This is a genomic window from Priestia sp. J2 (genome assembly GCF_020790095.1).
Taxonomy (GTDB): domain Bacteria; phylum Bacillota; class Bacilli; order Bacillales; family Bacillaceae_H; genus Priestia; species Priestia zanthoxyli.
The window spans coordinates 3,841,180-3,898,850 of sequence record NZ_CP086208.1 but is presented as its reverse complement, the minus strand read 5'-3'; the positions used below and the strand labels follow the sequence as shown (position 1 = coordinate 3,898,850).

Sequence of the window (57,671 nt, the reverse complement as noted above, 5' to 3'; positions counted from 1 at the left end):
TTGGAAAAACAATTGTTATTCCTTCAGGAACTTCACCAACACCTACTCCAACACCACCTTCTGAACAATATCCACTTCCCAATGGAATTTTAAAACAAGGCGATTCTGGAGAAGCAGTGAAACAGCTTCAAAGAGCATTAAACGCGGTTAGTTTTAAAGTAGGGTCAGTAGACGGAATATATGGAGTACAAACGAAAGATGCAGTCAGACGTTTTCAGCTTGTGTATCTTCCTTATGATGTAGATGGCATTTATGGTCCTCAAACGAAAAACAAGCTAGCAGCCGTTTTAAAAGCAAAAAGTTAAAGAAAGCAGGTCTTCTGTAAGCAGGCAGAAGGCCTTTTGTTTTCCCCTTAAAAGCGCCTTAAGTACTATTTTATCGTTTACGTAAAATAATGCTTTACAAACCATTTGTACGGGAGTATATTATCTAAGAACAAAGGATAGTTATGAAAGAAACATGTTATCGATCATACTCTTTAACCGAAAATTATATTGACCTGTTATCGCTTAATTCGTCAGAAGTGGGGGACCCAAATTTGTGCATTGTCACTTGGGGTGAATCCTTTTTTTTAAAAGGTAGGGCTACTCTCATAGCCCGAATCCGACAGCTAACCCCATAAGCGTTTTGGAGAGGAGGTTTAAGCTGTGTAAAAACGCTGAGAACCCTTAGTGTTTTTTTTGTGCGCTTTTTTAACATAAAAAGGTATTTTTTAGGGATAATATCACTTATTCATGAACTTGTAACGGAGCTTAGCAACGAACAGTGAATAGTAGCTAAGCAATCATCGGAGGGAAATTACGTGAACTATTCAGTTCTCAAGAGATTATTGATTGGAAAGCCGCTCAAAACAAAAGAGTTAGGCGATCAAAAGCTTAGTAAGCTTAAAGCGCTGGCTATTTTATCATCAGATGCCTTATCTTCAGTGGCTTATGGAACAGAACAGATTTTGATTGTCCTTGCAACAGTGGGCGTGCTTGCCTATTGGTATTCGATTCCAATTGCGATTGGGGTATTGGTGCTGCTGACGGCTTTAATTCTTTCATATCGTCAAATTATTTATGCGTATCCGCAAGGCGGAGGAGCTTATATTGTTTCGAAAACCAATTTAGGAGAAAATCCTGGACTTATCGCTGGGGGATCACTGTTAGTAGATTATATTTTAACAGTTGCCGTGAGTGTTTCAGCAGGAACCGATGCTTTAACTTCGGCTTTTCCAACGCTGCATCACTATAACGTAGTAATTGCGTGTTTGCTGGTGATTTTTATTACGGTTTTAAATTTACGAGGTGTAACAGAATCCGCTTCTGTCTTAGCTTATCCGGTTTATTTATTTGTTATTGCTCTTATTTTGTTAATAGCGGTGGGCTTCTTCAAAATAGTGACAGGTCAAGTTTCACCTGAGCTTCATACATCTCTCGGTACCGTGGTGCCAGGTATTAGTTTGTTTTTATTATTAAAAGCTTTTTCATCAGGCTGTTCGGCATTGACTGGTGTAGAAGCTATTTCAAATGCAGTGCCTAACTTTAAAGATCCAGGTGCAAAAAATGCTGTTCATACATTAATGCTGATGGGCGGTATTTTAGCCGTTTTATTTTCTGGCATCACGTTTTTAGCTTATTGGCTTGGCATTTCTCCAAAAGCAGATGAAACGGTTGTATCACAAATTGCATCGAGTGTATTTGGACGAAATGGATTTTATTATTTTATTCAAGGTACCACAGCTCTGATTTTAGTGCTAGCGGCGAATACAGGTTTTTCAGCTTTCCCTTTGCTTGCCGTAAACTTATCGTCTGATAAATACATGCCAAGAATGTTTCAAATTCGCGGCGATCGACTAGGCTATTCAAATGGAATTGTGACCCTTGGAATTGCTTCTATTGTCTTACTTGTCGCCTTTAAAGGAGCGACGGAACAATTAATTCCTCTTTATGCAGTTGGAGTGTTCATTCCATTTACGCTTTCTCAAACAGGCATGATTGTCAAATGGCTTAGAGAAAAGCCGGCCGGCTGGCAAGGAAAGCTAACCATTAACTTAATTGGTGCCCTCATTACCTTAACGGTGCTAATCATTTTGTTTACAACGAAGTTTTCACAAGTATGGTCCGTGCTCGTTTTCTTACCGGTTATCGTTTATATTTTTCATCGCATTCATACGCATTATGAAGCGGTAGGAGAGCAGCTTCGTATTAAGCAAGGAGAAAAGATTGGAAAGCTTGAAGGAAGTGTGGTCATTGTTCCTGTAGCAGGAATGACAAAGGTAGTGGAAAATTCATTGAACTATGCAAGAACGATTGGTGATACCGTTATTGCGGTGCACGTTGCTTTTGACCGAGAAAGCGAAAAGAGAATGGAAGAGAAGTGGGAAAAGTGGCAGCCTGATATTCGTATTGTTACGTTTCATTCTCAATACCGCAGTCTTGTGCGTCCGCTGTTTCGATTCATCGATATGGCTGAAGAAAAAGCCCGTGAAAATAATATGGCTATTACGGTTGTTATTCCGCAGTTCATCACGAAAAAAAGCTGGCAAAACATCCTTCATAATCAGTCCAGTCTGCTGTTAAAAGCACATTTGCTTTACCGTAAAAACGTAATCGTTACAACGGTACCTTATCGTTTTAAAAAATAATGAAACATGACTAAAAACCTCCAACTTATATGTTGGAGGTTTTTAATTTTTAAATTCACATACACTAACCATAATTGAATCTCATCAAAGGCACAAACGGAGGGATTGCATGAGTGAATTAATTAAGTTATTGCGAAAAGGAAATAAATCGGCCATGATGGCCGCTATAGTTAATACCATTATATCCATTATTAAAGGGATTGCTTTTGCTTTAACGGGAAATGTAGCGATGTTTGCTGAAACGATGCACAGCTTAGGGGACGCAGCAAATCAGTTCTTTGTTTTTATAGGTTCAGCATTAAGCAAAAAAGCTCCGACCAAACGATTTCCAAACGGATTTGGACGATTGGTTAATCTCGTTTTATTAGGGGCGGTTCTTGTAGTAGGAATTATGGCATTTGAAACGATTAAAGAAGGGTATCATCATATTCTTCATCCGACGAAGTCTTCAGGCTTTATTTTAAATATTGCAGTACTTGGCATCTCGGTATTACTTGAGATGTTTGTCCTCTTTAAGGCAATGAAAGAAATTTTGCACGATGTCGGAATGAATACTGCAGAGGTCAATGTTTTTACGCAAAGCTTTGTTCATCTAAAGAAAGCAAAGCCAGCAACTAAGCTTGTTTTTATGGAAGATCTGGTAGCTACTGGAGGAGGCGTATTGGCTTTAATCGCCGTTTTTATTTCGCGGTTTACGCCTTTTCATCAAGCTGAAGGAATTGCTTCTATGCTAATTGGTCTTATGATGTTTTTTGTAGTAGGACGAGTATTTTTAGATAACGCTGCCGGAGCGCTTGGTGAAGCAGATAAAGAAATGGAAATGAAAATTGGCGCCATTGTTATGCAAGATGTACAAGTGCGTGATATTCAAACGTTAATGGTGATGAAAGAAGGAGAAGAGCTTCACGTTGAATTAAAAGTAGAAATTGATCCTTCTTTAACAGTAGCAGAAGCGGATGATATTAAAGATCGTCTCGAAAATCGTATTTTACAGGAAAAAGGAATAACGGATGTCATTATTGAATTTGATGAAGATGATGGAATTCCTGACTGGGTGACAAGCGATTTACAGCTTCAAAAAGAATAAAAAACAAGGAAGAAAACAGTTGTTTTCTTCCTTGTTTTTTTAGCTATATACTTTTTCACGCACGTTTTGAGAATCTGTTGAAGCCGCAGAAAAGTTAATAGTTTCACGTACAACGTAAATAGGTCTATTTTTACTTTCATCGTAAATTCTTGCGATGTATTGTCCCACTAGACCTAAACCAAGTAGCTGAATACCGCTAAAGAAAGTGATAGCTACCATAATCGAAGTCCAGCCAGGCTGAATATTTTCACCTATCAGCCAAACAACAATCGAATAACTTAAAACGAGAAGTGATACAAAAACTGATAACAAGCCAATAACCATTACTAAACGTAAAGGTTTCGTTGAAAACCCAATAATTCCATCTGAAGCAAACTTGATCATCTTTTTTAAAGGATATTTTGTTTCACCAGCAAAACGCTCATCGCGCTCATATTCTACATATGTTTGCCTGAAGCCGATCCAAGACATCATTCCTCTTACGAAACGATTGCGTTCAGTCATTTTTTTGAATACGTCCGCAACTTTTCGGTCGATAATACGAAAATCTCCCGTGTCTTTTGGGATTTCAATATCGGACATATAATTTAAAAAGCGATAAAAATACTTAGCCGTTGTCAATTTAAAAAAGGTCTCTCCGCTTCGCTTCTTGCGCTTTGCGTATACAATTTCATAGCCTTGCTGCCATTTAGCAATTAATTCAGGAATCATTTCAGGCGGATCCTGTAAGTCAGCATCAATAATTACGATAGCATCACCTTGAGCATAGTCAATACCTGCTGTGACGGCAGTTTGGTGCCCGAAATTACGGGCAAAATCAATAATTTTTACGTTAGAATCCATAGCTGCTACGTCCTTTAAGATTTCAATTGTTCGGTCTGTACTGCCGTCATTGACGAAAATGAATTCATAGTTAATGTGATTTTCATGCATGACGGAAAGCAAGCGATTATAGCATTCATTAGCTACTTCTTCTTCAAAATACATAGGTACCACGATTGAAATTAGTTCTTTCATGCTTTACCTCCTATCGAGTGATTGTTTGTGTGCTTAAACGTCCATATTTTATTAAGAAAAAAATTAAAAAACATTCCTATACAAGTAGACAACAGTTGTCCAATTATCGGATTAGCAGGTGTATAGTGTACAAGAAGGAATAAGCAAGATGTATTAATTGCTAAAGTAATAAGGTTTACGATGAAAAATTGAGCTAACATCCATTTATGTACAGTTGCTTGAAACACCCAGGATTTGTTCCAATAGTAGCTGTTTATGACGCCAATGAAATAGGATAGTACGTTAGCCAATATATAATTCATATCAAAATGAATCAGTGCTAAGTAACTGATAATAGTGAGCAGGGTATTCATTATACCTACAAATCCGAATTTCAGGAATTTTATCACGGTTGCATAATCCCTTCCATTTAATTTATCTCTTCACATTTTGCCTGGGTCTTATTTTTAGTAAACCGTACTAGTAAATAAGATAGAATCACTGAAATACCAAACCCTTCGAGCAGCATAAAGCTTGGGAAAATAAAGAATCGATAGCGAGTTTGAATTTCAATAAGCAAGTGAATAAGAACGTATCCTATGATTAGTAATAAAAACAGTGTATACGGATATTTATCCTGCTTCTTCAGGAATAAACATATAAGTCCAATAATGGAAAGAATAGTAGTTGAAACGTAAATGATTCTTTCATAACTTTGAGCAGCACTAATTAATTTCTCTTTATTAAAAGGTACATCTTCTTGAGGAGTTAATGAAATACTCCAAAATGTAGATGCATCCGTTCCTCCCCACATATTCAGGAATTTAATGTGAAAGAGATCTAAAAGTTGCTCTTTATCTGCTACTCGCTCTTTAATTACTTCTTTTTCTGCTTCAGCTCGTTTTTCTCCAATTGGCATACCCATAAAACGACTAGCATCCTCTGAAGAATAAGAACCGCTTGTTTCATAATTAAAGCCAATAACGAATTTCCATAAAGGATCTCTGTTACTTAAAGGATATTTAGAAATACCGCTCGCTACAAAAGAGTAGTTGATCAGCGCATTTGCAATAAAAAAAGTAGCCAGTACGCCTACGAGGTTTTTTCCTATTTTCTTTCGACGAGTTTTTAACTCAGCAGCATCCTTCGCTTTAATGTAAGGTTGAAGAATTTGCAAGATGAAATAAATGAAAACAGCAACGATAATAATGGGTCCCAGAGGGCGCATTAAATTTCCTAACGACAATAGAAGACCAATATAAAGCCAGCTAAACTTGTTATGAGCAAATCTTTTTATAATAAGGTAAAAAGCTGCATAAAATAAAAAAGTAGCTAAATGCTGATTGGTTAACACTGAGCTGTAGAGAATATTCGGAATGTAGAACGCATATAGGAAAGCTGCCATTCTCCCAGCAAGTTCGTTAAATACTTTAGCGCCAATTAGATAAATAAAAATAACGGTTCCAGTAGAATAAAAAATATTTAACAATTTTAATGTAAAAATGCTATCTCCAAAACAGCGAATAACAATAGATTCATAGAATGAAAAGCCTAGCTGATATACCCATGTAGTGAAATAAACGCTTTGGTTAAATTCATAATTTCCTTTTGCGATATTACGTGCGGCATCTAACATGACAAGAAAGTCAGATTTTACAGGTGTTTGAACAGAAAGCATCCATGCTAATCGAACACCTAAGGTCAAAACAATCAGTGAAATAAAAAAAACAGTTTTGTTCATGTATCTACTTGCAATAGCTATTAGAAAAATGACAAGGAAAGTGATACATATTCCTTCAATAATAAATGAATTACTTAAAGCCAAGCCTTTTAAGTCCAATGAATTTGTCATCGCACTATAACTGCCCCATAGAGACCATGTAAGAATCATGACACATAAAAGAATCAGGCTTTTGGATAAAAATGAGTTAAGCATATTACCTCCTGCAAATTATTTCAAAGATAAGGTACAAAATTCCTACCCTATGATACCATATTTTATTATTTTGTATATATTTTTCTTATAGAGTATAATGTTAGATTGTTCTGAAATTACAACAGCGGCACAACGTGTAATAAAAGGTTCAGTGGAGTAGGCAGTGATTTAGTAATAGATAAAAGAGGTTGGGAAAAAAGGATTTTAGTCGAAGCGAAAAACGAACCATTAATCATCATGTTTGATTAGTGGTTCGTTTTTTATGGTGCACGTAGGTTTCATTTGTTTAGTTCTTTCCAGCAGTTGATTGGAGGGCAAGACGAAGACTCCTGCGGGAAAAGCGGAAGGGGTGAGACCCCGCAGGAGCGCAAGCGACGAGGAGGCTCACCGGCCGCCCGCGGAAAGCGAAGTCTTGCACGGAAATCAACTGCGATGTCACAAGCAATCCCTGCTAGCTTATTTATTTCATTTGTTTCCCTTTAGACTTGCTTGGTTTAGTTATGTCTCAATCTCTTCTTTTTTATAATGTATTTTCTGATGCGAACAGCTTTTATGTTTTAAATCGATCTTTTAATAAATTCCATAGGGAACTCACTCCGAGACTAATGCTGATCAGAATTCCTGATAAAGCTACTATTAAAGCGATATATTCAAAGATAGAAAACTGCTTCATACTATCCCAATTGATGTTTCCCTTTAGCTTGCTAATAACTAAATTCATTCCGTAAATACCGGAAAGAACGGTATAAATCGTTAAAATTAATAATAAGTAATTGTGACGCTTGGCCGCGATTTTCTCTTGATTTTGATACAAAGTACCAAGGGTTTCTTTGACTTCTTGATAAAGAGAATTGATGTGGAAGATTTTTTTAAAGAGCACAGAAAACTCTTGACCTTCCGTGCGAGAGCTAATTTCTAAAAATAAATATTTACCTGAAAATACAGTAATAGAGCGAATTAGTCGCTCGATGCCCTCTGAATTTTTATGAAACGTGAGCTGAGAATACTCATAGGATAGTTTTAGCAACACGATTTTATAGAAAAAATGCAAAAATAAATTATAGTAATGTTGGCCAAATAGATGATTCATCAAAAGCTGATCCGTTTTAGAGTCTGTCGATTTAGAAATACACGAAAACACATGGTCTGTTATAACGTAATAGGTTTCAGGAGCCCATCTGGAATACACGTGTTTGGTATTATACGTTTTAATATACTCATGGTTGTGTGCAGAGATAAACGGTTTCCCGTCAGGCGTATAGCTATTTAGCTGCCCAGTACGAAATAAAGTTGTGGAGTTAATCTCTTGCTCTTGATTTACCGTTACATAACTTAATACAAACATCCGTTCATCGATAAAATAAGGAAGACTCCCGACGTGCTGTTCACGCGTCGCTTCTTTTTTGATGTGTTCGTTCAAAAATGGCGCGAGCTGTGAAAAAATATAATCCTGTACTTTGCTATAGCGATGATGTTCATAGGTAATGGTGGATCCATGCTCTTCAGCAAGCTTCGGTTCTAATACACGAAAATGATTCATGAATTCTAAAATGTCATCATAGGTGTAATGATTATGACTCATCTCAGTGCGAATGGTCATGACGCCAATTTCAAAAGGACATAAAAAAACATCCACAGACAGCACGTTGCTAGACACGGTGGTGGAGGAAGTTTGTAGCGTAACGGTATGGTCTATTTTTTTTGAAAATCGAAGCAAGCCTTCTTTTTCGCACGAATCAGGAAATAGAATACATTCAATGTAAGGAAGAAAATATTGATCCAAGCTATCATGAGATACGTAATACTGTTCTCCGTAGTATTCTTTTTCTACATGTTTGTTTTGAATGGAAAAAAACTCAAACATATTTGCTTCTAGTGCATGAACAAGCTGCTCTTTATTTTTTCGATCAAAGGAAAAAGGAAAAAGAAACATGTTCATTGCTTTGGTAGGCATAATAGTTTGAAATGGTTCTGTTTTCCTTGGTGTATTGGTCATAAACTACATCCTTCTTATAGTCGGTTGTATTTTTTTTGAGAGTCGAAAAAATGCAGACAGAAAGTAAAAGGTAAAACAGGCTTTATAAAAACCGCTCTACCTGCCTGTAATGATTCGACGTATCATTTATAATATGCCAATTTTTTTAGAAAACAAACGTAAAAAACCAACTAACATCATGATTAGTTGGTTTTACATACAGTGTGTGATTAGTGAATCGTGCGATATACACCAGTGACTTTTCCTAAAATCGTTACGTGGCGAAGAATAATAGGCGCCATCGTTGAATTTTCAGGCTGTAAACGAACGAAATTTTCTTCTTTAAAGAAACGTTTTACCGTTGCTTCGTTGTCCTCGGTCATAGCGACCACAATATCTCCGTTATTAGCAGTTTGCTGCTGACGTACGATTACCATATCGCCATCTAGAATACCTGCTTCAATCATACTTTCTCCCATAATTTCAAGCATAAATACATGATCATCTGGAGAAACGAATTTATCTGGAAGAGGGAAATATTCTTCCACATTTTCAACGGCTGTTATAGGAAGACCTGCTGTTACTTTACCGATAACAGGAACATTAATGACATTGCTTTTAGGGATGTTTACTTCGTCTAGTTGAAGAACTTCGATTGCTCTTGGTTTTGTTGGATCTCTGCGAATTAACCCTTTACTTTCTAAACGAGCTAAATGCCCGTGTACAGTGGAGCTAGAGGCTAATCCCACCGCTTCCCCAATCTCACGAACAGAAGGCGGATAACCTTTTAATTTTACTTCGTGCTTAATAAAATCTAGTATGTCTTGTTGACGTTTTGATAGCTTCATATTTTTCACCTCGATTTTAGCTATTCTTTAGGTGAATTATACCACGTGATGTGTCAATATACAAACATAAGTTCGAAGAATTCCATTGACAGAAACAAATGTTCTCAATAAAATAAGAACATATATTCTGATAGGGGGATCATAATATGCACCAATTCTTACATTCTATGAAACATTACGCTATTTTTTTTGCAGTTATCGCTGCACTTACATATGTATTGACGCTGGTTTTAGGAGCGGATAAAGTAGATTTAGACAAATATTCAACGGTTACTATTACAAAAGGAGATACGCTTTGGGACTTGTCCAACAAGTATCATAATCACCATCATTTGACCACCAATGAATTTGTCAAATGGGTTGAAGACGTCAATGATCTAAACTCAGACACTGCCCAGTCTTTATCTCCTGGAGATAAATTATATATTCCTGTTTTAAAAAAAGAGTTACATAATCAAGTGGCAATTGAACAGTAGTGTGTAACGGCCGTTCCTGAATATTGTTAGAAGCCGAAAAGGTCGTGATAAAAGTGGACGCCATTATTTATTGCCGTGTAAGTACGGATAAAAAAACCCAAGAAACATCTTTACAGCGCCAGCAAGAAGAATTAAAAAAGCTTGCTGATCTTCACCATCTAAACGTAAAAAAAGTCGTAATGGAAAAAGCAAGCGGATATGACGTAGACAGAGAGGGTATATTGGATGTTCTTCATACAATGAAAGAAGAAAAAATATCTGTGCTGCTCATTCAAGACGAAACGCGATTAGGCAGAGGAAATGCCCGAATTGCGCTTCTTCATGCTTTTCATAAAGAAAATGCTACGATCTATACGATTAGTCATCAAGGTCAGCTTCAGCTTTCAGAATCTGATTCGATGGTGTTAGATATTATTAGCTTAGTGGAAGAGCATCAGCGGAAATTACATAACGCTAAAATTAAAAGAGGAATGAAAAGAGCCGTAGAAAACGGTTATCGTCCGCAGCAAAATTTAAAAAATCAAGGAGTTAACTCAGGAAGAGAAAAAAAAGAAGCGCCGATTGAAGAAATTGTCCGCCTTCGTCATAACGGCTTAACCTTTGCTGAAATTTCAGTTACGCTAAAAGGTTTTGGTTATAATATTTCAAAAGCAACGGTACATCGTCGCTATCAAGAGTATCAAGAGAGTGCTCAATCTCTTGATAAAACGAAAGAGATTTAGTAAGATGACTACATGTTGCCGGAACGGTTCGGTAATTTTAATTATTGATTATAAGGAGATAGGTTTTATATGCTATCAAAAGATAAACTTGCTCGTATTAATGCTCTTTCAAAAAAGGCAAAGGCTGAAGGTCTGACAGAATCTGAAGCGAAAGAACAGCAAGAGCTACGTCAGGAATATTTAAAAGTTTTCCGACAATCTATGACAAACCACCTTCATACGATTAAAGTTGTGGACGAGGAAGGTAAAGATGTTACGCCTAAGAAGTTAAAAGAGAGCAAAAAGAAGCGTCTTCACTAAGACGTTCTAGTAAAACTAGAGGGAGAGTTCCCTCTAGTTTTTTGTATATTTTTAATAAGGCACACAAAAACTGTAAAAGTGGAAATTTTTTTGGTTCAAGTATTGTACAAATAAGCAAATCATTAGTATGATAACATATGTACATAGTTTTGAAAGGAATGAAGAGTATGACACAACGTATTGAAGATCTTTCGATTGCAACAATTCGTACTTTATCAATCGATGCGATTGAGAAAGCAAATTCAGGTCACCCAGGTATGCCAATGGGAGCTGCTCCAATGGCATATACATTGTGGACAAAATTTATGAACATCAATCCAAAGAATCCAAACTGGTTCAACCGTGACCGCTTTGTATTATCAGCAGGACACGGATCGGCACTATTATACAGCTTGCTTCATTTAGCTGGATATGACTTATCAATTGAAGACCTTAAAAACTTCCGTCAATGGGGAAGCAAAACACCAGGTCATCCAGAGTTCGGTCATACAGCAGGTGTTGATGCAACAACTGGTCCACTAGGACAAGGTATTGCAATGGCTGTTGGTAAAGCAATGGCAGAACGTCATTTAGCTGAAACATACAACAAAGAAGGTTTAGAAATTGTAGACCACTTTACGTATGGTATTTGTGGTGACGGAGACTTAATGGAAGGTGTATCTGCTGAAGCAGCTTCATTAGCGGCACACTTAAAATTAGGACGCTTAGTTGTTTTATACGATTCAAATGATATTTCTTTAGACGGAGATTTAGATCGCTCGTTCTCTGAGAACGTAGAAGATCGTTTCAAGGCTTACGGATGGCAAGTAATTCGCGTTGAAGACGGCAATGACTTGACAGCGATTGCAAACGCAATTGAAGAAGCAAAAGGCGATTTAACACGCCCAACGCTAATTGAAGTAAAAACAACAATCGGATTTGGTTCTCCAAACCACGCGGGTACTTCTGGCGTGCACGGTTCTCCATTAGGTTCCGATGAAACAAAATTAACAAAAGAAGCTTATGCATGGACATTTGAAGAAGATTTCTATGTGCCAGAAGAAGTGTATGCTCACTTCAAAGCTACAATTGCTGAAGATGGCCAAAAGAAAGAAAACGAATGGAACGATGTATTTGCACAGTATAAAGAAAAATATCCTGAACTAGGTCGTCAATTTGAACTAGCAGTAGAAGGAAAGTTACCGGAAGGCTGGGAAGAAACGCTTCCAGCATACGAAACGGGTTCAAGCTTAGCTAGCCGTGCTTCTTCTGGAGAAGTATTAAACGCAGTAGCACAAGCTGTACCTCAATTCTTCGGCGGTTCAGCTGACTTAGCTGGGTCAAATAAAACAATGATTAAAGGTTCAGAAGACTTCACTGCAGCTGATTACAGCGGACGTAATATTTGGTTCGGTGTACGTGAATTTGCAATGGGAGCTGCATTAAACGGTATGGCTCTACACGGCGGTGTAAAAGTATTCGGAGGAACATTCTTTGTATTCTCTGATTATCTTCGCCCAGCAATTCGCTTAGCAGCTTTAATGAAGCTTCCTGTAACATATGTATTCACACATGACAGTATCGCAGTTGGAGAAGACGGCCCAACACATGAGCCAATTGAACAATTGCCATCACTTCGTGCAATGCCAGGTCTTTCAGTGGTTCGTCCTGCAGATGCAAATGAAACAGCTGCTGCATGGCGCTTAGCATTAGAATCAACTGACCGCCCAACGGCGCTTGTATTGACTCGTCAAAACTTGCCAACGCTTGAAGGTACAAAAGAAAATGCATACGAAGGCGTGTCTAAAGGCGCGTACGTTGTATCTAAAGCTGGTAAAGACCAAGCGGATGCATTAATACTTGCAACAGGCTCTGAAGTAAGCCTAGCAGTAGAAGCACAAAAAGCATTAGCTGCAGAAGGCATTGATGTATCTGTAGTAAGTATGCCTGCATGGGATCGTTTCGAAGAGCAATCTGCTGAGTACAAAGAAAGTGTTATCCCTAAATCAGTGAAAAAACGTTTAGGTATTGAAATGGCTTCTACACTTGGCTGGGAACGCTATGTTGGAGACGAGGGACAAGTTCTTGGTATTAATCACTTCGGTGCATCTGCTCCTGGTGAAACAATCATGAAAGAATTTGGTTTTACAGTTGAAAATGTAGTAGCAAAAGTGAAAAGCTTGCTTAATGCATAATTCTTTTTCACAAGAAAGAGCAGACTCCTATGGTCTGCTCTTTTTTTTCGACAAAAAAACAAAGAAATTTTTTCATCGATAGACAAGCATTGCGTACACCATTCGGTATAATGGTACAAAAAAGAACGAGCCGAAAGGGAGGATGAATCGTGAGAACGTATGAAGTATATTTAATGGAGGAAGAAGTTGCATCATCCTATTTTCGAAGAGAAAAGCTCATTTATCAGCTGCTGATTGAATATAAAATGAAACGTCACTTGCAGGAAACGCATTTACAAAAACAAGTTCATTACATTACTCGCCAACTGCCCAATTCATTTATTCAACGAGAATTACTTCAGGCGTTTTCTCATTATCCTCATTTTTTTACTCATCAAGAGACGTTTGTGCTGGAATATCCTCATAAAAAAAGTCGAGCATCTATAAAATTAACGAATCGCTGTATAACAATTGAAGGAGATGGCAATGTTGATGCTGAGACAGCTTTTTTTGAAGTATTACGCAAGCTAGATCCTTGTTTTTTAGCAGTGAATTATGGAACGGATGAATACGGCTGGCTGAGGCCTGTGAAAACAAGAAAATTTGTGTAATTATTTAAGGAAATTGGAACGGAAATATTGTATAATAGCGTATGGTCTAGTACACTGTAAGTTAGACAACACGAAGGAGGAAGTAATACCATGGGAATGTATATTCTAGTTGGTGTTCTAGCATTAATTGTTGGGATAGCGCTAGGATTTTTCATTGCTCGTAAGTATATGATGAGCTATCTGAAGAAAAATCCACCAATTAATGAACAAATGTTAAAAATGATGATGATGCAAATGGGCATGAAACCATCGCAGAAAAAAATTAACCAAATGATGAAAGCAATGAACGGCCAAATTAAATAATGGTTAATTGGACAGACACTCTCTATTCAGAAGGGTGTCTTTTGTTTTATGATAGAGATAAGAAAATGGTTGTGGGGCTAGGGGGATACGATGAAAATTTTTCGAGAGTTATGGTGGTTTTTCAAACAGGAAAAAAAGTCTTACATAACGGGGATAGCGCTGCTCATTATTGTGGCAGCATTAGAACTTCTCCCGCCTAAAATTATTGGTTTAACGGTAGATGGCATTAAAGAAGGGACGCTGAATGGAAAGCGCTTAATGCAGATGGTTGGCATTTTGCTAGGAGCTGCTGTTGTGGCCTATTTCACAAGATACATATGGCGTATTATGATATTTGGTTCATCTGTTAAACTAGCCAAGCAGCTGAGAAATACCCTCTACACTCATTTTACCAGGATGAATCAGGCCTTTTATCAGCGGCGGCGAATTGGGGATATGATGGCCCATGCAACGAATGATATTCAAGCTATTCAACAAACTGCAGGTTCGGGCGTTTTGACGCTCGTGGATTCCATTGTCACAGGAGGGCTTGTTCTATGCACAATGGCCCTAACAATCAGCTGGAAATTAACGCTTATTTGCCTTATTCCTATGCCGCTTATGGCCGTTTTAACAAGTTACTATGGTACATTGCTTCATGCGCGGTTTCATCACGCACAAGCAGCATTTTCTACTTTAAATGATAAGGTTCAAGAAAGCATTAGCGGAATTAAAGTCATTAAGACGTTTGGGGAAGAAGCAGCTGATGTCGAAGAATTTCGTATGAAGTCTGCAGATGTTGTTCAAAAGAACATGAAAGTAGCACGAGTAGATGCATTGTTTGATCCGACCATTTCGATTATTGTAGCACTTTCTTTTTTACTTGCTCTTATTTTTGGCAGCAAGATGGTGATTAGTGAAGAGTTAACACTGGGACAGCTTGTTACCTTTACAACTTATTTGGGCCTTCTTATTTGGCCGATGCTCGCGTTTGGCTGGCTATTTAACATTGTGGAACGAGGAAGAGCATCATATGACAGGGTATTTTCTTTATTAAAAGAAGAAAATTCGATTGAAGAAGCAGCGCATCCTAGTGTTGAACTGCCAACAGGAAATATTGAAGCTGTTATTCATAGGTTTTCGTATGGTAAAGAAGACGAATACACGTTAAACGAAATTTACTTTACACTTTCTCGCGGTCAAACGTTAGGGATTGTCGGAAAGACGGGTGCTGGGAAAACCACGCTTTTAAAGCTGTTGCTTCGTGAATTTGATGTAAGCGACGGAGCTGTTTTATGGGGAGGAAAAGACATTAAAGATTATGCTTTTGATTCACTGTACAAAAGCATTGGATATGTTCCTCAAGATCACTTTTTGTTTTCAACAACAGTCGCTGCTAATATCGCGTTCGGAAAAGAAGACGCAAGCAATCAAGAAATTCAAGAAGCGGCTAAAGTTGCAAATGTACATAAAGACATCCTCGATTTTACAGATGGCTATCAAACAATAGTAGGTGAAAAAGGCGTTTCGTTATCTGGTGGACAAAAACAGCGTATCTCGATTGCAAGAGCTCTTCTATTAGATCCTGAGCTTTTAATTTTAGATGACTCGCTATCAGCGGTAGATGGAAAAACGGAAGCGGGTATTTTACAAGCGTTGAGGCAAAAACGTCAAAATCGAACAACGATTATTACAGCGCATCGGCTGAGCTCGGTTACTCATGCAGACCTGATTCTTGTCCTTGATAAAGGGAAAATTATTCAGCGAGGAACTCATGAGGAACTGCTTAGCGTGAGCGGCTGGTATCAGGATATGTACGATAGACAGCAGCTTGAACGTGCGGTAGAAGAAGGAGAGACGAAAAATGAAAATTGAGCATTCTTCGGTACATAAACGTCTGTTTCACTATACAATTCCGCATAAAAAATCATTTTTTTTAGCGTTCACTCTATTATTAATTGCTACGGCTGCTGATTTATTAGGGCCCATTTTGATTAAAATTTTCATTGACGATTATTTAACTCCTAAGTATTTGCCTCTTCAGCCTCTGGTGTGGCTTGCAAGCAGTTATTTGCTTTTACAGCTTTTAAAAATTGTCGTTCAATACTTTCAGCTTCTGCAGTTTCAGAATATTGCGCTTCAAATTATTCAGCAGATTCGAATTGACGTTTTTTCTCATGTTCATCGTCTGGCGCTTCGCTTTTTTGACAACACGCCAACGGGAAGCCTTGTTTCTCGAATTACAAATGACACGGAAGCTATGAAAGAAATGTTTGTAGAAGTCATCGCGGTTTTTATTCAAAATGGGGTATTTTTGATTGGTATTTTTATAGCGATGTTTATGCTAGATGTGAAGCTGGCTTTTTACTGTTTAGTTCTTCTCCCGTTTATTTGGGGACTTATGAAGCTTTATCAGCATTACAGCGCTATTTACTACGGACAGCTCCGAGAAAAGCTAAGTCAGTTAAATGCCAAGCTTCATGAGTCTTTGCAAGGCATGTCCATTATTCAATTATTTCGTCAAGAAAAGCGGCTTCGCTCGGAATTTGAAGAAATTAATGATGAGCACTACAAAGCGGGCATGCGCAATATTAAGTTAGATGGTTTGCTACTGAGGCCTGCTGTCGAAATTCTTTATATTTTAGCCGTTATTCTTGTGCTCAGTTATTTTGGCATTTCCGTAGCTGACAGTCCTGTTAAAATTGGTGTTCTTTACGCGTTTATCAACTATTTGGATCGTTTTTTTGAGCCCGTTAATGAAATGATGCAGCGTCTTTCTATGTATCAGCAAGCGATGGTATCAGCCTCCCGGGTATTTGATTTGATGGATGAGGAAGAAAAAAATCCAGTGATGACAGGAGAACAAAAGCAGGGGGTACAAAAAGGAAAGGTAGAATTCAAAAACGTCACGTTTTCCTATGACGGTGTTCGAGATGTGCTTTCTGATATATCATTTACGGTAAACGAAGGAGAAACAGTGGCTTTAGTAGGCCATACTGGAAGCGGGAAAAGCTCCATCATTAATTTATTAATGCGTTTTTATGAGCAGCAAAAAGGAGACATTTTGATCGATAATAAACCACTGTCGTCCTTTTCAAATAAACAGCTTCGAGATCAGGTAGGGCTGGTGCTGCAAGATGCCTTTTTATTTGCCGATACCGTAAAGCGAAATATTACGCTGCATGAAGACCATTTTTCTGATGAGCAAGTAAAAGCAGCGGCGAAATTTGTGCAAGCTCACGCATTTATCGAAGCTCTTCCTAATAAGTATAATGAAGTGCTAGTGGAAAGAGGTTCAACTTTATCAAGCGGTCAGCGTCAGCTCTTAGCATTTGCAAGAACGGTGATTCGAAACCCTAAAATCCTTATTCTTGATGAAGCAACAGCCCATATCGATACAGAAACGGAAGAAGCGATTCAAGAAGTGTTAAGAGATATGGGAAAAGGCCGCACAACGATTGCGATTGCCCATCGTTTATCAACTATTCAACACGCCGATTGTATTTTAGTATTGCATAAAGGGAAAATCGTCGAAAAAGGAACGCATGCTGAACTGCTAGATAAAGGCGGTTTGTACTATAATATGTATCAGCTTCAGCACAGTGAAAAAGAGGAAAATTTCAATAAAGAAACAGGAGTAAAAGAGATTTATAAAGAATTGATAGAGTGAAGGTGAAAAAAAGAAACAACCTTCATGAAGAGGTTGTTTCTGTTGTTTGAGCAGGGAATTCATTGTAAACGTTTAATAAATGATCTAATTCTTGACTATGTTTAATAGCAGGTGGAGAGTTTAATCCACTTACTCGGACTATGCGGATGAGTTCTTCTCGTTTCTTTTCAATCGCTAATAGAATATCTTTTTTGGCCAATGCTATGTATCCCTTCTAACAAGTCGTTTACCTAATTATACAAGATAATGGTACTATTTGAAAGAAGTGAGATAAGACAATTTGGTTACAAAATGGTAACGAAAAAGAACAAAAAGAACAAAAAAGGGAAGTGGGAAATGTGGGAGATTTAAATTTATTTTTGGCATTTGGCGCAGGCTTTTTATCGTTTATTTCACCCTGCTGTTTGCCTTTGTATCCAGCTTTTTTATCGTACATAACGGGAGTATCAGTCAGCGAGCTAAAGGAAGGCGCTAGGTCACATCAGCGCAAAGCTTTTATTCACACAGCTTTTTTTCTGCTGGGATTTTCTGTTATCTTTATTATGATTGGTTTTGCGACATCCTTTATTGGTCAGTGGTTTTTTAACTATAAGGATTTAATTCGGCAGATTGGCGCTATTCTTATTATTTTCTTTGGTCTAGTTGTACTAGGGATTTTTAAGCCTCGAATTCTTATGCAGGAACATAAAGTTCAATTCGCCAATAAGCCGGCTGGACTCTTAGGTTCTTCTTTTATTGGTATGGCTTTTGCTGCCGGCTGGACTCCTTGCACGGGACCTATTTTAGTATCGGTTATGGCGCTTGCAGCGACAAACCCAGGATCCGGTCTTTTGTACATGATAACGTATTCACTTGGGTTTTCTATTCCGTTCTTTATCATGACATTCTTTATTGGAAAAATGAATTGGTTAAAAAAACATATGAATTCCATGATGAAAGTTGGCGGATACGCAATGATTGGCATGGGGTTTATTTTATATTTTGACTGGATGACAAAAATTATTATTTATACAACGAGCGTATTTGGAGGGTTTACGGGCTTTTAAAAAGGGAAAATGATACAAAAAAGAATCTGGAAGTTGGCAGGTTCTTTTTTGTTTTTTAAAGACCAAACGTTCATTTTAGCTCTTAGGAAATAAGCAAGAATATGACTCGAAAAAATATATAGAAAAATTTATTTTTACTATATCTTCTATAAATACGGAGTGATACAATGAAATCGTCATATTTTTAATTGTTAAAAAGAGGTGTATAAATTGAAAGATATTTTGTTAATCTTGCTTTTGCAACTGATCTATGTACCGATCTTGACGCTGCGCACAATTTTTTTAGTCAAAGGTATGAGTATGTATGCCTCAGTTTTTGGATTTGTTGAAGCGTTAATTTATGTATTTGGCTTATCCCTAGTATTTTCAGGAGATCAAAGCACGCTTGCTATGGTTGTATACGCAGTTGGATTTGGAGTGGGAATTATACTTGGAAGTTATATCGAATCTAGGCTTGCTATCGGATATACAACATTCTTAGTTAACCTTATGACCAAAAATGAAGAGTTAATTAACCGCCTTCGACAGGAAGGTTTTGGTGTTACTGTGTACCAAGGTGAAGGAAGAGACAGTGCACGCTATAGATTAGACATTTTAACAAAAAGAAGTAGAGAAGAAGAGCTATTAGCATTCATTGAAGAATATGAGCCTCGTGCTTTCATTATTTCATACGAGCCTCGTAAATTTAAAGGCGGGTTCTTACTAAAAGCAATGAAAAAGCAAAAACAAAAGCAAAAAGCAAAAGCAGATATTACCTCTACTAAATAAAAACAGAAGAGATCCTCTTCTGTTTTTTTGTTGCACTTTTACTTCTGATGTTTTTTGGATTATAATATAAGTACACACTAAACTATAGTAAAGGAAGGATTTCATTGGTTATTGCTTCAACACTTGTCGCAATTTTTATGGCTTCTTTCATATTAGTTGTTCGAATGAAAGCTGCTGATAAACCAACGAATGCAAAAAAAATTATACTTCCGCCTTTTTTTATGAGTACGGGAGCGTTAATGTTTATCTTTCCAATGTTTCGAGTAACGGGTGCAGAACTGCTTGAGGCGTTAATAGCAGGCATGATCTTCTCAATCCTGTTAATTAAAACGTCTAAATTTGAAATTCGTGACGATCATATTTACTTGAAGCGTTCAAAAGCTTTTGCATTCATTATTATTGGTTTGCTTATTATTCGAATTGCAATGAAAATATATTTAAGTTCTTCAATTGATGTTGGCCAGCTTGGCGGTATGTTCTGGATTTTAGCATTTGGTATGATTGTACCTTGGCGCATTGCGATGTACACATCGTACAAAAAGCTCGAACGAAAGCTGCACAATGATCGTCTTGGAAATACAACGATATTAAATTAAAAAAGGTGGCTACGCAGCCACCTTTTTTGATTTAAAATAAATGCTGATAGGGGACGGCATCTATTTTTTGCTTTTTTAATGTTTTTAATAAAAATTTATGATCACGTTTAGGCGTAGCTAAGATGTATCCACGTACGATTAAGTCTTCTGTTATAGAGGCGGCTTGTTCCTCAAGTGCGAGTTCCCCAATTTTCCCTGCAATTTTTTGTTTGGCCACATCGCGAAATAGTTCAGGTACTGGTTCAACAAGAACGTTTAATAGCTGCTTTTGATCCGCTGACCAAAGGTGAATGGTTTTGGAAAGATAGTGATCTTGCCAATCAAGTTCAGACATGCCGTCTTCTTTTGGTAAGCGCTTTAAAAATTTTCTGAACATAAAAAATCCGCCGATAGCAAACATGCTCATTAAAAAGACAACCCAAAATAAAATAACCCATAAAAACCAGCCCTCTAGCATATTTTTCACTCCTTTATAAAGAGATTAATCATAACATTACTATATTTATACATTTATTATAAAAGCCTTGTTCCTTTTATGGCAATATAAAATTCCTGCACTTTATGTGAAAAGAGAGTCATTTTTGACTTGTTGATAAGTTTATATTGACTTATCGATAAGTGAATTATCGTTAGAATTATCTAAAAATGCTTATTTTTCAGCCTTTTAAAAGTTGGCACGTTTTTTGCATATAAACTAATTGAAGAATTATTTAATATGAGAGGAAGATAAAAAATGAGTCAAACTTTTAGCAAAGTAGCAACAAATTTACCGGGAGAAAATGCAAAGCAATTATTAGATAGAAGACACCGTGCCATTCCGAAAGGTGTAAGTTATGGCATTCCGACATTTGCTGATACGGCTGAAGGGGCGATCGTTAAAGATGTCGATGGCAATACGTTTATTGATTTCGTAGGGGCAATTGGCACAATCAATGTAGGTCATAGTCATCCAAAAGTGAAAGAAGCGCTTCACAAGCAAGTAGACCGTTTTATTCACACAGGATTTAATGTCATGATGTATGAGTCATATGTAGAGCTTGCAGAAAGACTAGCAGCAATTGCTCCTGGTGAATTTGACAAGAAAGTATTACTTTTAAATAGCGGAGCAGAAGCTGTAGAAAATGCAGTGAAAATTGCTCGTAAATATACAAAGCGTCAAGGAATTATTTCATTTAACCGCGGTTTCCACGGCCGTACATTAATGACAATGACAATGACAAGTAAAGTAAAGCCATATAAATATGAATTTGGACCGTTTGCTCCTGAAGTATACAAAGCTCCATATCCTTATGAGTATCGCCGCCCACAAGGATTATCAGTTGAAGCATACGAAGAGTTTATGATCACTGAATTCAAAAACTTCTTAAATACAGAAGTAGCACCAGAAACAATTGCAGCTGTTGTAATGGAGCCAATTCAAGGCGAAGGTGGTTTCATTGTTCCAGGTAAACGTTTTGTGCAAGAAGTGTATCAATTATGTAAAGAGCACGGAATTTTATTTGTATCAGATGAAATTCAAGCTGGTTTTGCACGTACGGGACGCTACTTCGGTATTGAACACTTTGACGTTGCACCAGATTTAATTACAGTATCTAAATCACTAGGAGCTGGTGTACCGATTAGTGGTGTCATCGGCCGCGCTGAAATCATGGATGAATCTAATCCTGGTGAGCTTGGCGGAACGTACTGCGGAAGCCCTCTTGGATGTGAAGCGGCTTTAGCTGTACTTGATATCATTGAAGAAGAAAAGCTAAATGAACGCGGTGAGTACCTTGGAAAAGTGGTAACATCACGATTTGAAAAATTAGCAGAAAAATATGACTGTATCGGTGATATCCGCGGATTAGGAGCTATGTCTGCTATCGAGCTTGTGAAAGACCGCGAAACAAAAGAAGCGGATAAAGAGCTTACACAGCGCATCGTAAAAGAAGCAAACAAACGTGGATTATTACTGCTTAGCGCGGGAGTATTCGGAAACGTTCTTCGTATCTTAATGCCGATTGTTATTACAGATGAGCAGCTAGAAGAAGGCTTAGCTATTTTTGAAGCAGCACTAGAAGCAAGCGTGCAGCAAACGGTTGAAGTATAAGAGAAATTGAGGAATGAGTGAAGAGAGAACTCTTCACTCATTCTTCATGAATCACAAAGAATGGATATGTTTGGACACTCTATTTATAGATTTTTCATTTTCTGATAAAATAAAATAATAATTATTTTTTGACGAAAAGGTGATTCAAATGACCATTCATAAAAAGCAGATTCAGCAAATTAACGACGAACTTTACGATATATTTGAGTCATCATTTGATGAAATCTTTGTAACTGATGCAAATGGGTATGTATTAGTTGTAAATTCAGAGTGTGAAAAAAATTATGCTTTGAAAGTGGAAGATTTTATTGGAAAGCACGTAAAAGAACTTCAGGAAATGGGCATCTTTTATCCTTCGGCCACGTTAAAGGTGATTGAATCTAATCAAGCAATTGAATTGGTTCAAAAAACAAACTCAGGCCGATATCTTCATGTGCGGACTAGGCCAGTATTTACTAATGACGGGCAATTGAAAAGTGTTATTAGCTATTCTCGAGATCTCACAGACTTAATGGAATTAAAACGAAAAGTAGAAGAGATGGAAGAACAGCTTGAAAACTATAAAAAAGAGTTAAACGAATCCGTAGATTTAGAAGGAATCGTAACAAAAAGCGAAGCGATGAAAAAAGTTTTTTCAACCATTCAACGAGTTGCTTCTGTAAATACAACCGTTCTCTTACTTGGAGAAACAGGGGTAGGAAAAAGCAGAGTAGCAAAACTGCTTCATCAGCTTAGTACAAGAAAACAGCAGCCGTATCATGAGCTTAATTGTGCAGCGCTTCCTGAACAGCTTATTGAGTCAGAGCTATTTGGCTATGAAGGCGGTACGTTCACTGGAGCATTTCGCGAAGGGAAAAAAGGGATCATTGAGCTTTCGAACGAAGGCACGCTTTTTCTAGATGAGATTGGTGAACTTTCTCTTTCAGCACAAAGTAAGTTGCTCCATGTACTGCAAGACCGTACAATTCGTCCCGTGGGCTCAACAAGAGCAGTATCAATAGACGTACGAATTATTGCTGCTACGAATCAAAATCTGGAGCAAATGGTCGAAGAAGGAAAGTTTAGACGTGATTTGTACTATCGACTTAACGTGGTGCCAATTACGATCCCACCTTTACGAGAGCGAAAAGAAGATATTCTGCCTCTTGTCTATCAGTTTCTTCATCATTTTAATACGGTATACGAACGTAATGTACGCTTATCACCAAAGGCATTAGATGCATTTTTAGGGCAGGAATGGAAAGGAAACGTTCGTGAAGTGGAAAATATCATTGAGCGTCTGGTTGTTACAGGAGAAGAAATGATTACGCTTAAAGACTTGCCATTTGCAAAAGAGTTTGCTATCGATCCACCTGTGCATACGCTTCCTGAAATGATTGAACATGTGGAAAAAGAAATGGTCATCAAGGCGTTTGAACAGCATAGGTCATCTTACAAAGTAGCCGAACAGCTTGGTATTAGTCAATCACAAGCGAGCCGTAAAATTCGAAAATATGTGTCGGACAGTACCGAACAGTGAGTAGATAAATTTAAGCAGGGAGTGAAGAAATATGAAGCAAGCAAACTTATATATTAACGGAGAATTTGTTTCAGCAAATGATACATACGAAGTGGTAAATCCAGCAACAAATGAAGTAGTAGCTACCGTTGCAAAAGGCGGAGAAAAAGAAGCAAAGCTAGCAGCAGATGCTGCCTATGAAGCGTTTCAAACATGGTCTAAAAAAACAGCAGAAGAGCGCGGTAAATTATTATTTAAATGGCATCAGCTGATCGAAGAACACACCGATGAACTTGCTGAAATCATGACAGTCGAGCAAGGTAAGCCTCTTAAAGAAGCAAAAGGTGAAATTGGCTATGCCAACGGATTCGTTTCATGGTACGCAGAAGAAGGAAAACGCATTTACGGAGAAACAATTCCAGCTTCTTCTCCTAATAAACGATTATTTGCTCATAAGCAGCCTGTGGGAGTTATGGCAGCTATTACACCTTGGAACTTCCCAGCAGCTATGATTACGCGTAAAGTAGCGCCAGCTTTAGCAGCTGGATGTACAGCGGTTATTAAACCGGCAGAACAAACGCCACTAACGGCTCTTCGTCTAGCAGAGCTGGCGCAGGAAGCAGGTATTCCAAAAGGGGTAATGAATGTAGTTACAGGAGATGCAAAAGCAATTGGAGAAGCGTGGCTGCAAGATGGACGCGTACGCAAACTATCGTTTACGGGCTCTACAGAAGTAGGTAAACTATTAATGCGCGGAGCAGCTGATACGGTTAAAAAAGTGTCTTTAGAATTAGGAGGACACGCTCCGTTTATCGTAACAGCAAATGCTGATTTAGATAAAGCAGTAACAAATGCAATTGCTTCTAAATTCCGTAACGCTGGTCAAACATGCGTATGTACAAACCGCATCTACGTGCACGAGTCTATTGCTAAACCGTTCGCAGAGCAGTTTGCAGCAGCTGTTAGTCAGCTGAAAGTCGGAAACGGCTTAGAAGAAGGTACGGATATCGGACCTTTAATCGATGAAAAAGCGTTAGAAAAAGTAAAGCGCCACTTAGATGATGTTGTAGCAAAGGGTGGAAGCGTCTTGACTGGAGGGGCTGTACGCGAAGAGGGAAGCGGACTTTTTGTTGAGCCTACGGTTGTAGATGGTGCAACGGATGACATGCTTTGTATGTACGAAGAAACATTCGGACCAATTGCTCCAATTGCAACGTATCAAACAGAAGAAGAAGTTATTCGCCGTGCAAATAACTCGCCTTACGGATTAGCAGCTTATGTGTTCACTGAAAATATTTCAGAAGCTATTCGTATTGCTGAAGCTTTAGAATATGGTATTGTAGGGCTAAATGATGGACTACCTTCTACACCACAAGCGCCGTTTGGCGGCTTTAAAGAAAGTGGACTTGGACGTGAAGGCGGACATTACGGAATTGAAGAATATTTAGAAGTAAAATATATTTCTTTAGGCTTTTAATAAAAAGTGATTTCGCTTTCCTGCGAAATCACTTTTTTAGTAATAGTACACGTGGGGAATTTGTGCATGGATTGATTGGAAATTCATGAATAAAAAACAAAACTCCTCAAGAGTACAGCATGCAAGGTCTTCGCAATCGTGAGAATTAAAAAAATCTTCTAGTATAGTTGGTTCGGCGTCTTTAAATAACCAGTGGTGTTCAACATCTTCAAATTTGCCTCGATAAACCTCGCTCAGTCCATAAAAGTCAAATATATCTTCCAACTGCTTTTGGTGCATAGCGATCCCTCCTCTTCTTAGTATAAGAAAAAGAAAGAGATATTAAACAAGCCGTCATACTACTTTGTTTTTTTTGAAAAAATCTCGTATAGTTAATAGTAATGACAAGCAAAGGAGTTTCGGCATGTTTACATATATCACGTTATTTGGTTTTCTTGGATTCGCTGTGTATTCGAGTACGTGGATTTATTCCATTGTCAAAAAAGATGGAAGAGCAAAGAAAAATGGAAAGGGTACTCTTATTAGTTTTCTTGTGATGCTTATCGGGTTAGTCGGTATGCAGTTTACATAACTATAGATTATTTTGACATTTTTACCACCTTCACTTATAGTTAACGTTGGGCGAACATATGTATGATTTTGGTTACGGTGCTTGCCTTAAGTTGAAAAAGAAAGAAGGTGGCATATTTGAGATATCACACACATATTGCAACATCGATTGCTGCCGGTGCCGGTGTGGCTATAACAGGAGAAGCTTCGTTTACATTTCCTTATGTTGTAGGCATTGCGATTGGAGCGCTGCTTCCTGATATAGATGAACCAAATTCATATATTGGTAGAAGATCTCTTGGTCTCGCAAAAGTCATTAAATCTATTTTTGGACACCGAGGTATCACGCATTCTATTCTTGCAAGTGGACTTATTTTTTATTTACATACGATGTATAACAACGATTTTACATTAGGGATAGCCTATGGGTACGCTTTTCATATTCTTGGAGATTTCTTTTCTAAACGAGGGGTACCTTTTTTCTCTCCTCTTAGCAAGAAGAAGTTTAAGCCTCCTTTAACATATGAAACAGGTGGTGGAGCAGAGACTCTCATCTTTTACCTGGCAGTGATAGGAAGTTTCTATATGCTTTATAAGTATCAGCTGTACACCCAGCTGTTTTAAAGAAAGAAGCCATCTGAGTAAATTAGATGGCTTCTTTTACACTTCTACCACATAAAGTTCAGGCGTTTTCATAGGCAGGGTAATGGTAATGCTTGTGCCGTCATTTTCTTCACTTGATACGTGGAAAAAGCCATTATGCTCGTTAATAATTTTGTTGCAAATGGTTAGTCCCAGGCCTATTCCTCGTTCTTTTGTTGTATAAAAAGGCTCTCCTATATGAGGGATACGCTTTGAGTCAATTCCACATCCGCTATCTTTTATCACAATGCATAGCGTTTCTCTAGCTGATTTTTCAATCGATACAGCCAGCTTGCCGCCGCTTTCCATAGAATCAATGGCATTTTGTATAATATGAATAAATACTTGGGTTAGCTGTGTTTTTTGCCCACTAATGAGCAGGGGATATTCTTTTGGATAATGGCGAATGATGTGGATGTCTTTGACTTCGGTAACCGTTTCAAATTGCTTTAATACCTCATCTAGCAAGTCTGTCATAATAAGGCTTTCTGTATATGCGTACTCTCGTTTAGCTAAACTCATAAATTCTGCGATAATATGTTCAATTTGTGAGAGCTCGTGCTGAATGAGATCTCGATAAATCATTGTTTTTTTCGGCTGCTGTGTCTCACTGAACAGTTGTATAAACCCTTTAATGGTTGTCAAAGGATTTCTAACCTCGTGTGCGATACTTGCAGCAAGGTGACCAATGACAGAGAGTTTTTCTGAATTCTGGATCTTTTTCTCTGCTTGTCTTTTCTCTGTTACGTCTCGTGAGATAAATACAAACCCTTCGATTTCTCCAGTAGCTGTGATAATTGGAGCGCCTTTACATTCTAATAAAACGATGGTGCCATTCACGTGAAACTTCCGGTATTCAAATGTGGAGGCATCTTTTGTTTTGCTCATGTTAGCTAAAATAGTCGAGATTAGGTGCTTGTCTTCAGGATACGCATTGATAAGCACATGTTGTCCAATAAGTTCATCAGGATAAACCCCTAATGTTTTAGCGTAAGAAGGAGAAGCGTATTCATAAATGCCATCTTCAGTAATAGCACATACTAAATCATGCGTATGAGATAAAATAGCTTGATGCTTTGGTTCATTGTCATCCGCAATGATTCGATCTTTTAATGGATAAAAAAGCTGATCTTCTTGGTTAGTGAAGGTGTGCCGAACTTGAGTGCCGCACATTCTGCAAAAATTATAATCTTCCTTATAGTTACAAGAAGGACAAACGGGCATCGAATCACTCCAATCAGATCTATGCAGTGAGAGAGTTCTCAAGCACATATAATCATTATTATATATTCAAATTATAGGAAAAAATATGAAAAATCAAATGTGCTATAGAGAGGGGAATTGGGCTTGAAAACCCTATAAAGGGATTTCAAATACATGTTTTTAGTTGCAAATAGATAAAAAATGGGAATTTTTACACATTTAAAAAATTAAGACATCAAATAAGAGGTGAATAATACCTCTTATTTGATGTCTTGATAATGCTCTAGCGCACGCTCTCTAGCTGCTTTATGATCGACAATTGGAGTGGGATATGTTTTATCAAGCGTAACGTTTGCTTTTTCTAATACGTCTGCTGGAGCCTCCCAAGGTTTATGAATGTAGGGGGAAGGCAGATCTCTAAGCTCTGGAAGCCACTTTTTAATATATTCTCCTTCTTTATCAAATTTTTCTGATTGAGCAGTTGGATTAAAGATACGAAAATATGGCGCGGCGTCTGCTCCCGAGCCTGCAACCCACTGCCAGCCCATTGTGTTGTTAGCTAAATCTGCGTCTACTAAGGTATCAAAAAACCAATTTGCTCCGTGTTTCCAATGAATTAAAAGGTGTTTTACTAAAAAGGAAGCAGCTACCATTCGAACTCGATTGTGCATAAACCCTGTTTCCCACAGCTCCCGCATTCCGGCATCGACAAGGGGATAGCCGGTTTTTCCATTTTTCCAAGCTTGAAGCTCTTCATTGCCGTCCGCCCACTGAAATTGCTTGAATTTTTCATTCAGCGGTTCACTTGTAGTGTGTGGGAAATGATAAAGCAGCTGATAAGCAAAATCTCTCCATACAAGTTGACGAATAAACATTTCAGCTTGATGGTCAAAGGCATCAGAGCTTACTTTTTCTGCTTTAGTTCTCAAATAATGATAAAGGACTCGAACTGAGAGCTGTCCTGTAGAAAAATAAGGAGATAGAAATGAATTTAATGCTTCAGCAGGAAAATCTCGTCCTTTTTCATAATGCAGCAGCTTATTCTTTAAAAACGTTTTGAAGCTATTAATAGCGCCTTGTTCCGTAGCGTCCCACGTAGACTTAATCGTTTCATCCCAGGGGATGCTTGGAAGCAAATCCAGATCTGAGACTGAAAGAGATTCAATTGGTTTAGAGAAGGCCTGTGTGGAAGTAACTTTTTTTACAGTAGAAGATACGGCATGTTTTTGAGAAGCTTTATAGTAAGCTGTAAATACTTTATAAGGATCTCCATTTTCTTTTTTGATTTTCCAAGGTTCATGAAGGAGAAATCCCTCAAATGTGCGAATATTTATTTGTTGCTCTGAAAAAAAAGCTTGAAGCTCTTTATCTCTTTTTAGCGCATGTGGTTCATAGCGTCTGTTCCAATAAATATCTTGCGCATTCGTTTCATGGATTAACTTTTGCAACACATCTTTAGGGTTTCCTTTTTTTATAATCAGCGTTCCTTCTATTTTTTCGATCGAAGTTTTGAAGTCATTTAGCGCATGGTGAAGCCACCATTTACTTGCACTTCCCATTGAGCTTTCTTCATCGTCATCATGAATATAAACAGGTACAACCATTCCTTCTTTCGCTGCGTGAAATAGAGCTGGGTTATCTACTAACCGAAAATCTTTTCGAATCCATACGATAATGGTTTTCTTCATCATGTGCCACCTTTCTATTTGCAATTTGCCTCGATTATAGCTTTTTTCTTATACGTTCTACAATTTTGAATGTGTAGAAAGCCTATTTTCGTATGGACGAATTTCAGATTGATTGTAAAAAGAATAACGTAAACAGAGTAAGAGAATGGGAAGGAGCCCTTAAAAATGAGAAATTCGTATGGAATGAAACAAACCGGACAACCGATATCCAATCCATATATGCAAGCAGCACCTAAACCTGCTAAAATGCCGCCAATGCCTTCTGCAAAGGAAATGCAGGCAATGCCGATACAAGAAGGCACAAGTCAAATGCCGATGCACGGAGAAATGCCGCCGATGAAAGACGGAATGCCGCCGATGCATGGCGGAATGAGTCAAATGCCAACTATGCAAAAAGACATGAATCAAATGCCAATGTACGGAGAACTACCGCCAATGCATGGAGGGATGGATCAAATGCCGATGAAAGACGGAATGCCGCCAATGCATGGAGGGATGGGTCAAATGCCGATGCAGGGTGGAATGCCGCCAATGCACGGAGGGATGGGTCAAATGCCGATGCAGGGTGGAATGCCGCCAATGCACGAAGGAATGTGCCAAATGCCGATGCAAGGTGGAATGCCGCCAATGCACGGAGGAATGGGCCAAATGCCGATGCAAGGTGGAATGCCGCCAATGCACGGAGGAATGGGCCAAATGCCGATGCAAGGTGGAATGCCGCCAATGCACGGAGGAATGGGTCAAATGCCGATGCAAGGTGGAATGCCGCCAATGCACGGAGGAATGGGTCAAATGCCGATGCAAGGTGGAATGCCACCAATGCACGGAGGAATGGGTCAAATGTCGATGCAAGGTGGAATGCCGCCAATGCACGGAGGGATGGGTCAAATGCCGATGCATGATTGCGGATGCCGCGATTTCTCAGCACCCGTTGGTCATCAGCAGCCTCATTCTTTAAATGAGTGGATGTTCATGCAACAAACAAATCCACGCTCTTTTTAATAAATCCTTTACCCTAGATAAAAGGGATGTATTTTTGGATCTTTAGTATAAATATAGAATTTTATTAATTGAAACGTCATGAGAAAAAGAATAGTTCTTACTCTTTTTCCATGACATTCAATTTTTTGCAAATATTAATCACATCTTTTGGGTGTTTTCTTACATAAGAGAGTTTGGTAGAGTTTTTTAAGTATAAATACAGGGAAAAGAAGGCAAAAGCTCTATATTAAAGGGGAAAGGGTGTTTTTAGAATGATATTAGAAGTCACAGCTGCAACCTTACATGATGCTAAAGTTGCCCAGGAACATGGTGCCGATCGTATAAGTCTTGTAACTGGAATCGGTGAAGGCGGCTTAACCCCAAGCTACGGTTTGATGAAAAAAGTGAAAGAAACGATACATATCCCAATATTTGTGATGATCCGTCCACATAATCAATCTTTTCAATATGATGAAGATGATTTGCAAACAATGATTGAAGATATTCACTATGCAAGAGAAATTGGCATTGATGGAATTGAAATTGGCTGTTTAACAGAAGACAAAATTATCGATGAGCAAGCTTTAAAGCGACTGCTGGATGCGGCAGGAGAAATGAACGTAACGTTTCATTTAGCGTTTGATGAAATCAGTGATCAAGAAAAGGCGCTTGAAACGCTTTTAAGCTATAAGCAAATTCAGCGTGTTATGACTTCGGGAGCGGATAAAAGTGCGCTAAACGGTATTCCTCATATTAAAAAGCTGTTAAGAAGAATGAAAGATAAAGATATTATTTTAATCGGGACAAAAGGGCTGAAGCCTGAAAATCTTCAAGCGTTCTTATCCGTTACTCCCGTGAAAGAAATTCGTATTGGTTCAGGGGTTCGAGTAAATTGTCAGTATACGAAACCGCTTGACCCAAGGAGTGTAAAAGCTGCAAAAGAGACGATGAATAAACAAAAGTAACAGAAGTGCTACAAGAAATTGTAGCACTTTTTTATTTGGAAATAGAAAGGGACTTATTACATAGTTTTCCCTAATTGGAAAACAACATAAAACTCTTTTAACCCTTGATACATAAGAGAAATACTGCGTTTTTCCGACTGTAGAGTGAAATAGGAATAATTTCATATTTTCAGAATAATTATTGACAGTGATAATCATTATCATTTATTGTTGTAATTGTTAATGAAAATCATTATCAATCGAACAAACAGGAGGATATGATATGTCAACGTCAACGAAACAACTTACATCAAACGAAATGCTGCTTGCTATGCAAAATAAACGAGAATCCAATGCAAGATCTTATCCTAGACGCCTTCCTATTGCGATTAAACAGGCAAAAGGCGCCGTGATCACGGATATGGATGGAAAAGAGTATATTGATTGTTTAGCCGGAGCCGGCACACTTGCTCTTGGTCATAACCATCACGTAGTTCATGAAGCAATTCAAGACGTTTTAGCAAAATCTATTCCTTTACATACATTAGATTTAACAACGCCTGTAAAAGAAGCTTTTATCGATGAAGTGTTCGCTAGTTTGCCGGAAAATTTCGCAAACAAAGCGAAAATTCAGTTTTGCGGTCCCACTGGAGGAGACGCAATTGAAGCGGCTTTGAAACTTGTGAAAACAGCAACAGGCAACCGAACGATTTTATCTTTTCAAGGGGGATATCACGGCTCCACACACGGAACATTAAGCATCAGCGGTACAACGAGTCCAAAAAAGCACATTCATGCGCTAGTGCCAGATACACATTTTTTACCCTACCCATATGAATATCGCTGCCCTTTTGGCGTAGGTGCTGAAGGACACACGTATATTAGTACATATATTGAAAATATGCTGGATGATCCTGAAAGCGGAATTGTGACTCCAGCGGGTGTTGTAGTAGAAATTGTACAAGGAGAAGGAGGTTCTGTTCCAGCACCGATTCCGTGGTTAAAAGAGCTTCGCCGAATTACAAAAGAACGAGATATTCCGCTTATTGTGGATGAAGTTCAAACTGGAATTGGACGAACAGGAAAACTGTATGCATTTGAGCACGCTGATATCGAACCGGATGTATTAGTACTGTCTAAAGCAATTGGAGGAAGCCTTCCATTATCCGTTGTTCTGTATGATAAAAGGCTTGATCAATGGGAAGCAGGTGCACATATCGGCACCTTTAGAGGAAATCAGCTTGCAATGGCTACAGGACGGGCTACTCTGCAATTTATAAAACAAGAAAACTTACCTGCGCATGCTCACGAGTTGGGAGCCTACATTCAAAGCCAGCTAAGACATATTCAAAAGCAAGTATTGTCGATTGGGGATGTACGCGGAAGAGGTTTGATGCTGGGTGTTGAAATCATCGACGCGACAAAGCCGGCTAATAAAATCGGCAGTCATCCTGCAAACGGTGAGTTAGCTAAGCTGATTCAAAAAGAATGTTTTGACAGAGGCGTCATTTTAGAAGTCGGTGGAAGGCATGGTGCTGTTATTCGTTTGCTTCCTCCATTAATTTTAACAAAACAACAAACGGATGAAATATTAACGAAATTTGAAGAAGCGGTAAAAGCAGCAGAAGAGAAGTGGGTGAATAAATAGAATGGCACCGTTTGAAAAGTGGTTTTTATCATCAACAAAGGAAAGCCTCGAGAATTATGAAGCGATGATAGGCGGAATGACTGAGATGATCAAACGTCACTACTATGAATTAAAGTCCGCTTATACTCACATCGACGTTGAAGAGCTGTCAAACTTAGTCAATCGTTCTGTCTATTTTAGCAAGCACGAACAGCCGCTAGAAGATTTATTTGATAACGTACAAGCAGTAGTGATGAATCATTCGCTTCATATTTCGCATCCCGGAGCAATGGCGCACTTGCATTGCCCTCCGATTATACCGGCTCTTGCTGCGGAAGTGATGATTTCTGCTTTGAATCAATCTATGGACTCGTGGGATCAAAGTCCGGCAGCTACGTATATAGAAGATAAAGTGATTGATGAGTTAACACAACAAATTGGTTATCCAAGCTCATCTTCAGGCATTTTTACAAGCGGAGGGACGCAGTCAAATTATATGGGACTCCTGCTTGCTCGTAATGAATATTGCCATTCTGCCTTTTCAATGGATGTTAGTAAAGAAGGCTTACCGTTCCAAGCTAAAAAACTGCGGATTTTCTGCTCGGAAAAAGCGCACTTTACGGTGCAACAATCTGCAGCTCAGCTTGGGCTGGGCATGCGTGCAGTGGTGAGTGTAAAGTGCAATGAGCAGCATGAAATGGATATAAAAAGCTTAGAAGAAGCAATACAGGAAGTGAAAGCTCAGGGCAACCTTCCCTTTGCTATTGTAGCAACGGCAGGTACAACAGATTTTGGGAGCGTAGATCCTCTTTTTGAAATAAGTGAGCTTGCTAAAAAAGAAGGGCTCTGGCTCCATGCTGACGCCGCTTATGGAGGAGCGCTGCTATTTTCGCATAAATATCGTGAACGCTTAAAAGCTCTTGAACGAGCAGATTCTATTACGATGGATTTTCATAAATGGTTTTATCAGCCTGTAAGCTGCGGAGCATTTTTGCTGAAAAATTCAGCTATGTTTAAACACATTCAGCTTCATGCAGATTATTTAAATCCTGAAGAAGATGAGCATGTGCACTTAGTAGACCGCAGCATTCAAACGACAAAGCGGTTTGACGCCTTGAAGCTCTGGCTTACTTTCGGTGCAGTAGGTGCAAATGAATACGGAGAAATGGTTGACCACACGATTGAAACTGCTAAGCAAACAGCTGACTACTTACAAAAACAAAGGAATGTAGAAGTGTTAAATGACCCTTATATGAACGCGGTTGTCTTTCGCTATGTACCAGATATTTTATATAGTGATTGTCAAAAGCAGCAGCATTATGAAAATAGGTTGAATCAGCTTATTCAGCAGCACTTATACGAAAAAGGCACGTTTATCATGGCAAAAACAAAGCATAAAGAACGAGTCTATTTAAAACTAACGATGTTAAATCCTATGATTACATTTGATTCTGTTGTCACTCATTTAGAGGAAGTTGTTGCTTTAGGCAAACAGTTGGAGAAAAAGGAGGAGCGATTACGTGAACGCTCAGTTATCGGCTAATTTTATTACGATGCAAAACATTATTAATTGCTATATTCGAGAGACAGGTAAGGGAGTATGGCAGTCCGTTTCAGAAATAAAAAGTGAGGAAACGCTCGTTCTTAGACTAGAAAAACAGCCGGTAACTCTTTACTTTCCAGTAAAGTACCGCTCAGCCACCGGACGTCACTTGTTCTTTTCAAACTTTTCTTATCGTATTCAGCAAGAGGAGATTAAGGAGTTAGATATCGTCACTCTTTTGGCCTTTCTTTTAAAAGAAGTAACGGATCATTTAGTACAAGTAAATGAGCTAATTATACGTGTTCTATTAAGCTATGAAAATATGAAATTATTCATTGAAAAAAGGCAGAAAGAGTTAGAAACGTGCTATAAATGGGACAAAACGTTCTTAGAATCTGAACAGTCCCTGCTTATTGGGCACCAGCTGCATCCAACACCTAAAAGCCGCCAAGGGATATTACCTGAAGAAGAAGAGGTATTTGGACCTGAAGTGAACGGGGAATTTCAGCTTCATTATTTTAAAGCGCATGCATCTCTCGTTGCAGAACAGTCCGCTGGAAATCAAACCGCTTCACAGCTTATTAAAGAGCAGCTGAAAAAAGATAAGACGGTTTCTGAAGAATTCATACAGTCTTATTGCCAAGCGGACGATTATTCACTTATACCTATGCATCCGCTACAAGCTCGTTATCTTTTAGGAAAAGAAGAAGTGTGCCAATGGATTCAAAAAGGCAGGCTTGCTTATCTAGGGCCACACGGTCAGCCGTTTTATCCGACTTCGTCTGTTCGAACCGTATACAGTAACAATGCAGATGTGATGTATAAATTTTCCATTCCGGTAAAAATCACTAATTCACTGAGAGTGAACAAACGCAAAGAATTAAGCAGAGGGGTAGAAGTTAGCCGTTTATTGCAAAAGGGATTACAGGCGGAGCTTCACGAAAATCATCCGGCTTTTCAAGTAATTGAAGACCCTGCTTACATCACGCTTGGAGAAAAGGAGCTTGGATTTGAAGTTATGATTCGAAGCAATCCTTTTCAAGGTAAGCAAGGGGATCGTACAACACTTCTAGCCAGTTTGTGTCAAGATCATGTGTTTGGAGAAGCTTCTCAAATTGAAAATATTATTCATCACATTGCTGCAAGTGAAAATAGCACGACTGAAGATGTAAGCAAGCGCTGGTTTAAACGCTATTTAGACGTATCTTTTCATCCTATGATGTGGCTTTACACTCAAAAAGGAATTGCGCTGGAAGCTCATCAGCAAAACTCCGTTATTAAACTTGATGAAAACGGATATCCATCGGTGTTTTACTACCGCGATAACCAAGGCTATTACTTTATGAAATCAAAGGAACAAGAGCTTCGCAAGCTGCTTCCTTCCTTAAACGGAGAAAGCGATACGGTCTGTGATGACGCTGTAGCAGAAGAAAGATTTCGTTATTACGTATTTTTTAATCATATTTTAGGATTAGTTAACGCTTTTGGTGCAGCTGGCCTCGCTCAAGAATCAGATCTGCTATTGATTTTGCGACAAGAGATCGAGATGTACAAAGAAAATGATCATACAGGGCTTGTTTCATCAATGTTAGAAGAGAAAGTGCTTCCTTGCAAAGCCAACTTCTTAACGCGCGTTCATGATATGGATGAGCTGGTAGGATCTCTTGAAACACAGTCTGTTTATGTAAATGTCGAGAATCCATTGTTCGAATCTGCAGGTGTACGTGTATGAAATCAGCCTTGCAAACGCAGTATCCATTTATGATTCAGCAAAAGGAGCAGAGCATTACCTTTCGCTCTGTTTCTTTTGCAAAAGATTTCGAACGGCTGTACAAGTGGATGCATGAACCGCATGTTATTCCGTATTGGAATTTAAATATTTCAAAACAGGCGTACGAGCAGCATTTAAAAACATTTCTAGCTGATTCTCATCAAAAGCTGCTAATCGGAGAAATTGATGGTGTACCTATGAGCTATTGGGAATCTTATATGGTTGAAGGTGACATAATCAGTAACTATTATCCTTATGAAAAAGGAGATCAAGGAATTCATTTATTGATTGGAGAACCTGCTTTTTTAGGAAAAGGCTATATTTATCCGCTCCTTCTTAGTTTGCTAAAGCATAAGTTTAACGTAGCAGACACTGCTAAAGTAATAGCGGAGCCAGATAGACGAAATGAAAAAATGATTGCAGTATTTAAAAAATGCGGGTTTCAATTCATGAAAGAAGTGTCGCTGCCTGATAAAACGGGTGTACTGATGAAATGTGAAAGAGAAGTATTTGAAAGAAGGTGGAGCGAATGGAACAACGGGACATTTTAGACGTAATTGGAGTAGGAGTTGGTCCATTTAATTTAGGATTAGCCGCTTTAATTGATAAAAAAGATTGTACATATAAATGTTTTGAACAAAAGGATGAGTTTAATTGGCATCCAGGAATGCTTTTAGAAGGGACAACACTTCAAGTGCCGTTTATGGCAGATGTGGTCACGATGGTGGATCCGAAGAGTCCATACACGTTCTTAAATTATTTGCATGAGCATGAGCGCTTGTATCAGTTTTATTTCTTTGAAAAGTTTCATATTCCGAGAAATGAATACAATCACTATTGCCGCTGGGTAGCGAGCCAGCTGAGTGGGCTTGAATTTAACAGCACAGTAAAAGAAGTAAAAATGCATGAAGACGCTAAGCCTTACTACGAAGTAACAGTTGAAAAAGAAGGAAAGCTTTATACCTATTACAGCTATCATCTTGTTACTGGAGTAGGTACGCAGCCCGTAGTGCCAAGAGACTTTCAAACAGTGGCAAGCGATACGTTTTATCACTCCGCTCATTACAAAATGAAGCGTCAGCAAACGCTGCAGGCTAAAAGCATAACCGTAATTGGCTCTGGTCAAAGTGCAGCTGAAATTGTCTATGATTTACTTCAACAGCAGCCTGAGTTTGAGTATAAGCTGAATTGGTATACGCGCTCAAAAGGTTTTTATCCAATGGAATATTCAAAGCTTGGCCTTGAACATTTTTCACCGGATTATACCCGCTATTTTTACAGATTGCCCGAAGAGAAAAAAGAGAGCGTTTTACGAAATCAAGCTCTCCTCTATAAAGGAATAAGCTTTGAAACAATCGGGAATATTTATGATTTGATTTACGAACGAACAATTGGAGGAAAAGAAGTGCCTCTAACGATGCGCGCGCTTACGGAACTTGCAGGCGTTGAAAAGATAAACGATACACATCTTCTGACTCTTCACCAATACGAGCAGGACTCATTTGAAAAAGAAGAAAGTGAAATTGTCATTATGGCTACTGGCTATCATGCAAAAGAGCCTGCTTTTATGGAAGGTTTAAAAGAACATGTACTATTCGATGAAAAAGGCCAGCTGAAAATTAACGAACGCTATCAAGTTGAGATGAAGAAGAAAGGAGCCCCGCTATTTGTGCAAAACGGAGAGCTTCATACACACGGAGTTGGAGCACCGGACTTAGGTTTAGGCGCTTATCGCAATGCTGTTTTGATTAACCAAATTGCAGGCAAAAGCGTGTACAAAATATATAAAAATACTGTTTTCCAAAAGTTCGGATTTTAAGAAATGATTTCTCCGCGCTTTGTTTTTATCTGCTTGTTTATGACCATGACGTCAGAAGTATTATTATCACCATTTTATCCACAGTATTTTACACATGCATTTCATGTAGATGGAGTGGCGATGACGTCTTTTTTCATTATTTGCTGCCGGATTGTGGTCATTGTTATGACACCTTTATGGGGAATGCTGTTTAAGAAATGGAACGTAAAATATGTAGTTGTAACGTCACTTTTAATGACGGCCTTAATTAAAGTCATTTTGAGCGAAGTTTCTACTTTTTATGGATTTTTAGCTACTTCCTTAGTGCTGCTCCTATTTCAAAGCAGTTTATATCTTTTGTACCCCTATTTAGTAGGCGGCATGAAAAAAGGACAGAAAAAGGCAAGTGCTGCAACAACGTATGTATTTATTGTTCATACGGCGATTATTGTCGCTAGCTTGTTTGGAAGTACGGTTATTGCATGGGAAATGCCGCTTAACGTATATCAATACTTTGCTTTAATTGATATGGTACTGGCCGTATGGCTCTTAACAAGAAAAGCATTACCTTTAAAAGCAGAAAAAACGCCATCCATTCAAAGCATAAACGAGCCCATCTTTTTTTATTTGCTGGCGATTTTCTTTTTTTACCTTGGGCACAATGTCATTCGCCCTTATTTTACATTGTTTACACATGAAACATATGGCATGAGCAGTCAAGGCAGCGCTTTGCTGTATGCGATGCCGAGTATTATGGCGATTGTCTTAAAGCTTACGGTACCTACCAAACTATTGAACGGCAACGTTATACCGCTTTTTTATGGCATAACGGGTGCTAGTGTTTTGGTGCTGTGTTTGCAGGCATATGCTGATCATCTCAGCGTGTTTATTATCAGCCGAATTTTATATGGAGCCGGGTTTTATCTCAGCATGGTTATACTGGATATCTATTTATTTCGAAAAAGTAAAGAAGCGGCTGCTTACTATTACAGCTGGCTTATTGCTGTTCAAAATATCGCTCTGCTGATTGCACCGATTGTAGCATTAGAAATCAGCAAAGTGGATTTGGCATTTCCTTTAGTAGCGGGAGCAGCTGCTTTGCTAGCTGCTAGCGCTGTAATGCCGCTGCGTAATAAAACAATCCCTATTCTAAGACAAGTAAAGGAGAATGAAGGATGAAAATCAAAGAAACGAATCTTTCCGTATTTAATAAGCAATCATGGGAAAAAGCAAATCGACAGCTTTTAGCTAAAATGCTGCAGGAATTTATGTATGAAAATATTATTGAGCCAAAACAGCTGCAAAAGCAGGGTGCGCTTGCCACGTATCGATGGGAAGATCACCGGGGCGTTACGTATACATATCAAGCGAAACAACGATTGTTTGACAGTTTTTCTGTACTACCAGAAAGTATTAAGTTGACATCTAAAACGTCAACCCCTACATTTTCGGAGGCCTTGCAGCTGTTAATTAGCCTATCTGAAGACAAAGGAATGTCTAGCTCAACCGCAGGTCACTTAGCAAAAGAATATTTTCATACATTAATAGCAGATTTGCATTTACAAAATCGAAAATCAGCTGATGAATTAGCAGATATGGATTACGCAGAGCTAGAAGGTGAAATGACGGGACATCCTTGGATTACGTATAATAAAGGGCGCATTGGGTTTGGTTATGATGACTATCTTCGGTTTGCGCCTGAGCAAAAACAAGAAATTCAGCTTTCATGGATTGCTGTAGAGAAGCAAATTGCTTCATTTCATTCGTTGGATACCCTCGGCTTTGATGATGTTATGAAGCAGGAGCTAAGCGGTGAGAGGCTAGCTGAATTTGAAAAAGAATTAACAAGCCAAGGCCTTTCGAAAGCGGACTATTATTATATTCCCGTTCATGAATGGCAGTGGATGAACGTAATTGTTCCTTTATTCGCTGAATACATTGCAAATGATTTAATTGTTCCGTTAGGAGAAGGTGAAGATCAATACTTTCCTCAGCAGTCGATTCGGACATTTGTGAATACAACAAATCGAGATAAATATCATGTAAAGCTTCCCATGAGTATATTAAATACCCTTGTATACAGAGGGCTTCCAAGTGAGCGGACGGTCATTGCACCTCAAGTCACTCAGCACATTAAAGGCATACGAGATCGCGATGCGTTTTTAAAAGATACGTGCAAAGTAGGACTTTTAGGTGAAGTGGCTACGTTAAACATAACTCAGCCGACGTTCGCTTCTATTAAAAATGCGCCTTATCAGTATCTAGAGATGCTTGGAGTCGTTTGGCGTGAAAGCATTTATCAAGAGCTAGAAGAAGGAGAGCATGCGATTACGCTAGCTGCGCTTTTACATGTTGACAGTAAAGGGAAAGCTTTAGTTTCGTCATATATTGAAAAGTCAGGCTTAACTCCTAACGAGTGGATTGATGCGCTAACCAGCGCTGTGTTGCCGCCGCTACTTCATTACTTGTATCAATACGGCACTGTATTTTCCCCGCACGGTCAAAATACGGTACTGGTTCTTAAAAACAACAAGCCCGTTCGAATTATTATGAAGGATTTTGTAGACGACGTGAATATTAGCGATCAGCCGTTTGAAGAACTGCAGCAGCTATCTTTTGAATTAAAAGAAGTGCTGCGCAGCGAAGAGCCGGAAGGATTGACGCAGTTTATTTTAACAGGGTTATTTGTTTGTCACTTCCGCTATTTAGCAAGCATCTTAGAAGAGCATGAAGGTGTAGAAGAAGAGGACTTTTGGAAAAGTGTACGAGCAGAAATCTTGCATTATCAAGCATCATTTCCACATTTGAAAAAACGATTTGAACTGTTTGATTTATTACGTCCAACCATTACGAAATTAACGTTAAATCGAAATCGAATGTTTGATTACGGATACGAAGATGACGGAGATCGTCCTCACGCAAGCGAATATGGTACGGTGAGGAATGCCTTGCATGAAGTTAGTGAAAAAGCCGTGCAATAATAAGGAAAAGCCGCTGGTGTTGTGCCAGCGGCTTTTTATGGTTAATTCAAAAGCAGGAAGCGAAGGGGATGAGCTGCAGCACTTTAGGAAACACTCATTTTATGTATGTGTAGAACGTAAAGATCAGTGAATGAACGATTTGATGGAGTAGATGGTAGAACAACAAATACGCAAGCCGAAGCAAACGTTTCGGCTTTCTTTTGTCAAAGCCTTATTTCAATGTCGCATCGCTACAAGGATAATGGTACAATTGTCTGTATATTTAAAAAAAGAGAGGGAATTACATGAAATCGCATATTCAAAAACATTTAACTTCATATAAAGAGAAATATAAAAACCGAGGTCGGCTGCTAATTAGCTGTCCGGACAAACCGGGTATTGTAGCCGCTGTGTCTACGTTTTTACATGAGCACGGTGCAAATATTGTAGAATCAAGTCAACATTCAACAAACCATGAAGGCGGCATGTTTTTTATCCGTTTCGAATTTGAATGTGAGGATTTATTAGCTAAAGAAGTAAAGCTAGAAGAAAGCTTCAAAAAGATTGCCGATACATTTTCGATGAACTGGCAGTTTACATATGCTCATAATTTGAAAAAAACAGCTATTTTTGTGTCAAAAGAGCCTCACTGTCTGCTAGAGCTGCTGTGGGCGTGGGAAAGCGGAGACTTGATGACAGACATCGCTGTCGTTGTAAGCAATCACGAAGATGCGCGCGAAGTAGTTGAATCGTTTGGCATTCCATTTAAGCATATACCAGCGACAAAAGACATTCGTCAAGAAGCAGAAGCAAAACAGCTTCAAGTATTAAAAGATTATGATATTGATGTAATTATTTTAGCGCGTTATATGCAAATTTTAACGCCGACCTTTGTGGCTGAAAATCCGTATCGCATTATTAATATTCACCATTCATTCTTACCGGCATTCATTGGAGCACGTCCATATGAACGTGCATATCAACGAGGCGTAAAATTAATTGGTGCTACGTCTCACTATGTAACGGACGACTTGGATGAAGGACCAATTATTGAACAAGATATTGAACGCGTGAATCACCGTGATGATGCGGATGACTTAAAGAAAAAAGGCCGCTTAATTGAACGTACGGTGCTTGCACGCGCTGTGAAATGGCACTTAGAAGACCGCATTTTAGTGCATGAAAACCGCACAATTGTATTTAATTAACAAAGACTAAGCTGTTAAAAAGTAGTTTAGCCGAAGGAAGATCCGAACGATGAATCGAGATTCTTGAGAGAGAATGAAATTCGTTCGGATTTTTTTATGGTCATGGTAAACGTAGGTTTCATTAGGTCTCATTCTCGTTTTTTTTCGGGGAAATCGCGTACCTACATGATAAAGAACTTTTCTATATGAGCTGAGATTTAGTTGTTTACTTAGCCCGTGAACACTTATACAATAGAAAAGGACTTTTTAATAAAGGAAGTGTCGGAAGTGAAACAATATCTTGAACTTTGCGAGCATGTGTTAGCAAATGGAACAAAAAAAGAAGATCGGACAGGAACAGGTACAATTAGCACATTTGGCTATCAAATGCGTTTTAATTTACAAGAAGGTTTCCCGGTATTAACGACAAAAAAACTTCATTTGAAATCAATTATTCATGAACTGCTTTGGTTTTTACAAGGAGATACAAACGTTAAGTATTTACAAGATAACGGCGTGCGCATTTGGAATGAATGGGCGGATGAAAACGGCGAGCTTGGCCCTGTATATGGTCATCAGTGGCGTTCATGGCCAACGCCGGACGGCGAAAAAATTGATCAAATTACAAATGTTATTAATCAAATCAAAAACAATCCTGATTCGCGCCGCTTAATGGTAAGCGCCTGGAATGTATCTGATGTAGACAATATGGCTTTGCCGCCTTGTCACTGCTTATTTCAGTTTTATGTAGCGGACGGCAAATTGTCTTGTCAATTGTATCAGCGCTCAGCTGATATTTTCCTAGGCGTACCGTTTAATATAGCTTCATATGCGCTGCTTACAATGATGGTGGCACAAGTGTGTGATTTAGAGCCAGGTGATTTTGTTCATACGTTTGGTGATGCGCATATCTACAGCAATCACATCGAACAAGTAAACCTGCAGTTGACGCGCGAGCCTCATGCATTACCAAAAATGAAAATCAATCCAGACGTAAAATCAATTTTTGACTTTAAATTTGAAGACTTTGAATTAGTAGATTATAATGCGCATCCTCACATTAAAGGAGCTGTGAGCGTATGATTTCCCTCATTGTCGCAATGGATCAAAATAGGCTGATCGGTAAAGAGAATGATTTGCCATGGCGTCTTCCGGAAGATTTAAAGTATTTCAAGCGCATCACAACGAGTCATACGATTGTAATGGGAAGAAAAACATTTGAATCAATTGGACGACCGCTCCCTAATCGCGAAAATGTGGTTCTTACGCGTCAAAAAGATTATCAGCAAGAAGGAGCAACCGTTATTCATTCAGTTGAGGAACTAGAAGCATTAGATGCTGAAAAAGAAGACGAGCTCTTTGTGATTGGTGGAGCTACTCTGTATGAGCAAACATTAGACGTTGCAAACCGACTTTATATTACGCATATTGAAGAATCTTTTGACGGCGATACACATTTTCCTGCGATTGATTTGAGCGAATGGAAAGTTATTTCGAAGCAGCAAGGAATTAAAGATGAAAAAAATCCCTACACGTATTATTTTACCGTATACGAGCGAAGCTGATTTCCCTTATTAAAAAAATGCGAGTCTGGGACAAAAGTATGGTAGTTGAAGAAAGATCCGAACGATTCATCGTTCGGATCTTTCTTTGTGATGGTGAACGTAGGTTTCATGTCTGTAGGTGCTTTTAGCAGTTGATTGGAGGGCAAGGCGAAGACTCAGGCGGGAGCGGAAGCAATGAGGAGGCTCACCGCCCGCGGAAAGCGAAGTCTTGCACGGAAATCAACTGCGGTGTAAAAACCGATTCATATTAGACGTCTTTAGGTGGGGTCTATTTCGTTATGTCTCAATCTCTTTTTATATTGATTTTAATTGCTTCATCATTTCGTGAAAAGCGGCTGTGCTAACAAACTGTTCAGCGCTCCAGTTTGCTTCAATCCATTGAATCAGCTCGCTTGGTGTATTAAAAACTTCTCCGCTTGTATCTGCTTTGCGAAGCATATATCTACCGTTTTCTTCATCTGCAACTACTTCGCACGGAATGGCACTTTCATAACTTTGAAGTGAAAACTCCATTTATTCCACAACCTTTCTTAATTTATACCTGTTATAGCATCAGCTGCATGTAGAAAGTATGGGCAATTTTGTAAGTCTATTTAGCGTTTGCTAAACATATGTAAAGTATGTGGACAGTAAAATAGTTAGAAAAGTTTTTTTAGTCATTATTAATGAAAAATAATGATTTTTCTAAATTTTATGTGATATAATGTACAAATTAATAATGGTAGAAGAGGAAGGAAGTTGGTTATGAAACAACAAGTAGATAATCGAACAAAACACGTACATTTAGAGGACATCATGATTGCAAATCAATTGATTAAAGATGTTGTTGTGCATACACCACTACAGCGTAATGACGTTTTGTCTGAACGATATGAATGTAATATTTATTTAAAACGTGAGGATTTACAGGTGGTGCGCTCATTTAAAATCCGCGGTGCGTACAATCGAATCAAAAAGTTATCCCCAGAAGAATTAGAAAATGGAATTGCCTGTGCAAGTGCAGGAAACCACGCACAAGGTGTAGCATATGCGTGCCGTCATTTAAATATCGATGGTAAAATCTTTATGCCGAGCACAACGCCACGCCAAAAAATTAATCAAGTGAAATTTCTAGGCAAAGATAACGTAAAGGTCGTACTAATCGGAGATACGTTTGATGATTCTTATGAACAAGCTATTGCATGCAGTGAAGAGGAGCATCGAACATTTATTCATCCATTTAATGATGTAGACGTTATTGCAGGACAGGGTACAGTAGCCGTTGAAATGTTCAATGACTGTGAAGATGAAATTGACTACGTATTTGCGGGTATCGGCGGGGGCGGATTAATTTCCGGTGTCGGCACATACGTAAAAAGCATCTCGCCTCAAACAGCTGTGATTGGGGTAGAACCAGCAGGCGCGCCTGGTATGCAGACATCTTTAGCAAATGGAAATGTAGTGACGCTACCGGCAATCGATCCATTTGTAGACGGAGCGGCTGTTAAAACAGTTGGAACGCTTCCGTATGACATCAGTAAAGAGCTTGTGGACGATATTGTAGTTGTTCCTGAAGGCAAGGTTTGCACAACCATTTTATCTCTATACAATGAAAATGCGATTGTAGCAGAACCAGCAGGAGCTCTTTCGATTGCTGCTCTTGACTCATACCGTGAGCAAATTAAAGGAAAAACGGTTGTTTGCGTCATCAGCGGAGGCAACAATGACATTGGACGTATGCAAGAAATCAAAGAACGTTCGATGATTTATGAAGGATTACAGCATTATTTTATCGTTAACTTCCCTCAGCGCGCAGGAGCTCTTCGTGAATTTTTAGACGAAGTGCTTGGACCGACAGACGATATTTCGCGCTTTGAGTATACGAAAAAGAATAACAAAGACAGCGGGCCTGCACTTGTGGGAATCGAGCTTAAGCATAAAGAAGATTATTATCCACTAATTAATCGTATGGATAAAAAAGGATTTCCTTACACAGAAATTAATAAAGAAAGCAACTTGTTTCACTTATTTATTTAAATAGAAGGTCGTTTTAAAAAGGAATGCTTCATCAACTGTCGAATAAGTTGATGAAGCATTTTTATTTTAAAAAATATTTGTGTTTTCTTTTTATTTTATCAAGACAGAAAGTACCTCAAGCATTATAATAAAATAAACGGGTAAAAAGAGGGTTGATCGCCTTGCTATTAAAAAGCCTTGAATTTAAACATGTCAGTGGTCAAAAAGTAAAAATTACTGAAATTCCAGTTTTAGAGGAAAATAGCACGTTTCGGTTCATGTTATCTGCAAAACTTGATTTATTTATTAGACAAATCACGAACGAATCAGTTCCGAAGCAAACCTACTCGTTTCAAGAATATTTAAAACGCGTGCTGAAATGGAAAGATTACGAACAGCTCTTTAAGTCTCATGTATTAAAGCATAATGCATAAACGTAAAAGTTGACTTTTCTGAATATTTCAGCAGAGTCAACTTTTTTTGTTGATCTAAAAGGTTGAACATGCATTTTACGAATTAGCAAAACTTGCATTCTATTATAACTATATTGTTGTAAGCGTTCATGTTATACTAGTCTGCAATGCATCTTATAGGGGTGAACACATGTCGAAAATTAAAGTGGTAACGGATTCAACAATTGATTTAACGTTGGAAGAAGCTGAAAAATACGGTATTGAGATGATACCTTTATGTATTAATATTGATAATGAAACATATTTGGATCGCGTGGAATTAACGCCGACAGATTTTATTGAAAAAATGAAAAATTCAAAAGAATTACCAAAAAGCTCTCAGCCGGCTATTGGTTCTTTTGTTGAAGTATATGAACGATTAGTGAGTGAAGGGTATGACGTCATTTCCATTCATATGACTGGAGGAATGAGCGGAACCGTTCGAGCAGCTGAAAGCGCGGCTCAAATGGTAGAAGGAAATATCACCGTTGTCGATTCTATGTACATTACAAAAGCTCTTTCGTTTCAAGTCTTTGAAGCGGTGAAAATGATTGAAGAGGGGCATACGGTAGAAGAAATTGTCGCGCGCTTGGAAGAGGTGCGTCAAAATACGAATCTTTTTGTCGTAGTCGATACGCTTGAAAATTTGGTTAAAGGTGGACGTATTGGACGTGGAAAAGGGCTAATCGGTTCTCTTTTAAATATTAAGCCAATTGCTTCCCTAGCTGACGGAGTATATACTCCTGTTGCTAAAGTGCGCAGTCATTCTCAAATTGTTAAGTTTTTAACGAAGCAGTTCGAAGAGCATACAGAAGGAAAAAGTATTAAAGGAGTAGGGCTTGTACATGCAGATGGACTTGGGCTCGCTTCTAAGCTAAAAGAATCAATCGTGAAGGCAAGAGGCTATACGCAATTTTCGATTGAAGATACGACGCCTATTATCTCGACGCATACGGGTATTGGTGCAATTGGTTTTATGTATTTTGCTGAATAAAGTGAGTTGCTTTTTGCAAGTCACTTTTTTGGCTTTCTCTTTTTTGGAAAAAGGAGAAAGAGAAGTGGACGAACGTGTGATATAATAGAATCAACTTTCTACCAGCGAATGCTGTGCTGGTTACTATTCTTTTGAATCCGGAGTATACCGATGAAAAAATATATTCGAAATTTGAGTGTGTTTAACAAAACGGTTTTATTTTCTACTTTAATTGTAGTTGCCCTTGGAGTCATTTCTTTAGCCATTAGCTATCAAGTTCAAAAAAAAATGGCGAAAGAGACGTTAACGCAGCATGTGTTAATTATGGCCGATTTATGGAGGGAGTCTTTATCTAAACAAGACGTAATAGCAGCAGTGGATTCAAGGAACGGGCCGATTCCTGAAAAAGACGAGCTAGAAAAGCAGTTCAGAAAGATTTATGAATTGCATCCGTCGTACTTGCAGGGATATATTATGACGACCGAAAAATTCAAATCGCATGGAAATAAGATTATCGTAACAGCGAATAAGAAAATTAAGCAATCGCTAGAGCCGTCCATGATTTATTATGGGGGAGAAGAATTTTACAAATCATTTAAGGAAGCAGAACGAAAAAAGAAAAATATCGTAACATCTACATACAAAGACGAATTCGGGACGTGGATAACCGTTTTATCGCCTATTACAAACAGCTCTGGAAAAGTTGTGGCTATTCTTGGTGTAGATGTAGATGCAAGCGCTATCTATATCTATCAAAAACGTTTAATTGTGTCTTTGGTCGTTGCGTTTACGCTTCTGTTTACCTTCATTATTGTGATTCAAGACTGGGGACTAAGGCGATTAATGTCGCCCCTTGGGGAATTAATAGAAGGAATTCAAGCGGTGAGTCAAGGGAAATTTGATGTGAAGCTGACACACGAAGATGATTCTGAGTTAGGGAATGTACACACAAGATTTAATGAAATGACCGAGCGGCTGCAGCAGCTTTTTCATCAAGTGTCAGTAACAAAAGAACACCTGAATGTAGAAACAGATCTCAGTCATACAAAAGACGGAATTACCAAAGCGATTGATGAATTGGAAGTTATTATGGAAAAAACGAGGATGCAAAAGGAATTGCAGCGAGCGGAGAAAATGAATGCAATTGGCCAATTAGCTGCTTCTGTAGCGCATGAAATTCGAAATCCTATGACGGTGGTAAAAGGGTTTTTGCAGCTGTTTCAAGATAACACAAAGCTTTCAAACACTGAATTAAGTTACATTCATCTTATGATTAATGAAATGGACAGAGCAGAAGCGATTATTCATGACTATTTATCGTTAGCCAAGCCGGATGTTCACCAGCATCGTTTTATTAACTGCTTGGAGTGTATTACAAGCTTAGTAGATTTATTATCTTCTTATGCTTTATTAACAAACAATATACTCATAGAATTAGACGCAAAAGAAGAGATGTATGTTTGCGGCAGCCGAAACGAATTGAATCAAGTTCTGCTTAATATTATGAAAAATGGAATTGAAGCCATGAGAGCTGGGGGAACGCTTCGAGTGGGGCTTTACAAGCGAGAAGGGCATGTACATATTCAAATTGAAGATACTGGTATAGGCATGACCAGTGAACAAGTGAACCGGCTAGGAACAGCGTTTTATTCTTTAAAAGAAAAAGGAACAGGGATTGGTCTGATGGTTTCTTATCAACTGGTGGAACAAATGAATGGAAGAATTGAAGTGGAAAGCATACCAGGAAAAGGTTCAACGTTTATCTTGATTTTCCCTAGCTATGACTAAACTTTAACCGTGCAGGAGGAACATATGAAAAGCTGGTCTTATAAATTGTTTTTTTTACTGCTTATTAGTTACATGATGTTAACAGCCTGTGGTTCCAAAATAGAAAATCCGCTTAATTGGAAGATGGACTCTTTTTCTTATGTTAACCAAGATCAAAAGAAAGTAGGGCTAAGTCAGCTGAAAGGGAACGTTTGGGTAGCTAACTTTATCTTCACAAGCTGCGAAACCGTATGTCCCCCAATGACGGCTCATATGGCTAAATTACAAAAAATGGCTAAGGATGAAGGCCTGGACGTTCGCTTTGTTTCATTTAGCGTAGACCCTGAAGTGGACACTCCTCAGAAAATGAAGGACTATGCGACTAAATTTGGCGCTGATTTTTCGAATTGGGATTTCTTAACGGGCTATAAACAAGCGGAAATTGAAAAGTTTGCGCTGGATCAATTTAAGATGATTGTGAAAAAGCCGCAAGAAGATCCGCAGGTTATTCACGGTACGTATTTTTTTCTAATTGACAAAGATGGAGTGGTTCAAAAATCTTATCAGGGAGTGACTGATCCTCCTTATGATGATATGATAAAAGATATTAAAACCCTTCAGTAAGAGCTATAAAATCGTCAAATCTATCCGCCAAACACAGCTATCTTTACAGCGATGTGTGAGCGGATATTTTTATGAAAGAAACATGCTTATCCTTTTTTTTACATATACTATATATAAGAAACGTAGTAAAATATCAACTTGACATAGTATGATAAGATATAAAGATATAGTTATTCAGAGCGGTAAGCAGTATTGCTTGTGACAGCGAGAATACAGCATAGTTAGTAGGTGTTATGATGAGAAAATGGAAAAGTATAGTGATAAGCAGTATGAGTGCGGTGGTGTTAGCGAGCTGTTCGACGACGACTTTTTTGCCAACGGACAATAAAGAAGAAGCCGTTCAGAAAGAAGTGGATTTAACACCTAAAAAGCATATTCCGAAAGGCTTTTTTCCTGTAGATTTAGATATTGTAGCCATTGGCGACTCATTAACTGAAGGAGTAGGAGATGAGTCTAAAAAAGGCGGTTATGTACCATACTTAACTAAATACCTTTCTAAACAAAATGAAGTGCAAAATGTACGAACAGAGAATCTAGGCAAAAGAGGAAACCGGACGGATCAGCTATTAGCAAGGTTAAATCAGCCGGGAGTAGCAGCTGAAGTATCAAGAGCAGACATCGTTTTCTTGACAATTGGCGGCAATGACGTGATGAAAGTGGTAAGGGATTACTTTTACAATATCTCAATTAAGACGTTTGAATCACAGCAGTCAAAATATGAAAAACGTCTAAATGACGTGTTTTCACGCATACGTAAGCTTAATCCTAATGCCCATATTTATTTAATCGGTTTTTATAATCCATTCTTTAAATCGTTAAGTGATGTGAAAGAAATTAATGTCGTTATTAATGAATGGAATGCGGCAAGCGAGAAAATTGCTTCTCAATATGATAATGTAAGTTATGTAAAAATTGATGATATTTTTTATGATTCTGACGTAAATTTATTAGGGAAAGACGAGTTTCACCCTAATAAAAAAGGGTACAAACTAATGGCTGAGCGCATTAGTAAATCAATGGAGGAAGAAGATCCTCTCGTTGGAGACCAGAAAAAGGAAACAGCAGAAGAAGTTACATCTGATGAAAAAGAGAAAAACACGAAAGAGAGTGGGAACGAGTAAGGAGATTGTTATATGAAGAAGTGGAAAACCCTATTTATCGCGTTATTAGGGATTAATGTTCTAGGGGCTATCCTTATTATTGCGTTTATTTTTCAACCGGTTGACAAGGTCAATCCAACTCCCTCTGAAAAAGTAGAAGGAGACGCAGAACTAACTATTTTGGCTAAAAAAGCGGACTTAAATGTACTGATTGATAAATATTTAAAAAAAGAATTTAAGAATCAGCCGCTTAACTACAAAATTACTCTTACCGATGTAGTAAGAGTAGACGGAACGATTCAAGTATTCGGCGATGATATTAATATTCGAATGACATTTGATCCGATCGTACAAAAAAATGGAGATATTGTGCTTGAACAGCAGTCACTTTCTGTTGGAAAGCTGCAGCTGCCTGTCCGCACAGTGCTTCGATACGTAAATAATAATTTTGCGCTACCAGAATGGGTAACAATCGATCCAAAGAATGAATCAGTATACGTAGCGTTACAGCAGATGAAGTTAGAGAGTGATTTTGCTGTAAAAGTACAAAAGTTTGATTTAAAAAATGATGATATTCGCGTACGTTTAATTTCGCGCAGTGAATAAAAAAACCTTCCAATTTGGAAGGTTTTTTTTGTTAACGGTCTTGGGAAATCAGCGCTTCTAATGCAGGACGGTTTTTAGCAAATCCGACGGCATATACCGTATATGTTCGATTCGGGCGAAGGTTCAGTGCTGGGATTTCGAGTACTACATTTTTGGTTCCTGCTATGCGCACACTAAGTTGAACATGCATGGGGGATAAAGGCAAATATTTTGTGACTTCTTTAAACTGCACGCCAGAAAAAATGACGTCTCCACCTCTAGCCGCAATATCCACAGCAGGAGCATCAGGAGAAAGGTGCACAAACCGAAGCTTCGTTTCTCCACTTGGTACATCCGTATTGTCATAGATAAATAATAAATCAAGCTTGTTTAGCTCATCTACCGCCGCTACCGTGTAATTTTGGTTTCCTTCAAATGTAAATGATTCCGTTAAAACAGGTCTTCCCGTTTCTCCAGCGGGATAAATAGAAATTGTGTATCTTCCAGGTTCTTGTAATTCAATATAATCTGTTTCTTGTTTATAAGTTAAGTTGCGAATCACTCGTTTGTTGTTAATATAAATATCTACAGATGGAGAATCTGGAGAAGCGTGAAGTATACGAATTTGCGGCGGATTTACGCGTAAATTCGTATTTTCAGAAGAAGTTAAGATGGCCTGCTGGATATAGTACAAATGCTTTTGATAATAATGAATATGCTTAGATGGATCACTATACTTATAGTAGTTAGCTAGAAAATCGTATTTCATTGCTTTTTTAATATATTGATCAAAGGAATAATTAGCCATATGTTCAGCTCCCTTATTGTCGGAGTATAAAAACATTTCCATACGTAACCAAACATATGCTAAAACTCATAATTTATGCCGATCACTGATCACTCCCGAGACCTCCAAGAAGAAACAATGAGCCAAACGCCCTCTATGTGCATATACTGAATCAAATTATTGACTGAAGGCTTATTGTACGACCGAATTTAGTATAGAAAAAAGGAGTGAGAGCATGCGTGATTTTTATGCTCGGATGCTACGGTTAATCATGTTAAGTTTTTTACTGCTGCTACTTTTAATTCAATTTACAGAGCGCTCTACTTCATTTAATCACATTACCCCCGCGCTAAATAAAGTAACCGAGCGAATTGAGCTGATTACCTATGATCAATAAATGTATTTTTTCTGCGTTTCGATATGTACTTGTTCTTTATGCAATTTGCTTTACATTTTTATTTGTTAGTACAGTTCCAAGCCTATTTGGTTTCACCGTGACCGTTCAAGAAACGGATTATCACCACCTGCATCGCGGAGATATAGTTGTCTTTAGAGACGAATCATCTTCTTCAAAGAATGAACTTGTACTGGCCCATAATCAAGACCCTGATGTACTGGTTACAGCTCAAAGAAATTCTTTGCCTGCTTCTTTTAAAGTGATTGGAAGCTACGCATACCATCTCCCGTATATAGGGGTCATTATTGAGTTTATGAAAGATTTTACTACGCTACTGGTGATGGGCAGTATTTTACTTTTGTTGTTTTCGTATACGCTGCAGCCCAAAAGGCGAATATGGCGTAAGAGAAAGTAAAAAATGGGCGAATGCACATACAGGACAATCAACTAACGCATATAAAGTACAGTGTACGAAATGAAAAAAACAAGAGGAGAGATTGCTATGTATAACTACGATTGTTACGACCCATGCCATCACGGAGGCTATCACCACCTATATGATACTTGCCACTATCCAATTGGCGGTTATCATCATTGCGGAACGGGCCAGTCATTTGCATTAATTGTTGTACTATTTATTTTATTAATCATCATTGGCTGCACTTGTTTTTGCTGATTAGGTCTCATTTGCTCGCATGTGCGAGCTTTTTATAAAAGATGGAAAAGGACAAACTTACATATAAATTGTTTAAATAATAAAAAAATTTTGCCAAATCAACATTTACCATATTATACTATAGCTAGTAACTCAATAAGCGAAGGTGAATATATGGAAAAGGAAAAAGTATTTCAACAGCTATTTTCAATGTCATTTACACCAATGCTCGTAATGAATATGGATGGCGATATTCAAATTTTAAATGAAGCTTGCTGCCACCTTTTTAAAACGACGGAGGAACGGCTTCTTTCCTGTAATGTATTTGAAGAGCCAAATCGCTTTTTTATTGAAAAGCATGAAGTGGAACCGTTAAGAAAGCAAGAGGAAGAAGTTGTTTTACTTAAGAAAAAAGTAGATCAGCAGTTTCCGATGCATATCCATATTCAGCGCACGGAAGAAGATATTCCGCTCTTAGTTGTTCAGTGGAAAGAGTTTTCCTCAAGTATTGAAAAGCAAGAGGAAGTCATTCGGAAAATGAAGCAATATAAGCAGTTTGTCCAGCAAAGTCAAGATGCATTTATTGTAACGAGAGAAGGCAGAATCCAATATTTGAATCCCGCTGGTGTTAAACTTCTTGGCGGCGAGAAAAAAGAAGAGTATATCGGGCGTCCTTGGCTTCACTTTATTCATCCCCAACATTTAGAAATTGTAAAAGAACGAATGGTTCAGCTGATGAATGGAATGTCCGTGAGGCCACGTGTTGATGTGAAACTATTGACTAAAAAAGGGGTCGTCATTATTGAATCTTCGGCAACCAAAATTAAGTTTGAAGGACAGGATGCCATTCAGTATATTATTCGCGACGTAACGGATCGAAAAAAATATGATGAAATGGCAAGCAAATCTGAAAAGCTTACAATGGTGAGCAAGCTAGCGGCAGGAGTAGCACATGAAATCCGTAATCCAATGACGGCGATTAAAGGGTTTATTCAGCTGCTAAAAGCATCGAAACAGTATAATGAAGAATACAATGATATTATGCTTGAAGAATTGAATCGCGTCGAATCCATTATTCAAGAATTTTTAACGCTGGCCAAGCCTAAAATTGAAAATTCATACCACCCCAAAAGTCTCAATCAAATCATACGTCACGTGACATTACTATTAGATACACACGCCAATTATAAAAATTGTCGTATTATTAATGAGATTAGTGATGAGATTACAATCTTTTGTGAAGAAAATGCGCTTAAACAAGTTTTTATTAATTTAATTCAAAATGCGCTTGAGTCAATGAGCAAAGGTACAGTTAAAGTTACCGTTGAGAAAAGAAATGAATACGGCATGGTCATTATCGAGGATGAAGGATGTGGAATTGATGAGCAATCTTTAGCTCGGCTAGGTGAACCATTTTATTCCACCAAACAAACAGGAACTGGGCTAGGATTAATGATTAGCTACCGAATAATCGAACAGCATCAAGGGCATATTTCATTTGCGAGTAAAGTAGGAGTAGGAACAAAAGTAGAAATTGCTCTTCCGTATATTAAAGAACCAGTGAACATTTCGTAGCGCTTGCTATTCGTTCGCTGGTTTTTATTTGGTTGAAATAAAAACGAATGTTTTTTATTTTTTTTATTTTAATGTTCGTGTATATTGTTGACTAAAGGGTTTGTTTTTGATATATTATCAAATGGCTAGAAAATAACCGAATGATAATAAAAAAGAAAATTCGGTCAATAACTTTTATCTTTTACCCAAAGAAAAAAGATGATGGGAGAATGTACAATGAACTCAAATTATGATGTTATTGTGGTAGGGGCAGGACCCGCTGGAATTTTTACTTGCTATGAGCTAACGTTAAAATTACCGGAAGCAACTATTTTATTAATCGATAAAGGACACGATATCTATCGACGTAATTGTCCGATTCTTCAGAAAAAAATTGAAAAATGTCCGCCTGCAGTTGGCAGAAAAGAGTTTGCTGGCTGTTTGCCTGCTTGTTCTATCACAAATGGTTTCGGTGGAGCCGGCGCATATTCAGATGGAAAGTTTAATATCACCAGTGAATTTGGAGGCTGGATGACGGATTATCTGTCTGAATCACAGGTGGTAGATTTAATTAAATACGTGGATGAAATTAATTTAAAACACGGAGCAACCGATACGATTACGGATCCGTTAACTGATAAAGTTCGTGAAATTGAAAAACGCGGATACGCAGCAGGATTAAAGCTATTGCGTGCCCAAGTGCGTCATTTAGGAACAGAGCAAAATTTAGAAATTTTAAAAAGCATTTATGAATACTTAAAAGAAAAAATTGATATGCAGTATAAAACGGAAGTAGCCGATTTAATAACAGAAAAAGAAGATGGTCAGCATATCGTACGCGGTATTGAATTGAAGAATGGTGACAGAATTACGGCTGATAAAGTCGTGGTTTCACCAGGTCGAGACGGCTCGAAGTGGATGAGCGACTTACTAAAAAAACGCCGTTTGAAAATGATTAACAATCAAGTAGACATCGGTGTTCGAGTAGAAACATCTAACGTTGTTATGGAAGAAATCAACAAGCACTTGTACGAAGGGAAATTTATTTACAATACGTCTGTAGGTACAAGAGTCAGAACGTTCTGCAGCAATCCTTCAGGGCATGTGGTAGTAGAGAATCATTCAGGGATTATGTTAGCAAATGGACACGCATACAAAGATCCGAAGCTTGGAAGTCAAAATACGAACTTTGCGCTGCTTGTTTCTCATAAATTTTCGGATCCATTTGATCAGCCGAACGAATATGCGCACGAAGTATCAAGATTAGCTAATATGCTGTCAAACGGAGGCTTAGTTGTTCAAAAGTATGGAGATATTTTAAAGGGGCGCCGTTCAACAGCGAATCGAATTAAAGAAGGCTTTTTAGAACCAACGTTAAAAGAAGCTGTCCCTGGTGATTTGGGTTTAGTGCTTCCATACAATACAATGAAAAGCTTAATTGAAATGACAGAAGCACTGGATCATGTAACGCCTGGGTTAGCATCTGAACATACGCTGTTTTACGGTGTGGAAGCGAAATTTTACTCCGCCCGTCCGAAGTTAAACGATAAGTTTGAAACTGAAATTTCCGGTTTATACGTGGGAGGAGACGGAGCTGGTATTACGCGAGGACTCGCGCAGGCAAGTGCGTGTGGTGTGTGGGTAGCGCGTGACATTGTTGAAAAATTAAAGAATCGTAAAGCAAGTTCTGAACCTGTTACTGTATAAAAAAAGAGGCCGTCACGGCCTCTTTTTTTTATGGGTTAAATAACGAGAGGGAATAAGTAAAAAGTAAAGAACTTGTACCGCTCCAACTCCGATAGTTTTATATGATAATTACCCGCTCCTTTTTAAAAGATAGTAGGAAATCTATACTTCTATCTTGAGCAGAATTAAGTAGAATAAGGGGAATTGATAATGTCGATTTCTTCGCATCAATAAAGTCAGTGAAATTTTAGGGAGTGTATATCAAGCAGTACAAGGATAAAATCAACAGTTGGAAAGAGTTATTTTTTTTGATAAGTAAAATATTTATGGAAGCAGTAAAGTACATGGATATTAGAATAATTATACATATTTATGAATGATATTAATGAGAAGAAAGTTCACTTTATAAACTATTTTTTGAATTAATTTTTTATTCATTAGATTGTAAGTCTTGTTAAATAGGTGTTTTTGGTTTATTGAAATATGATGTAAATATTTTGAAATATAACAATTCTCAACTTTTTACGATAAAATCATGCATTATTTTTGAATAAAAACTTGACAGGAATACATAAAATGAATTTTAATTAAAGTAACAATTATTATCATGCAAAAATATTAAAGAAAATTATTTGCTTAATCTCTTTTGTTTTATAAGAGAACGGAGGACCCATATTTGTGCGTAATGTACTTGGGGTGAATCTTGAATGAATCAAGTAGGGTAACTCACGTACCCGAATCCGACAGCTAACTCCGTAAGCATTCAGTGAGGGAATAACAGGTCTATGAAACCATGATATTCTCATGGTTTTTTGTATAGCTAAAAATATTCCTAAACTATTAATCTGAAAATTTTTAATATATTGTATATTTTGAGTGTTATCACCCTCAATGCATGGTAAAATAAGTATAGTAGTTAGAATCATTCTAATATAATTTATTTATGGGAGGTAAATCTATGAAGCTATCGACAAAGATCATTATCGCGCTAATTGCTGGTGCTGTTGTAGGAGTGTTGATTAATGCTTTTGCTCCAAGTGCTTTTGCTCCGCTGGACAAGTACTTGTTTACGCCGCTTGGGCAAATTTTCTTAAGCTTAATTAAAATGCTTGTTGTACCAATTGTGTTTTTCTCTATCACGTTAGGCGTAGCAGGTTTAGGAGATCCTAAAAAACTGGGAAGAATCGGGGCAAAAACAGTTTCGTACTTCCTAGTGACAACAACCGTTGCTATTGTAATTGGTTTATTATTAGCGTTTGTTATTAAACCAGGAACATTTGGATCTTTTGATACAAAAAACGCTTCTTTTGAAGCTGAAAAAGCACCGCCGGTTGGAGAGACATTCTTAAATATGATTCCAGTCAATCCAATCCAAGCGATGGCTGAAGGGAATATGCTTCAACTTATCGTTTTCTCTATCTTTATCGGTTTTGGTATTACGATGCTTGGAAGTAAAACCAAAGGGCTTTATAATTTACT

The 57,671-nt window shown here is 38.1% G+C and carries 57 protein-coding genes and 2 riboswitches (2 of these 59 only partly in view); of the genes, 45 read left to right on the top strand and 12 right to left on the bottom strand.

Features of this window, described 5'->3' with window-relative positions; genetic code table 11:
• The 3 genes from LJY09_RS20225 to LJY09_RS20215 all read left to right on the top strand — a co-directional run.
• Positions 1-305, top strand: partial view of an N-acetylmuramoyl-L-alanine amidase gene (locus tag LJY09_RS20225; RefSeq protein ID WP_028411373.1) — the final stretch only. It extends 736 nt beyond the left edge of the window; the window shows 305 of its 1,041 coding nt (coding positions 737-1,041); its start codon lies beyond the left edge, outside the window; it ends in the stop codon at positions 303-305.
• A 191-nt stretch (positions 306-496) separates the two neighbouring features.
• A riboswitch (cyclic di-AMP (ydaO/yuaA leader) is annotated at positions 497-640 on the top strand.
• A gap of 162 nt (positions 641-802) precedes the next feature.
• On the top strand, positions 803-2,629 hold the full coding sequence (locus tag LJY09_RS20220) for an APC family permease (protein ID WP_028411372.1): 1,827 nt from the start codon (positions 803-805) through the stop codon (positions 2,627-2,629).
• Positions 2,630-2,738: 109 nt separating this feature from the next.
• Positions 2,739-3,716, top strand: coding sequence for a cation diffusion facilitator family transporter (locus tag LJY09_RS20215; RefSeq protein WP_028411371.1), 978 nt, complete (start codon positions 2,739-2,741; stop codon positions 3,714-3,716).
• A 39-nt stretch (positions 3,717-3,755) separates the two neighbouring features.
• On the opposite strand, the gene LJY09_RS20210 is transcribed toward LJY09_RS20215, so the two are convergent.
• From LJY09_RS20210 to LJY09_RS20200, 3 genes are read right to left on the bottom strand one after another with little or no spacing between them, the layout of a single operon-like run.
• The gene (locus tag LJY09_RS20210) at positions 3,756-4,733 is read right to left on the bottom strand and encodes a glycosyltransferase family 2 protein (RefSeq protein WP_028411370.1); all 978 of its coding nucleotides are present in this window, start codon (positions 4,731-4,733) and stop codon (positions 3,756-3,758) included.
• Positions 4,730-5,122: a GtrA family protein gene (locus LJY09_RS20205; RefSeq protein WP_028411369.1), complete on the bottom strand. Its 393-nt coding sequence runs from the start codon at positions 5,120-5,122 to the stop codon at positions 4,730-4,732. The genes LJY09_RS20210 and LJY09_RS20205 overlap by 4 nt, the downstream gene beginning before the upstream one ends.
• A 20-nt stretch (positions 5,123-5,142) precedes the next feature.
• Positions 5,143-6,648 carry an ArnT family glycosyltransferase gene (locus LJY09_RS20200; protein ID WP_028411368.1) on the bottom strand — a complete coding sequence of 502 codons (1,506 nt, stop codon included), beginning with the start codon at positions 6,646-6,648 and terminating at the stop codon, positions 5,143-5,145.
• 282 nt (positions 6,649-6,930) lie between these two features.
• Here LJY09_RS20200 and LJY09_RS20195 point away from each other — a divergent pair, with 282 nt between their 5' ends.
• Entirely contained in the window at positions 6,931-7,131 is a 201-nt protein-coding gene (locus LJY09_RS20195) for a hypothetical protein (RefSeq protein ID WP_223546232.1), read from the top strand.
• 67 nt (positions 7,132-7,198) lie between these two features.
• Here LJY09_RS20195 and LJY09_RS20190 read toward each other — a convergent pair whose 3' ends face one another.
• A complete protein-coding gene (locus LJY09_RS20190) occupies positions 7,199-8,644 on the bottom strand; it encodes a magnesium transporter CorA family protein (RefSeq protein ID WP_028411367.1) in 1,446 nt (481 codons plus the stop codon).
• Between the two features lie 209 nt (positions 8,645-8,853).
• A complete protein-coding gene (gene lexA, locus LJY09_RS20185; RefSeq protein WP_013058778.1) occupies positions 8,854-9,471 on the bottom strand; it encodes a transcriptional repressor LexA in 618 nt (205 codons plus the stop codon).
• 146 nt (positions 9,472-9,617) lie between these two features.
• Between lexA and yneA the strand changes: the two genes are divergently transcribed.
• The 8 genes from yneA to LJY09_RS20145 all read left to right on the top strand — a co-directional run bounded on the left by yneA (position 9,618) and on the right by LJY09_RS20145 (position 17,685).
• Entirely contained in the window at positions 9,618-9,947 is a 330-nt protein-coding gene (gene yneA / locus LJY09_RS20180) for a cell division suppressor protein YneA (protein WP_028411366.1), read from the top strand.
• Positions 9,948-10,000: 53 nt separating this feature from the next.
• A complete protein-coding gene (locus tag LJY09_RS20175) occupies positions 10,001-10,669 on the top strand; it encodes a YneB family resolvase-like protein (RefSeq protein WP_028411365.1) in 669 nt (222 codons plus the stop codon).
• A gap of 69 nt (positions 10,670-10,738) precedes the next feature.
• Complete coding sequence (locus LJY09_RS20170) at positions 10,739-10,969, top strand: DUF896 domain-containing protein (RefSeq protein WP_013058775.1); 231 nt, start codon at positions 10,739-10,741, stop codon at positions 10,967-10,969.
• 167 nt (positions 10,970-11,136) lie between these two features.
• Positions 11,137-13,143 carry a transketolase gene (gene tkt, locus LJY09_RS20165; RefSeq protein WP_013058774.1) on the top strand — a complete coding sequence of 669 codons (2,007 nt, stop codon included), beginning with the start codon at positions 11,137-11,139 and terminating at the stop codon, positions 13,141-13,143.
• Positions 13,144-13,292: 149 nt separating this feature from the next.
• Entirely contained in the window at positions 13,293-13,733 is a 441-nt protein-coding gene (gene sirA / locus LJY09_RS20160; protein ID WP_028411364.1) for a sporulation inhibitor of replication protein SirA, read from the top strand.
• A 90-nt stretch (positions 13,734-13,823) separates the two neighbouring features.
• Positions 13,824-14,036, top strand: a complete 213-nt coding sequence (locus tag LJY09_RS20155) for a YneF family protein (protein WP_013058772.1) — start codon at positions 13,824-13,826, stop codon at positions 14,034-14,036.
• A 90-nt stretch (positions 14,037-14,126) separates the two neighbouring features.
• Positions 14,127-15,890, top strand: coding sequence for an ABC transporter transmembrane domain-containing protein (locus tag LJY09_RS20150; protein WP_028411363.1), 1,764 nt, complete (start codon positions 14,127-14,129; stop codon positions 15,888-15,890).
• Entirely contained in the window at positions 15,880-17,685 is a 1,806-nt protein-coding gene (locus LJY09_RS20145; RefSeq protein ID WP_228307416.1) for an ABC transporter ATP-binding protein, read from the top strand. Before LJY09_RS20150 ends, LJY09_RS20145 begins: the two co-directional genes overlap by 11 nt.
• Before the next feature lie 22 nt (positions 17,686-17,707).
• Here LJY09_RS20145 and LJY09_RS20140 read toward each other — a convergent pair whose 3' ends face one another.
• Positions 17,708-17,884 carry an aspartyl-phosphate phosphatase Spo0E family protein gene (locus LJY09_RS20140; protein ID WP_013084718.1) on the bottom strand — a complete coding sequence of 59 codons (177 nt, stop codon included), beginning with the start codon at positions 17,882-17,884 and terminating at the stop codon, positions 17,708-17,710.
• A 139-nt stretch (positions 17,885-18,023) separates the two neighbouring features.
• Between LJY09_RS20140 and LJY09_RS20135 the strand changes: the two genes are divergently transcribed.
• From LJY09_RS20135 to LJY09_RS20125, 3 genes are all read left to right on the top strand, one after another.
• A complete protein-coding gene (locus tag LJY09_RS20135; RefSeq protein WP_028411361.1) occupies positions 18,024-18,731 on the top strand; it encodes a cytochrome c biogenesis CcdA family protein in 708 nt (235 codons plus the stop codon).
• 210 nt (positions 18,732-18,941) lie between these two features.
• The gene (locus LJY09_RS20130; RefSeq protein WP_013058767.1) at positions 18,942-19,499 is read left to right on the top strand and encodes a DUF2179 domain-containing protein; all 558 of its coding nucleotides are present in this window, start codon (positions 18,942-18,944) and stop codon (positions 19,497-19,499) included.
• 104 nt (positions 19,500-19,603) lie between these two features.
• A complete protein-coding gene (locus LJY09_RS20125; RefSeq protein WP_013084715.1) occupies positions 19,604-20,095 on the top strand; it encodes a CcdC family protein in 492 nt (163 codons plus the stop codon).
• A 31-nt stretch (positions 20,096-20,126) separates the two neighbouring features.
• Here LJY09_RS20125 and LJY09_RS20120 read toward each other — a convergent pair whose 3' ends face one another.
• Entirely contained in the window at positions 20,127-20,552 is a 426-nt protein-coding gene (locus tag LJY09_RS20120) for a DUF2621 domain-containing protein (protein WP_028411360.1), read from the bottom strand.
• A gap of 276 nt (positions 20,553-20,828) precedes the next feature.
• On the opposite strand from LJY09_RS20120, the gene gabT reads away from it, so the two are divergent.
• The 3 genes from gabT to LJY09_RS20105 all read left to right on the top strand — a co-directional run bounded on the left by gabT (position 20,829) and on the right by LJY09_RS20105 (position 25,159).
• The gene (gene gabT, locus LJY09_RS20115) at positions 20,829-22,184 is read left to right on the top strand and encodes a 4-aminobutyrate--2-oxoglutarate transaminase (protein WP_028411359.1); all 1,356 of its coding nucleotides are present in this window, start codon (positions 20,829-20,831) and stop codon (positions 22,182-22,184) included.
• 148 nt (positions 22,185-22,332) lie between these two features.
• Entirely contained in the window at positions 22,333-23,703 is a 1,371-nt protein-coding gene (locus LJY09_RS20110) for a sigma-54 interaction domain-containing protein (protein WP_028411358.1), read from the top strand.
• Between the two features lie 31 nt (positions 23,704-23,734).
• The gene (locus LJY09_RS20105; protein WP_098113558.1) at positions 23,735-25,159 is read left to right on the top strand and encodes an NAD-dependent succinate-semialdehyde dehydrogenase; all 1,425 of its coding nucleotides are present in this window, start codon (positions 23,735-23,737) and stop codon (positions 25,157-25,159) included.
• Positions 25,160-25,195: 36 nt separating this feature from the next.
• On the opposite strand, the gene LJY09_RS20100 is transcribed toward LJY09_RS20105, so the two are convergent.
• Positions 25,196-25,438: a hypothetical protein gene (locus tag LJY09_RS20100; RefSeq protein ID WP_028411356.1), complete on the bottom strand. Its 243-nt coding sequence runs from the start codon at positions 25,436-25,438 to the stop codon at positions 25,196-25,198.
• Between the two features lie 124 nt (positions 25,439-25,562).
• On the opposite strand from LJY09_RS20100, the gene LJY09_RS20095 reads away from it, so the two are divergent.
• Together LJY09_RS20095 and LJY09_RS20090 are read left to right on the top strand one after the other, a co-directional pair.
• Positions 25,563-25,730 (top strand): hypothetical protein, encoded by a 168-nt coding sequence (locus LJY09_RS20095; RefSeq protein WP_165573659.1) that lies wholly within the window; start codon positions 25,563-25,565, stop codon positions 25,728-25,730.
• A 116-nt stretch (positions 25,731-25,846) separates the two neighbouring features.
• Entirely contained in the window at positions 25,847-26,332 is a 486-nt protein-coding gene (locus LJY09_RS20090; RefSeq protein WP_028411355.1) for a metal-dependent hydrolase, read from the top strand.
• Between the two features lie 36 nt (positions 26,333-26,368).
• Here the strand turns inward: LJY09_RS20090 and LJY09_RS20085 are convergent, their stop codons facing one another.
• The gene (locus LJY09_RS20085) at positions 26,369-27,574 is read right to left on the bottom strand and encodes an ATP-binding protein (protein ID WP_155010516.1); all 1,206 of its coding nucleotides are present in this window, start codon (positions 27,572-27,574) and stop codon (positions 26,369-26,371) included.
• 239 nt (positions 27,575-27,813) lie between these two features.
• Positions 27,814-29,241, bottom strand: a complete 1,428-nt coding sequence (locus LJY09_RS20080; protein ID WP_228307415.1) for a cryptochrome/photolyase family protein — start codon at positions 29,239-29,241, stop codon at positions 27,814-27,816.
• A gap of 165 nt (positions 29,242-29,406) precedes the next feature.
• Here LJY09_RS20080 and LJY09_RS20075 point away from each other — a divergent pair, with 165 nt between their 5' ends.
• The 12 genes from LJY09_RS20075 (at position 29,407) to LJY09_RS20020 (ending at position 43,617) form a co-directional block, all read left to right on the top strand.
• Positions 29,407-30,243 carry a hypothetical protein gene (locus LJY09_RS20075; protein ID WP_228307414.1) on the top strand — a complete coding sequence of 279 codons (837 nt, stop codon included), beginning with the start codon at positions 29,407-29,409 and terminating at the stop codon, positions 30,241-30,243.
• A 251-nt stretch (positions 30,244-30,494) separates the two neighbouring features.
• Positions 30,495-31,187 (top strand): copper homeostasis protein CutC, encoded by a 693-nt coding sequence (locus tag LJY09_RS20070; protein ID WP_014458532.1) that lies wholly within the window; start codon positions 30,495-30,497, stop codon positions 31,185-31,187.
• 262 nt (positions 31,188-31,449) lie between these two features.
• Positions 31,450-32,814 carry an aspartate aminotransferase family protein gene (locus tag LJY09_RS20065; protein WP_228307413.1) on the top strand — a complete coding sequence of 455 codons (1,365 nt, stop codon included), beginning with the start codon at positions 31,450-31,452 and terminating at the stop codon, positions 32,812-32,814.
• Position 32,815: 1 nt separating this feature from the next.
• On the top strand, positions 32,816-34,336 hold the full coding sequence (locus LJY09_RS20060; protein WP_099331243.1) for a pyridoxal phosphate-dependent decarboxylase family protein: 1,521 nt from the start codon (positions 32,816-32,818) through the stop codon (positions 34,334-34,336).
• The gene (locus LJY09_RS20055) at positions 34,314-36,068 is read left to right on the top strand and encodes an IucA/IucC family protein (RefSeq protein ID WP_028415138.1); all 1,755 of its coding nucleotides are present in this window, start codon (positions 34,314-34,316) and stop codon (positions 36,066-36,068) included. The genes LJY09_RS20060 and LJY09_RS20055 overlap by 23 nt, the downstream gene beginning before the upstream one ends.
• A complete protein-coding gene (locus LJY09_RS20050; protein ID WP_028415137.1) occupies positions 36,065-36,658 on the top strand; it encodes a GNAT family N-acetyltransferase in 594 nt (197 codons plus the stop codon). Before LJY09_RS20055 ends, LJY09_RS20050 begins: the two co-directional genes overlap by 4 nt.
• Complete coding sequence (locus tag LJY09_RS20045; protein WP_028415136.1) at positions 36,637-37,926, top strand: lysine N(6)-hydroxylase/L-ornithine N(5)-oxygenase family protein; 1,290 nt, start codon at positions 36,637-36,639, stop codon at positions 37,924-37,926. The genes LJY09_RS20050 and LJY09_RS20045 overlap by 22 nt, the downstream gene beginning before the upstream one ends.
• Before the next feature lie 3 nt (positions 37,927-37,929).
• A complete protein-coding gene (locus LJY09_RS20040) occupies positions 37,930-39,084 on the top strand; it encodes an MFS transporter (RefSeq protein WP_154989772.1) in 1,155 nt (384 codons plus the stop codon).
• Positions 39,081-40,886 (top strand): IucA/IucC family protein, encoded by a 1,806-nt coding sequence (locus tag LJY09_RS20035; protein WP_228307412.1) that lies wholly within the window; start codon positions 39,081-39,083, stop codon positions 40,884-40,886. The genes LJY09_RS20040 and LJY09_RS20035 overlap by 4 nt, the downstream gene beginning before the upstream one ends.
• Before the next feature lie 284 nt (positions 40,887-41,170).
• On the top strand, positions 41,171-42,073 hold the full coding sequence (gene purU / locus LJY09_RS20030; protein ID WP_028415133.1) for a formyltetrahydrofolate deformylase: 903 nt from the start codon (positions 41,171-41,173) through the stop codon (positions 42,071-42,073).
• A gap of 267 nt (positions 42,074-42,340) precedes the next feature.
• Positions 42,341-43,135 carry a thymidylate synthase gene (locus LJY09_RS20025; protein ID WP_013058746.1) on the top strand — a complete coding sequence of 265 codons (795 nt, stop codon included), beginning with the start codon at positions 42,341-42,343 and terminating at the stop codon, positions 43,133-43,135.
• Positions 43,132-43,617 carry a dihydrofolate reductase gene (locus LJY09_RS20020; RefSeq protein ID WP_028415131.1) on the top strand — a complete coding sequence of 162 codons (486 nt, stop codon included), beginning with the start codon at positions 43,132-43,134 and terminating at the stop codon, positions 43,615-43,617. Before LJY09_RS20025 ends, LJY09_RS20020 begins: the two co-directional genes overlap by 4 nt.
• A gap of 294 nt (positions 43,618-43,911) precedes the next feature.
• Here LJY09_RS20020 and LJY09_RS20015 read toward each other — a convergent pair whose 3' ends face one another.
• Positions 43,912-44,130: a hypothetical protein gene (locus tag LJY09_RS20015; RefSeq protein WP_028415130.1), complete on the bottom strand. Its 219-nt coding sequence runs from the start codon at positions 44,128-44,130 to the stop codon at positions 43,912-43,914.
• Between the two features lie 231 nt (positions 44,131-44,361).
• Here LJY09_RS20015 and ilvA point away from each other — a divergent pair, with 231 nt between their 5' ends.
• The 7 genes from ilvA (at position 44,362) to LJY09_RS19980 (ending at position 51,134) form a co-directional block, all read left to right on the top strand.
• On the top strand, positions 44,362-45,633 hold the full coding sequence (gene ilvA / locus LJY09_RS20010) for a threonine ammonia-lyase IlvA (protein ID WP_013084697.1): 1,272 nt from the start codon (positions 44,362-44,364) through the stop codon (positions 45,631-45,633).
• Positions 45,634-45,794: 161 nt separating this feature from the next.
• Positions 45,795-46,046 (top strand): YpmP family protein, encoded by a 252-nt coding sequence (locus LJY09_RS20005; protein WP_013058743.1) that lies wholly within the window; start codon positions 45,795-45,797, stop codon positions 46,044-46,046.
• A gap of 169 nt (positions 46,047-46,215) precedes the next feature.
• Complete coding sequence (locus LJY09_RS20000; RefSeq protein WP_028415129.1) at positions 46,216-47,058, top strand: DegV family protein; 843 nt, start codon at positions 46,216-46,218, stop codon at positions 47,056-47,058.
• Positions 47,059-47,208: 150 nt separating this feature from the next.
• On the top strand, positions 47,209-48,825 hold the full coding sequence (locus LJY09_RS19995) for an ATP-binding protein (protein ID WP_098999602.1): 1,617 nt from the start codon (positions 47,209-47,211) through the stop codon (positions 48,823-48,825).
• A 24-nt stretch (positions 48,826-48,849) separates the two neighbouring features.
• Positions 48,850-49,428, top strand: a complete 579-nt coding sequence (locus LJY09_RS19990) for an SCO family protein (RefSeq protein WP_098999603.1) — start codon at positions 48,850-48,852, stop codon at positions 49,426-49,428.
• Between the two features lie 236 nt (positions 49,429-49,664).
• Positions 49,665-50,549 carry an SGNH/GDSL hydrolase family protein gene (locus tag LJY09_RS19985; RefSeq protein ID WP_014458541.1) on the top strand — a complete coding sequence of 295 codons (885 nt, stop codon included), beginning with the start codon at positions 49,665-49,667 and terminating at the stop codon, positions 50,547-50,549.
• Between the two features lie 12 nt (positions 50,550-50,561).
• Entirely contained in the window at positions 50,562-51,134 is a 573-nt protein-coding gene (locus LJY09_RS19980) for a YpmS family protein (RefSeq protein WP_028415126.1), read from the top strand.
• Between the two features lie 31 nt (positions 51,135-51,165).
• Here LJY09_RS19980 and LJY09_RS19975 read toward each other — a convergent pair whose 3' ends face one another.
• The gene (locus tag LJY09_RS19975; RefSeq protein ID WP_014458542.1) at positions 51,166-51,921 is read right to left on the bottom strand and encodes a DUF4397 domain-containing protein; all 756 of its coding nucleotides are present in this window, start codon (positions 51,919-51,921) and stop codon (positions 51,166-51,168) included.
• 214 nt (positions 51,922-52,135) lie between these two features.
• On the opposite strand from LJY09_RS19975, the gene LJY09_RS19970 reads away from it, so the two are divergent.
• The 6 genes from LJY09_RS19970 to LJY09_RS19945 form a co-directional block, all read left to right on the top strand.
• On the top strand, positions 52,136-52,297 hold the full coding sequence (locus tag LJY09_RS19970; RefSeq protein WP_165573653.1) for a hypothetical protein: 162 nt from the start codon (positions 52,136-52,138) through the stop codon (positions 52,295-52,297).
• A complete protein-coding gene (locus tag LJY09_RS19965) occupies positions 52,287-52,712 on the top strand; it encodes a hypothetical protein (protein ID WP_176551729.1) in 426 nt (141 codons plus the stop codon). The genes LJY09_RS19970 and LJY09_RS19965 overlap by 11 nt, the downstream gene beginning before the upstream one ends.
• 87 nt (positions 52,713-52,799) lie before the next feature.
• Complete coding sequence (locus LJY09_RS19960) at positions 52,800-52,973, top strand: YjcZ family sporulation protein (RefSeq protein WP_080518349.1); 174 nt, start codon at positions 52,800-52,802, stop codon at positions 52,971-52,973.
• Between the two features lie 153 nt (positions 52,974-53,126).
• Entirely contained in the window at positions 53,127-54,527 is a 1,401-nt protein-coding gene (locus LJY09_RS19955) for an ATP-binding protein (protein ID WP_228307411.1), read from the top strand.
• Positions 54,528-54,743: 216 nt separating this feature from the next.
• The gene (locus tag LJY09_RS19950; protein WP_028415122.1) at positions 54,744-56,213 is read left to right on the top strand and encodes an NAD(P)/FAD-dependent oxidoreductase; all 1,470 of its coding nucleotides are present in this window, start codon (positions 54,744-54,746) and stop codon (positions 56,211-56,213) included.
• A 602-nt stretch (positions 56,214-56,815) separates the two neighbouring features.
• Positions 56,816-56,970: riboswitch (cyclic di-AMP (ydaO/yuaA leader) on the top strand.
• Between the two features lie 180 nt (positions 56,971-57,150).
• On the top strand, positions 57,151-57,671 hold the 5' portion of the coding sequence (locus tag LJY09_RS19945; RefSeq protein ID WP_057242995.1) for a dicarboxylate/amino acid:cation symporter. It continues 715 nt past the right edge of the window; the window shows 521 of its 1,236 coding nt (coding positions 1-521); its start codon is at positions 57,151-57,153; the stop codon falls past the right edge of the window.

What these genes read in the sequence shown, in the direction of transcription:
- LJY09_RS20215 (WP_028411371.1), top strand. Translation starts at nt 2,739, where the DNA reads ATGAGTGAATTAATTAAGTTATTGCGAAAAGGAAATAAATCGGCCATG.
- LJY09_RS20210 (WP_028411370.1), bottom strand. Translation starts at nt 4,733, where the DNA reads ATGAAAGAACTAATTTCAATCGTGGTACCTATGTATTTTGAAGAAGAA.
- LJY09_RS20200 (WP_028411368.1), bottom strand. Translation starts at nt 6,648, where the DNA reads ATGCTTAACTCATTTTTATCCAAAAGCCTGATTCTTTTATGTGTCATG.
- LJY09_RS20190 (WP_028411367.1), bottom strand. Translation starts at nt 8,644, where the DNA reads ATGACCAATACACCAAGGAAAACAGAACCATTTCAAACTATTATGCCT.
- lexA (WP_013058778.1), bottom strand. Translation starts at nt 9,471, where the DNA reads ATGAAGCTATCAAAACGTCAACAAGACATACTAGATTTTATTAAGCAC.
- yneA (WP_028411366.1), top strand. Translation starts at nt 9,618, where the DNA reads ATGCACCAATTCTTACATTCTATGAAACATTACGCTATTTTTTTTGCA.
- LJY09_RS20170 (WP_013058775.1), top strand. Translation starts at nt 10,739, where the DNA reads ATGCTATCAAAAGATAAACTTGCTCGTATTAATGCTCTTTCAAAAAAG.
- tkt (WP_013058774.1), top strand. Translation starts at nt 11,137, where the DNA reads ATGACACAACGTATTGAAGATCTTTCGATTGCAACAATTCGTACTTTA.
- LJY09_RS20155 (WP_013058772.1), top strand. Translation starts at nt 13,824, where the DNA reads ATGGGAATGTATATTCTAGTTGGTGTTCTAGCATTAATTGTTGGGATA.
- LJY09_RS20150 (WP_028411363.1), top strand. Translation starts at nt 14,127, where the DNA reads ATGAAAATTTTTCGAGAGTTATGGTGGTTTTTCAAACAGGAAAAAAAG.
- LJY09_RS20145 (WP_228307416.1), top strand. Translation starts at nt 15,880, where the DNA reads ATGAAAATTGAGCATTCTTCGGTACATAAACGTCTGTTTCACTATACA.
- LJY09_RS20120 (WP_028411360.1), bottom strand. Translation starts at nt 20,552, where the DNA reads ATGCTAGAGGGCTGGTTTTTATGGGTTATTTTATTTTGGGTTGTCTTT.
- gabT (WP_028411359.1), top strand. Translation starts at nt 20,829, where the DNA reads ATGAGTCAAACTTTTAGCAAAGTAGCAACAAATTTACCGGGAGAAAAT.
- LJY09_RS20110 (WP_028411358.1), top strand. Translation starts at nt 22,333, where the DNA reads ATGACCATTCATAAAAAGCAGATTCAGCAAATTAACGACGAACTTTAC.
- LJY09_RS20105 (WP_098113558.1), top strand. Translation starts at nt 23,735, where the DNA reads ATGAAGCAAGCAAACTTATATATTAACGGAGAATTTGTTTCAGCAAAT.
- LJY09_RS20100 (WP_028411356.1), bottom strand. Translation starts at nt 25,438, where the DNA reads ATGCACCAAAAGCAGTTGGAAGATATATTTGACTTTTATGGACTGAGC.
- LJY09_RS20095 (WP_165573659.1), top strand. Translation starts at nt 25,563, where the DNA reads ATGTTTACATATATCACGTTATTTGGTTTTCTTGGATTCGCTGTGTAT.
- LJY09_RS20085 (WP_155010516.1), bottom strand. Translation starts at nt 27,574, where the DNA reads ATGCCCGTTTGTCCTTCTTGTAACTATAAGGAAGATTATAATTTTTGC.
- LJY09_RS20080 (WP_228307415.1), bottom strand. Translation starts at nt 29,241, where the DNA reads ATGAAGAAAACCATTATCGTATGGATTCGAAAAGATTTTCGGTTAGTA.
- LJY09_RS20075 (WP_228307414.1), top strand. Translation starts at nt 29,407, where the DNA reads ATGAGAAATTCGTATGGAATGAAACAAACCGGACAACCGATATCCAAT.
- LJY09_RS20070 (WP_014458532.1), top strand. Translation starts at nt 30,495, where the DNA reads ATGATATTAGAAGTCACAGCTGCAACCTTACATGATGCTAAAGTTGCC.
- LJY09_RS20065 (WP_228307413.1), top strand. Translation starts at nt 31,450, where the DNA reads ATGTCAACGTCAACGAAACAACTTACATCAAACGAAATGCTGCTTGCT.
- LJY09_RS20060 (WP_099331243.1), top strand. Translation starts at nt 32,816, where the DNA reads ATGGCACCGTTTGAAAAGTGGTTTTTATCATCAACAAAGGAAAGCCTC.
- LJY09_RS20050 (WP_028415137.1), top strand. Translation starts at nt 36,065, where the DNA reads ATGAAATCAGCCTTGCAAACGCAGTATCCATTTATGATTCAGCAAAAG.
- LJY09_RS20045 (WP_028415136.1), top strand. Translation starts at nt 36,637, where the DNA reads ATGGAACAACGGGACATTTTAGACGTAATTGGAGTAGGAGTTGGTCCA.
- LJY09_RS20040 (WP_154989772.1), top strand. Translation starts at nt 37,930, where the DNA reads ATGATTTCTCCGCGCTTTGTTTTTATCTGCTTGTTTATGACCATGACG.
- LJY09_RS20035 (WP_228307412.1), top strand. Translation starts at nt 39,081, where the DNA reads ATGAAAATCAAAGAAACGAATCTTTCCGTATTTAATAAGCAATCATGG.
- purU (WP_028415133.1), top strand. Translation starts at nt 41,171, where the DNA reads ATGAAATCGCATATTCAAAAACATTTAACTTCATATAAAGAGAAATAT.
- LJY09_RS20020 (WP_028415131.1), top strand. Translation starts at nt 43,132, where the DNA reads ATGATTTCCCTCATTGTCGCAATGGATCAAAATAGGCTGATCGGTAAA.
- LJY09_RS20015 (WP_028415130.1), bottom strand. Translation starts at nt 44,130, where the DNA reads ATGGAGTTTTCACTTCAAAGTTATGAAAGTGCCATTCCGTGCGAAGTA.
- ilvA (WP_013084697.1), top strand. Translation starts at nt 44,362, where the DNA reads ATGAAACAACAAGTAGATAATCGAACAAAACACGTACATTTAGAGGAC.
- LJY09_RS20000 (WP_028415129.1), top strand. Translation starts at nt 46,216, where the DNA reads ATGTCGAAAATTAAAGTGGTAACGGATTCAACAATTGATTTAACGTTG.
- LJY09_RS19995 (WP_098999602.1), top strand. Translation starts at nt 47,209, where the DNA reads ATGAAAAAATATATTCGAAATTTGAGTGTGTTTAACAAAACGGTTTTA.
- LJY09_RS19990 (WP_098999603.1), top strand. Translation starts at nt 48,850, where the DNA reads ATGAAAAGCTGGTCTTATAAATTGTTTTTTTTACTGCTTATTAGTTAC.
- LJY09_RS19985 (WP_014458541.1), top strand. Translation starts at nt 49,665, where the DNA reads ATGAGAAAATGGAAAAGTATAGTGATAAGCAGTATGAGTGCGGTGGTG.
- LJY09_RS19980 (WP_028415126.1), top strand. Translation starts at nt 50,562, where the DNA reads ATGAAGAAGTGGAAAACCCTATTTATCGCGTTATTAGGGATTAATGTT.
- LJY09_RS19975 (WP_014458542.1), bottom strand. Translation starts at nt 51,921, where the DNA reads ATGGCTAATTATTCCTTTGATCAATATATTAAAAAAGCAATGAAATAC.
- LJY09_RS19970 (WP_165573653.1), top strand. Translation starts at nt 52,136, where the DNA reads ATGCGTGATTTTTATGCTCGGATGCTACGGTTAATCATGTTAAGTTTT.
- LJY09_RS19965 (WP_176551729.1), top strand. Translation starts at nt 52,287, where the DNA reads ATGATCAATAAATGTATTTTTTCTGCGTTTCGATATGTACTTGTTCTT.
- LJY09_RS19960 (WP_080518349.1), top strand. Translation starts at nt 52,800, where the DNA reads ATGTATAACTACGATTGTTACGACCCATGCCATCACGGAGGCTATCAC.
- LJY09_RS19955 (WP_228307411.1), top strand. Translation starts at nt 53,127, where the DNA reads ATGGAAAAGGAAAAAGTATTTCAACAGCTATTTTCAATGTCATTTACA.
- LJY09_RS19950 (WP_028415122.1), top strand. Translation starts at nt 54,744, where the DNA reads ATGAACTCAAATTATGATGTTATTGTGGTAGGGGCAGGACCCGCTGGA.